Source organism: Pseudomonas nabeulensis, from assembly GCF_004682045.1.
Lineage (GTDB): Bacteria > Pseudomonadota > Gammaproteobacteria > Pseudomonadales > Pseudomonadaceae > Aquipseudomonas > Aquipseudomonas nabeulensis.
Map to the genome: position 1 here is coordinate 1 of NZ_QUZT01000051.1, position 49,716 is coordinate 49,716.

Here is a 49,716-nt window from a genome sequence, read left to right on the forward strand (position 1 = left end):
GTATTCGGTTGGTGGATAGGACGGGCGCGAGTGCCTACAGCTAAAGGTCGTAACTGACCGATACGCTGCGTCCGGTTTTCACCGACTCCAACGCACACTCCGCCAAATGCAGCGCATACAAGCCATCCCGCACGCTGGTGGGCAATGCCTTTCCACTGCTCAGAGCCTCAATAAACTGCCCCAATTCATTGCGATAGGCATCCGCATACCGCTCCAGGAAAAAGTGCTGCAACGGCTCCAGCGCTTCGGTGTGTTCGGCACTCCAATGGCGCACGGTGCTGGGCCGATGGTTGTCGGTGAGCAGCACGCCCGTGGCGCCGGAGACTTCGACCCGTTGGTCATAGCCATACACCGCCTGGCGGCAGCAGTTGATATGGCACTGTTTGCCGGAAGCGGTGCGCAGCAGCACCATTACGCTGTCGTAGTCGTCGATGTCGGCCAGGCTCGGGTCCACCAGGCGGCTGGCGATGGCGCTGACTTCCACCGGCTCTTCGCCGAGCAGGTGGCGGGCGGTGTCGAAGTCGTGGATGGTCATGTCGCGCAGGATGCCGCCGGAGTGGGCCAGGTAGTCACGCGGGGCCAGGCCGGGGTCGCGGCTGGTGATGATGACTTGGCGCACCGCGCCGATCTGGCCGGCGTCGAGGGCTTGGCGCAGGCGCAGCATGTCGGGGTCGAAACGCCGGTTGAAACCGAGCATGACGTTGCCGCCCTGACGCTCCACGGCTTGGGCGGCGCTGCGGGCCTTGGCGATGTCGAGGTCGATGGGCTTTTCGCAGAGTACGGCTTTGCCTTCGGCTACTGCCGCCAGCAACAGGTCGATATGGGTGTCGGTGGGCGTGCCGATCACCACGGCGTCGATGTCTTTGCGCGTAAGCACCGCGGCGCAATCGTAGGCCGCTTCACAGCCCAGTTGGGCGCTCAAGGCATCGACACCTTCGCGCCAGGGGTCGGCCACCAGCACCAGCGTGGCATTGGGATGGGCGGCGACGTTGGCCGCATGGATCTTGGCGATGCGCCCGGCACCGAGGACGGCGATTCGTAGCATGGTGAGAACTCCTGGTTTTGTTGTTGGGGGAGATTCAGTCCGGCAGGTTGAACGGCGTGACTATCTGCACCTGTGACGGCGCAATCGGCCCGGCCTTCCACAGGCGGTGGTAGTGAAGGATGTGCAGGAACACGTGGCGGGCATCGATTTGCAGGTTGTGGTCGATGATCGCGGCGACTTTTTCTTCGCGCAGTAACTGGCGGTTTTCTTCGTCGAGGTCGTGGCCGATAAATACCTCCAGCGCGCGGCCCTGGGCGGCGAAAGCATCGACAATCGCACGGTTGCCACCGCCAACGCTGTACACCGCCTTGAGTTCGGGATGCTGTTGCAGCGCCTGGGTGACCCGTTCGAACGTGCGCGCATAAACCCCATAACCACCGCTGATATCCAGCACGCGCAAGTGCGGCGCACGCCCGCGCAGCCAGGCGCGAAAGCCCATTTCACGCTCTTCTTCGCCACGGAACAGCTCGCTGCCGATCACCACCGCCACGTCGTGGGGTTCCGCGGGCAACCAGCGCGACATCAGGTAGGCGGCGGTCTGCCCGGCGGTGCGGTTGTCCATGCCGACGTAACCGATGCGCTCGCTTTGCGGTAAATCCGTCACCAGGGTCACCACCGGAATGCCCGCCGCGATCAGTTGCTTGACCGCCTGGTTGACCGCCGGCTCATCGGCGGCCTTGAGCACCACGCCCTGGCTGCCGGTGTCCAGGCAGCGCAGCAACTGGTCGTGCATGGCCTGGGGTTCGATCTCTTCGAACAAGTGAAAACGCGGGGCAATGCGGAACGGCGCCAGGCTGGCCAATTGCGCGGTGATCGCCGCCTGCACCGCCGCGCTGAAACGCTGAGGCGTGTGCATGATCACGTCCACATGGAAGGTGCGCCCCACCGCCAGGCCGTTCTTCTCCTGGGATTCCAGTTCATCCAACGCCTGCTCGATCCGCCGCCGGGTCTGGGCATGCACGCTGCCGCGCTGGTGCAACACGCGGTCGACCGTGGCTTTGCTGACCCCGGCCTGGGTGGCGAGTTGCTTGATGGAGAAGTGTTTGGCGCGTTCGAGCATGAGTTTTGCCTGAGGTGTTTTTGAGGTGTTTTTTGGGTATTACTGAGGTTTTGCAATGCTAGTCTCAGTTTTGCCCGGCGTCGAGCCCGGCGAAGTACAACAACAAAAATCCAGGAGAACCGCCCATGCCAAACACCGATCTCGCCACCCCGTTCAGCGGCCAATACTTTGTCGTCACCGGCAGCACCCAAGGCCTGGGCGCAGCGGTGGCCCACACCCTGGCGCAACGTGGAGCGGCTGGGCTGATCATTTGCGGGCGACGTCGCGCCCAGGGTGAAGAGCAAGTACGGCAGTTGGCGCAGTTGGATTGCCAAGCGTTTTTTGTCGAGGCCGACCTTGAGAAGGTCGAGGATTGCCGGGCAATCATCGAGGCGGCGCGCACTCACTTCGGCACCTTGCATGGGCTGGTGAACTGCGCCGGGATGTCGGATCGCGGCACCATCCTCGACACCTCGCCGGAACTGTTCGAGCGCTTGTTTGCGGTGAATGTGCGGGCGCCGTTCTTTCTGATGCAGGAAGCCTTGAAGCTGATGATCAGCAAGGGCGTGGAAGGTGCGGTGGTGAATATCCAGAGCGTCACCGGGCATGGCGGGCAGTCATTCTTGAGTGCTTATGCGGCGTCCAAGGGTGCGCTGGCGGTCCTTACCAAGAACGTCGCGTTCAGTGCATTACGCAACCGTATCCGCGTGAATGGCTTGAACATCGGCTGGATGGACACGCCCCACGAAGATGATATCCAGCGCCAGTACCACGGCGCCCAGGACGGCTGGCTGGCCAAGGCAGAGGCCGCGCAGCCCTTCGGGCGCCTGCTCAAGCCGGAGGAAGTGGCGCGCAGCGTGGCGTTTTTGCTGTCCGGCGAATCCGGGATGATGACCGGTTCGATTATCGACCTGGAACAAGGCGTGGTCGGCTGCACCGACACCGGCAGCCCGCAACCGCACCAGGCGCTGAGCCTGTCGGGAGGTGCGTGATGTCGGCGTTTGTGACCGCTGACGCGGTGCATCTGGCGGACTTCAACCGAGTGTGTACGCAGCAGGCCAGCGCCAGCGACTATCCGCTGTGCGCCGAGGTGGCGAGCAACGTGGTGATCTACGAGGCACGCACCCTGCGCAACAGCGACCGTCTCGCCGTGATGAACGAACTGCACCGGCTGTTTCGCGACGGACCGGGCGTGATGGTAGTGCGCCGTGCTTATGAAGACTTGGAGGTGGTCGACCGCCATAGCCAAGTGTTCAACGAGATTTTTGCCAATGAGGCTGCCAAAGGCGTGGAGGCTGACCACTTTGCCAAGGCCGGCAGCAACGGGCGGATCTGGAATTCATTGCAGAAGGCGGCGTTGCAGTCGCCGGAGTCTTTTGTCGAGTACTACGCCAACCCACTGTTGGGGCTGATTGCCGAGGCGTGGTTGGGGCCGAGCTACCAGGTCACCGCGCAAGTGAACGTGGTGCACCCCGGCGGCCAGGCGCAGCAGCCGCACCGCGATTATCACCTGGGCTTCCAGACCGATGACGTGGTGGAGCGCTTTCCCCTGCCCTTGCATCGGTTGTCCCAGTACCTGACGTTGCAAGGCGCAATCGCCCACTCGGACATGCCGCTGGAAACCGGCCCGACCCAGTTGCTGCCGTTCTCCCAGCAATACCCGCTGGGCTACCTGGCCTGGCGGCGCACGGAGTTTATCGACTACTTCCAGCAGCACGCCGTGCAACTGCCACTGAACAAGGGCGACCTGCTGTTCTTCAACTCGGCGCTGTTCCACGCTGCCGGCACCAACCGCACGCCGGACCGCCAGCGCATGGCCAACCTGCTGCAAATCTCCTCGGCCTTCGGCAAACCCATGGAAGCGCTGGACCGTGATCGCATGATGCTGGCGGTGTACCCGGCACTGCTGGCCAACACAGCACTGGACGCCCAGGCCGTGGAAGCCGTGATCGGCTGCACGGCAGACGGTTATTCCTTCCCCACCAACCTCGACACTGATCCACCGTTAAAGGGATTGGCCCCGCAAACCGGGCAACAACTGATGGCGCAAGCGCTCAACGAACGCTGGCCACTCGCGGACTTCGCCGCTGCCGTCGAGCAGATGCGGGTCAAGCGCCTGGCGTGAATCACTCTGTTTTAACAACAACAAAAATAACGGAGCAACACCATGAAAAAGCAACTGCTTGCGGCACTGTTTACCCTTGCTGTCACGCCTTGGGCGATGGCCGATATCCGTATCGGCGTGAGCATCGCCCAGGTCGACGATGTGTTCCTCGCGCAAATGCGCGACTACATGGCCGCCCACGCCAAGGAACTGCCCGGCGTGACCCTGCAATTCGAAGACGCCCAAGGCGATGTGGTGCGCCAGCTCAACCAGGTGCAGAACTTCACGGCCCAAGGCATGGACGCGATAATCGTCAACGCAGTGGACACCGCCGCCACCGCGAAAATGACCGTCAATGCCCAGCAGGCCAAGATCCCGCTGGTGTACGTCAACCGTCGCCCCGAGTTCAAGGAGGTGCCGGCGGGCGTGGGGTACGTGGGTTCCGATGAGATCAAGGCCGGTGAAATCCAGATGCGTTACCTGGCCGAGCAAATGGGCGGCAAAGGCAACCTGGCGATCATGCTCGGGCTGCTTTCCAACAACGCCACCCATAACCGCACCCAGGGTGTGAAGAACGTGCTCAAGGACTATCCCGGCATCAAGATCGTCGAGGAACAAAGCGCCGAATGGCAACGCAGCAAGGCGATTGACCTGATGAACAACTGGATCGTGTCGGGCACCAAAATCGACGCGGTTGCCGCCAATGCGGATGAGATGGCCATCGGCGCGGCCATGGCCATCAGCCAGGCGGGCATGCAGCCGGGCAAGGATATTCTGGTAGCCGGCAGCGACGGTGGCGCAGCGGGGTTGGATGCCGTGAAAAAGGGCCAGTTGTTGGTGACGGCTTATCAGGACAACAAGGGGCAAGCCGTGGGCTCGGTGGACTTGGCGGTGAAGATGGTGAAGAAGGAGCCGTATGACGCTGAGCTGACGATTCCTTATCAGCAGATTACCAAGGCGAATTATCAGGCCTTTCTCAACCCTTAACCCCCTGACACTTCCTAATCCATTGTTGGAACACGCTTGTGTGGGAGCGGGCTTGCTCGCGAATGCGGTGGATCAGTCAATGAATCTGTTGACTGACACACTGCAATCGGGGGCAAGCCCCCTCCCACATTGACCCACGCCTGCACTGGAATGATTCACTTGTCCCGAAAGCCATTCACAACGAGATAGAGCAGCGGCCCCACCGACACAAACACCGCCGTCAGCAAAAAGTAAGGCACCACCGAAGCCACCGAGCGCCCTCGCCGCTTCGCATCCCGATACATCCATACACACGCCAGCACCGCCATCAGGTACAGGTCGATCACCACTTGCGCTGTGTCCGGCCGCGACATCAGTTCCAGCCCAAAGGCCGGCAGCGACTGCTCAGCCGTGAGCATCGTGAACAGCGTATACAACGAAAATCCGAGCAAAGCGGCGAGCGCGATATAGGGTCTGCGCATGTTTTCCTCCTTGAAATACAACCGTGATCCTGGGCCGCTCATCCTACCAGCAAGCCACTCAGGACGCTGGCACTGTGAAAAATCTGTACGTAGACTGCCGCCATCCCCCCACGTGAAGGCGGCGAAAAAAACCTGATGCAAGTTACTGAAGTCTCCATTGCCCAATTGCGCGCGGCGCTTGAGTCCGGCCAGACCACGGCCGTTGAGCTGGTGCAGGCCTACCTGGCGCGCATCGACACCTATGACGGCGCGTTGAACGCCGTGGTCGTGCGCAACCCCGACGCCCTCAAGGAAGCCGAGGCGTCCGATGCACGCCGGGCCAAAGGCGCCACGCTGGGCCCACTGGACGGCATTCCCTATACCGCCAAAGACAGCTACCTGGTCAAAGGCCTGACCGCTGCATCCGGCAGCCCGGCGTTTGTGAACCTGGTTGCCCAGCGCGACGCCTTCACCATTGAGCGCCTGCGCGCCGGCGGTGCGATCTGCCTGGGCAAGACCAATATGCCGCCGATGGCCAATGGCGGCATGCAGCGCGGTGTGTATGGCCGGGCGGAAAGCCCGTACAACGCCGACTACCTGACCGCCCCGTTTGCCTCTGGCTCGTCCAATGGCGCGGGCACTGCCACGGCGGCGAGCTTTTCGGCGTTCGGCCTGGCGGAAGAAACCTGGTCCAGCGGTCGCGGCCCGGCATCCAATAACGGTCTGTGCGCCTACACCCCGTCCCGTGGGGTGATTTCGGTACGCGGCAACTGGCCACTCACGCCCACTATGGACGTGGTGGTGCCCTATGCACGCACCATGGCCGACCTGCTGGAAGTGCTCGACGTGGTGGTGGCCGAAGACCCGGACACCCGTGGCGACCTGTGGCGCCTGCAACCTTGGGTGCCGATCCCCAGCGTGGCGTCGGTGCGCCCTGCTTCGTATCCAGCACTGGCGGTGGGAAGCGAATCCCTGGCCGGCAAACGCTTCGGCATACCGCGCATGTACATCAACGCCGACCCCGAGGCCGGCACCAGTGAAAAACCCGGCATCGGCGGCCCGACCGGCCAGAAAATCATCACCCGCGCCAGCGTGATCGACCTGTGGCAAGGCGCCCGCCAGGCGCTGGAAGCGGCCGGCGCGGAAGTGATCGAGGTGGATTTCCCGCTGGTGTCCAACTGCGAAGGTGACCGCCCCGGTGCACCGACGGTGTTTACCCGTGGCCTGGTGTCCAAGGAATTCCTGCACGACGAATTGTGGGAATTGTCGGCCTGGGCGTTTGACGACTTCCTGCGCGCCAACAACGACCCGGCCTTGAACCGCCTGGCGGATGTCGACGGGCCGAAGATCTTCCCCCACGACCCCGGCACCCTGCCCAACCGCGAAGACGACCTCGCCGCCGGCATGGATGAATACGTGCGCATGGCCGAGCGTGGCATCACGCCGTGGAACGAAATCAGCACCGTGCCCGATGGCCTGCGCGGCCTGGAACAGACTCGGCGCATTGACCTCGAAGAGTGGATGGATGCCCTCGGCCTGGATGCGGTGCTGTTCCCGACCGTGGCCGATGTGGGTCCGGCGGATGCCGATGTGAACGAAGCTTCTGCGGATATCGCGTGGAGTAACGGTGTGTGGGTGGCCAACGGCAACCTCGCGATCCGTCATTTAGGCGTGCCGACCGTCACCGTGCCGATGGGCGTGATGGAGGATATTGGCATGCCGGTGGGCCTGACCTTTGCGGGTCGTGCCTATGATGATTCGGCGTTGCTGAGGTTTGCAGCGGCGTTTGAAGCCACTGGCAGTAAACGCCTGGTGCCACCGCGCACCCCGCCGCTCTAACTGACTCAGCGCAATTTAAATGTGGGAGGGGGCTTGCCCCCGATTGCGGTGTATCAGTCACAGATGTTTCAACTGATATGCCCTCATCGGGGGCAAGCCCCCTCCCACATTTGGCCTGTATTTCAAATCGGCTTATTTCAAATCGGCTTGTATGCACTACCTCAGCCGAAATCCGCCCCCCGCGTATTCACGAACAACGCATAGATCGAATGGCTGCCCGCCATAAACAGCCGATTCCCTTCACGACCACCAAAACACAGGTTGGGGCAGCGTTCCGGCAGCGAGATATGCCCGATGGCCTTGCCCTGAGGATTGAACACGCGCACGCCATCGAGTTTTTCCAGGTCGGCCTTGGGGTCGCCATTACCGCCCCAGCCGCACCAGAGGTTACCGCTCTCGTCGCACTTGATACCGTCCAAGGCAGCGTATTCCAAGCCTTCGATATGTTTGCGGCGGGCGCCGAGGGTGCCATCGTCCTTGACGTCGATGGCCCAGATCAGCCGGTTGGGCTTGGCGCGACCTTCCACCACGTACAGGGTCTTTTCATCCGGTGAAAAGCACAGCCCGTTGGGCCCGTTGAGGTCGTCGATCACTCGGGTGACCTTGCCGCTCTCACCGTCAATGCGATACACGCCGTGGGGTTGGGTAGGCGTGATCTTGTGCCCTTCGTAGTTGTTGCCGGTCTGGAATGGCGGGTCGCTGAACCACACCGAACCGTCGCGCTTGCACACGATATCGTTGGGCGAGTTGAAAGGCTTGCCGTCAAAGCTGTCCGCCAGCACGGTGATGCTGCCGTTGTGCTCGGTACGGGTGATGCGCCGGCCCTCGCGGGTGGTGGTCGAGCCTTCGCACACCAGCAGGCGCCCCTGGCGGTCGCGGCACATGCCGTTGGAGAAGTTGGATTGTTCTCGGTACACCGACAGGCTGTCGGTCACTTCGTCCCACCGCACAATGCGGTTGTTGGGGATGTCACTGAGCAACAAGTAGCGACCATCACCGACCCACACCGGGCCCTCGGCCCAGCGCAAGCCGGTAGCCAGGCGCTCCACACTGGCGTTGAACAGGCGCAGCTCCAGGAAGCTGTCATCCAAGACCTTGATCAGCGGGTCCGGGTAACGTTGGCTCAAGGGCTCGGCCGCATCGGCCAGGCGAGGCAGGTTGCCCAGCACCGCTACCGACGCGGAAACCGCCAGGGAGCGCTTGAGAAAAACGCGGCGGCCATGGCCCGGAAAGGAGGAAGAATCCATCAAGTGTCTCCGTTATTTTATTGTTATGCGGGAGACTAGTTTTAACCCGTGATGAGACATCGTACAAGCACGCAAAACCCCATTATGTATGACTTGTGCAAATTTCACTTTCCAAACAGGTATCACCTATTGCAATGTTGTACGACGACACACCCTGTTACGTGTCGCACTGGCAACCCCCCAACAACAATAAGGAAACACCCATGCCCAACGTCAAACTGCTGATCGGTTTTCTGTGCCTGTTTTCTGGTTACGTCGCCGCCGCACCGGCCCCCGCTGAAAAGGATGTAGCCCAAGCCGTCGACCAACTCACCCAGGCCATGCTGCATACCGACATCAAGCAACTCCATGCCCTGACCGCCGACACACTCACCTACGGCCACTCCAGCGGCAAGGTGCAAAACAAAGCGCAATTCATCGCCGACATCGAGACCCACACCAGCGCCTTCAAGACCCTGGAAATGCAAAACCAAACCATCACCCTGAACGGCGACACCGCCCTGGTGCGCAATCACTTCCACGCCCTGGCGGTGAACAGCGGCGTCGAAGTGCCGACCGATATCGACAACTTCCAGGTCTGGCAGAAACAAAAAGGCTACTGGCTGCTGATCGGGCGCCAGGCCTATAAATACTGAGGCTGGCTTACCACACCAGCACCTGGCGAACCTTGGCCAGGGCGTCGTGCAGCGCCACCAGGTCCACCGAGCCCAATGCCAGGCGCAACGCGTGGGGCACATGGGTCGAGATCGAGAAAGGCTCGGCGGTGGAGACCCAGACCTGCTCGCGCTGCAAGGTCATCGCGACTTGATCGGCGCGGACGTCTTCGGTCAGAGGCAGCCATAGGAAATACGACGAGGGGTGACTGATGTAGTCCACCCCGTTCAATACCTGCGCCGCCAACACCTGGCGCGCCTGGGCGTCCTCGCGTTTTTGCGCTTCGAGCCGAGCCACCGTGCCGTCCTCGATCCAGGCCACGGCAATTGCGCTCATCACACCGGGGACGTTCCAGGTGGTAGCCATGATGGTGCGCTCCAGCTTGCCCATCCACGCGGCTGGCGCAGCAACAAAGCCTACGCGCAGCCCGGTGGCAACGCTTTTCGACAGCCCGCCCACGTACACCGTGCGCTCCGGCGCCAGGGTGGCCACGGGAGGTGGCGCGTCGGCTACCAGAAACGCGTAGGCCGCGTCCTCGATGATCATCAGATTGTGCTGACGGGCGATGCCCACCAACTGTTCACGCTGCGCCAGGTTCATCACCCAGCCCAGCGGGTTGTGCAAGGTCGGCATGCTGTAGACCGCACGCACCGGACGCTTGCGACACAGGCCTTGCAGGTAGTCCAGGTCCGGCCCGTCGGCGTTGACCGGTATCGCGACCATCTCCAGATGCAGGGTCTCGGCCAACACCTTGAACCCCGAGTACGTCAGCGCATCCACCGCAATCACATCCCCCGGCTTGAGCAACGCCATCAGGGTCACCGCCAACCCATGCTGGGCGCCGCTGACCACCAACACCTGCTCGGCCTCGACCGTCAGCCCGCGACTGAGCAGATGGCGCGCCACTGTGGCGCGTTCGTGCAGGCGACCGGCGTGGGGCTGGTAACGCAGCAACGCCTCCAGATCGCCGGAGAGTGCCAACTGGCGCAGTGCGGTGCGCAGCAGCTCCGCCTGACCCGACAACGAGGGGTAATTGAAGTTGAGGTCGAGCATGCCCGTGACCAAGGTCATCTGCCCACTGCCCTGCCCCGGCGGCAACGCGATCTCGCGCACAAAGGTGCCTCGGCCGGTTTCGCCGCTGACCAGGCCCATCGCCTCCAGCTCGCTATACACCCGGCTCGCGGTGACCAGTGCCAGCCCATGCTCGGCGGCCAATTGGCGATGGGTCGGCAGCCGTGTGCCGGGGGGCATTTTGCCGCTGCGGATCGCGTCGGCGAAGGTGTCGACCAGCGACTTGTAGCGGGCGCGTGGCATAGGCGATGTATCCATGACAATTTTTTGATTGTCCTAATCTTCCACTCTAGGATGGCTCGTACGCAATCCTGACTTCTTCGGACATCCCTTTATGGAACGTACTTCACGGCTCAACACCCTGGACAGCAGCACCCAGGGCTGGATCAACGGTTTTATCGGCGTGGTGATTTTCAGCGGTTCATTGCCCGCCACGCGCCTGGCGGTGATGGAATTCGACCCGGTGTTCCTCACCATGATCCGTGCCGCCATCGCGGCCGTGCTGGGGTTGTTGCTATTGGGGCTGTTCAAGGAGAAGCGCCCGGCACGCAACCAGTGGATGCCCCTGACCGTGGTTTCGCTCGGCGTGGTCATCGGTTTTCCGCTGCTCACCGCATTGGCCCTGCAATACGTGACCTCCGCGCACTCCATCGTGTTTATTGGGCTATTGCCGCTGGCAACCGCTGTCTTTGGCGTGCTGCGCGGTGGTGAGCGGCCACGCCCGGTGTTCTGGTTGTTTTCGGTGCTGGGCAGTGTGCTGGTGATGGGCTATGCCTTCGCCCAAGGCCTGAGCGCCGCCCCCGCCGGAGACGTATTGATGCTGTTGGCGGTGCTGGTGTGCGGCCTCGGTTATGCCGAAGGCGCCAAGCTGTCGCGCACCCTTGGCGGCTGGCAGGTGATTTGCTGGGCGCTGGTGGTGTCGATTCCGGTGGTGGTGCCGCTGAGCGTGATCCTTGCGCCGGCCACGTTCAGCGGTATCAGCCTGCCCGCCTGGCTGAGCCTGGGCTATGTGGCGTTGTTCAGCATGCTGATCGGCTTTGTGTTCTGGTACCGCGGCCTGGCCCAGGGTGGCATCGCCGCCGTCGGCCAGTTGCAGTTGCTGCAACCGTTTTTCGGCCTGGCGCTGGCGGCGGGCTTGCTGCATGAACAGGTCAGCCTGGGCATGGTGCTGGTGACCCTCGCGGTGATCGGCTGCGTGGCCGGGGCGAAAAAGTTTGCCCGTTAGCGCTGGGGCGAAACCATCTTGAACTTGATGTGGATGGCATCGGACACCACGCTGTTGCCCGCCCACTCGCCGTCGCCGATCTTGAAGTCGCCGCGCTTGAGTACGAACTCTCCGTCGAACACGCCGATACCGCTCTGCTCTTTGAGCAACACATTGATCTCCACCGGCCGCGTAATGCCCTTGATCGTCAGGTTGCCGGTGATCTTGTAGCGGTTATCGCCCAGTGCCGTGGCGCCGTTGGACTCGTACACGCCCACCGGAAAGGCCGCCGTGTCGAACCAGGCCGGCAGTTGCAATTGGGTGTTGGCGTCTTCGCTGCCGGCATCGATGCTGGCGAGTTGGATCTTGAGCAACGCATGGGCCGCCTCGGGCTGTTGCGTATCAAAATCCAGGGTGCCTTCGAAGTCGCTGAACGTGCCATACACCCGCTGCCCGAACTGCTGGAAGGTAAAGCTGATCTGGCTGGCGGCGCGGTTGACGTCTTTGTATTCCACCGCTTGCGCGCTGGAGAACGCGCCAACGGCAAACGCCAACAGGACCAGAAACGACATTCGACGGTTCATGCAACCCTCCGCAAGAAGTAGTGACACATTATTCCCATCCTGCCTGTGTCCTGTTAAACAGGGTAGTCGCCCCAGAACAATAAGGACTTTGCATGCACCGCGATTCCCTGCAAGACATCACCGCCCCCGAAGGCATTTGCTACGGCTGCGGTGGCAGCAACCCTCACGGCCTGCATATCAAGAGCCGTAGGGACAGCGATGGCGTGCACCTGATCGCCGAGCATCTGCCCGACGCCCAATACAGCGGCTGGCCCGACCTGGTCTACGGCGGCCTGATCGCCATGCTGGTGGACTGCCATTCCAACTGGACCGCCATGGCCTATCACTACCGCGCCGAACAGCGCGAGCCTGGCAGCCTGCCACGCATCGACTGCGTCACCGGCAACCTGGGTATCAAATTTATCAAACCTACGCCCATGGGCGTCACCCTGACTTTGCGCGCCCGCGTCGAAGGTGAGGTTGGACGCAAAAGCCGCGTGGTCTGTGAGGTGTACGCCGGTGACGTGCTGACGGCCATCGGCGATTCGCTGTTCGTACGCGTCGACACCGGGCAATTGGCCGCCGCTGCCCATGGTCGCGAAGGCTGATCCTGGTCTACATTGTCTGCCACCGCTAATCGAGGATTGCACCGATGACTCGTCTCACCGCGAAAGACTTTGCCCCCGAATTGCTGGAACTCTATGACGGCTACGCCCACGGCAAGATCAACCGCCGTGAGTTTCTCGACCGCGCCGCGCTGTTCACCTTCGGCGGCCTCACCGCCTCGGCCCTGCTGGCGGCGTTGAGCCCCAACTACGCGCTGGCCGAACAGGTGAAGTTCACCGACCCGGATATCGTCGCCGACTACATCACCTACCCCTCGCCCAAAGGCAATGGCACCGTGCGCGGCTACCTGGTGCGCCCAGCGAAGGCTGCCGGCAAGTTGCCAGCGGTGGTGGTGGTCCACGAAAACCGTGGCCTCAACCCCTATATCGAAGACGTCGCCCGACGCCTGGCCAAAGCCGGCTTTATCGCCTTGGCGCCGGATGGCCTGACCTCGGTCGGCGGCTACCCTGGCAACGATGAAAAAGGCGTGGAACTGCAACAGAAAGTCGACCCCACCAAGCTGATGAACGACTTCTTCGCCGCCATCGAATGGCTGATGCACCACGACAGCAGCACCGGCAAGGTCGGCATCACCGGTTTCTGCTACGGCGGCGGCGTGACCAATGCGGCCGCCGTGGCCTACCCGGAACTGGGCGCGGCGGTGTCGTTCTACGGGCGCCAGCCGGAGGCCAAGGACGTGCCACGCATCAAGGCGCCGATCATGTTGCATTACGGCGAGCTGGACACACGGATCAATGAAGGCTGGCCAGCGTATGAACAGGCGTTGAAGGCGGCTGGGACGACGTATGAGGCGTATATCTACAAGGGCGCCAACCATGGTTTCCATAATGATTCGACGCCACGGTATGACGAAGCGGCGGCGAACCTGGCGTGGGAACGCACATTGGGCTGGTTCCGCAAATATCTTGTCTGACTGCGATCCCAATGTGGGAGCGGGCTTGCTCGCGAAAGCAGAGTGTCAGGCGATTAATCGCTGTCTGAGCCACCGCATTCGCGAGCAAGCCCGCCCCCACACAAGCCCGGCTCCGCATTTGATCTCCACTGCCTGCAACTCAGTGTTCCAATGCATACCGCCGACAATGGTTGAGATACCCCTGCTCATGGCTCCCCACCAACTGCACCACACTGGTCCATAACCACGACGGCGCATCCAGTTGCCTGGAGCGGTTTTCCTGCAACATCGCCATCCAGTCCTTGCGTGTATCCCGGTCCATCTGCCGGGCATGGGCGATACCGACCACGCGGGCCAGGTAACCGGCGGCGTGCATCGCATCGATCTCGCTCAGCTCATCGAGTTCCAGTTTCATGTCCTGGGGCAACAGCTCGCGAATGAAAAACCCGTGATCCAGAAACCGCGTCGCCACCATGCGCTCGCCCAAGCCTGGCGACAGCTGGCGTGCGCCCTCCACTACTCGACGGCCATTATCCCGTGGCATCTTTGCCCGCGCCGCCCGGGGAGCCGCCGCGCCGACAGCTTCCTTGATATCGATCAGGCAATATTCCTGATCATCCTTGTCGCCCACGCCCAACAACGCGGCATAGCGCAACAATCCCAAAGAGCTGCAGCCCTTGACCCAATACGCCGAGTCCAGCAGTTCGACCTTGGCATCCTTGGGGCGACCCTTGAGGGAGGTGACCAACTGATGGATTTCATCCGACCCGCACACAGTTTCCAGCGCTTTCTTTTCCGCCCGTGACAACGACCAGAAGTGTTTGCCCAAGGGAATCGTTGGCCGCGCATTTTCGATACGCTCACGCGCCAGGTTCTTCCAGGTGCGCTCCACCGCACTGCGCATGCCCGCCTTGACCTGGGACGGGCGCGGCGGTGTTTCATCCGGTTTGTCCTTGAACGCCTGCGCGTAGCCCACCATCATTTCTTCAAGCATGCGCGCGGTCGTGACGCCCGGCAGGTCAGAGCCTCGTGCGGCGGTGGCCAAAGAGAGTGCCAAACGCACCAAGTCATGGGCCGGATTGCCGATCACGGTCTGGTCAAGGTCGCGGATATGCATGTCGATGCGGCCCTTGATATCCCCCGTCGGACCGAGGTTGCCCGCGTGGCAATCGCCGCAGATCCAGATCGCCGGGCCGTGGGGCAAGCGCCGTCCGGGCAGGCTGTGCAGCCACTCGTAGAACTGCACGGTACTGCCGCGCACATAGGCGTGAGCGGAACGAGCCATTTTGAGATTACGCAGCTGAGTCAGGTGGGGCATGCGGGCGGAGGGACGTGGGCTGTTCATGAAGGCACTCGGGTCGGGGTACGGTAGAGGTTAGCCCGTGGCAAATGTTTCATTTTGTTTCGAGAATAAAAATTTCAAGGCTGCGCGGTGACCGCTTTCAGCCAATCCTTGAACGCCAACATCGCCGATGTTTCGACCCGCGATTGCAAACGGGTCAACCAATAACTGCCCGTTGTGATACCGAGGTCGAACGGTTGGCGAATCACATCCCCCTCCAATTGCCGCGAGAACATCGTCGCCGGCGCCAACGCCACTCCGGTGCCTTGCAGCGCTGCTTCCATCATGGCCAACGATGAGTCGAACACGATACTGCGCGGCACCAGGGTGTCGGCGGGCAAGCCTGCGGCCTGGAACCACAGGTTCCACTCATCGGCGCGATAGGAACGCAGCAAGGTGTGTTTCAGCAGGTCGGCGGGTTTGCGCAATTGCTCGGCAATCTGCGGCACACAGAGCACCGTGAGCGGCGCTTCCAACAGTTGGCAGGCATCGGTGCCGTGCCAGGCACCGCTGCCAAAGCGAATCGCGTAGTCCAGGCCTTCGGCGGCCACGTCCACCCGGTTGTTATGGGTGGACAGGCGCAGGTCGATAAACGGATAGCGACTTTGAAAGTCAGCCAGACGCGGCAAAAGCCAGCCCACCGCGAATGTTCCCACCGCGCCCACCGACAGTACCTCGCGGTAATGCCCACCCTCGAACTGGCCTAAGGTATGGGCAATACGGTCGAAGGATTCGCGCAACACCGGCAGCAAGGTTTCACCCTCACGGGTCAGCATCAGGCCCCGTGGCAACCGCTTGAATAAGGTGACGTTAAGTTGCGCTTCCAGGCTTTTTACCTGATGGCTCACCGCCGCCTGAGTCACACACAACTCGATGGCGGCCCGGGTAAAGCTCAAGTGGCGAGCCGACGCCTCGAAGGCGCGCAGTGCATTGAGGGGCAGATGGGAGCGCAGCATGCTTTGACCCTAAATTTTCTAATGGCTGGTGCGAGATATCATCGTTTGTCGAAGCCACAGAATCTACCTAGATTTGCGACGCCTGCGCAGGCCCTGATCGCAACTCCCTCAATGACATGGAAGCGAATAACCATGAACCGCAACGTAAGAAACTTGCTGATTTCCGCCTTATTTATGACTTCCGGGACCAGCATGGCCGCCACGGACCTGCGCAAGGTCGTGGACGACCAGGTCACGCCGCTGATGCAGCAACACGGCATCGCCGGCCTGTCGGTGGCCGTCGTGAACAACGGTAAGGTGCAATACTTTAACTACGGCGTGGCCAACGAATCCAACCAGCAGCCGGTTACCCAGGACACATTGTTCGAGATCGGTTCGGTGAGCAAAACCTTCACCGCCACCCTCGGCGGTTACGCCCAGGCCAGCGGTAAGCTCAAGCTGTCGGACACCGCCAGCCAGCATCTCGCGGCACTCAAGGGCAGCGCCTTCGACCGTATCAACCTGTTGCAACTGGCCACTTACACACCGGGCGGCCTGCCGTTGCAATTTCCCGACGCGGCTGACAGCGCCGGCACCATGCTCAATTACTTCCAGCACTGGAAACCTGTCTACGCACCCGGTACGCAGCGCTTGTATTCCAACCCGAGCATCGGCCTGTTCGGCTACCTCACCGCCCAAAGCCTGGGCCAACCGTTCAACGTGGCCATGGAGCGAACCCTGTTGCCCAAGCTCGGTTTGAAAAGCACCTACGTGAATGTGCCTGCCGACCAGCAGAATCGTTACGCCCAAGGCTATGACAAAGACCAGAACCCCGTCCGCGTCGGCCCCGGCGCACTGGACAGCGAAGCCTATGGCATCAAGACCAGCACCCAGGACCTGGCGCGCTACGTGATGGTCAACCTGCACCCTGAAACCCTGGAGAAGCCGCTGCAACAGGCCATCGCCACCACGCACACTGGTTACTACACGGTGAACGGCATGACGCAGGGCCTGGGCTGGGAGTACTACCCCTACCCCATCACGCTGCAAGCATTGACCGACGGCAACTCCACACCGATGGCGCTAGAGCCGCACAAAGTCAGCTGGTTGACGCCGGCACAAAAACAACCGGCCAACGTGCTGTACAACAAGACCGGCTCGACCCGTGGGTTTGGCGCCTATGTGGCGTATGTGCCGAGCAAGGATAGGGGCGTGGTGATCTTGGCGAACATGAATTATCCGAATGCGGAGCGGGTGAAGATTGCCCACGCGATTTTGAACGCATTGGAAAAATAACGGCGCAGAAACCAATGTGGGAGCCGGGCTTGCCCGCGATAGCGTTATGTCAGCCACCCAATATATTGGCTGATACGCCGTCATCGCGGGCAAGCCCGGCTCCCACGCTGTCTCGTGTCGTGGCTTACATACCCAGCCAATGCGGCAATGCCAGCGATATAAACGGCAGATAGGTAACCATGATCAAAAACACCAACAAGATCATCAGCCACGGCAACGCCGCCCGAATTGTCTGCCCCAGGCTCAACCCGGTCACCGCCGACGTCACGAACAGGTTCAACCCCACTGGCGGATGCACCAGGCCGATTTCCATGTTCACCACCATGACGATGCCCAAGTGAATCGGATCGATGCCCAGCTTCATGGCAATCGGGAAGAAGATCGGTGCCAGGATCAGCACAATGGCCGACGGTTCCATAAAGCTGCCGGCTATCAGCAGCACAATGTTGACCATGATCAGGAAGCCAATCGGCGTCAGCCCTTCGGAGATCACCCACGCGGTGATTTCCTGCGGGATCTGTTCAGTGGTCAGCACGTGGGCGAAGAGCATGGCGTTGGCGATGATAAACATCAGCATGATCGCCAGGCGCCCGGACTCCAGCAGCACCTTGGGGCAGTCGCGCAGCTTCATGTCCTTGTAGATGAACAAGGCCACGAACGCCGAATACACCGCCGCCACCGCCGCGGCTTCGGTCGGGGTGAACATGCCGCTGTAGATACCGCCGAGGATGATCACCAACAGCAACAGGCCCCAGAACGCACGGCGTGCGCAGGTGAGCCACTCACGGAAGGTGGCGCGTGGCTGGGCCGGCAGCTTCTTGATGCGCGCAACGATATAGATCGCGATCATCAGCATCAGGCCAAGCAACAGCCCCGGAATCACCCCGGCCATAAACAGCTTGCCCACCGAGGTTTCGGTGGCCGCCGAGTACACCACCATCACAATCGACGGTGGGATCAGGATGCCCAACGTACCCGCGTTGCAGATAATCCCCGCGCCGAACTCCTTGGGGTAACCGGACCGCACCATGCCTGCCACGGCAATCGAGCCCACTGCCGCAACCGTCGCGGGTGACGAGCCGGAGAGCGCGGCGAACAGCATGCACGCCAGCACCGCCGCAATCGCCAGGCCGCCCCGGATATGCCCGACACAGGCATTGGCAAAGTCGATCAAGCGCTGCGCCACGCCGCCGGTGGTCATGAACGCGCCGGACAGCAGGAAAAACGGGATTGCCAGGAAGGTGTAGGCGTCGGAGGTTTCGAACAGCTTGATCGCCAGGGAGCTCACCGAGTCCTGGCTGAACATCAGGATCGACACTGCGCCAGACAACCCCAGGGAAATCGCAATCGGCACCCCAAGGAACATGAATACGAACAGCAACAGAAACAGACAGAGCACGGCCATCAGTGACGCTCCTCATGGCTGCCGGCCAACTTACTGGCCTCACCGGCCTCGTCGGCCAGCCCCAACCCGACCTGACGGTGGGTAAAGATGCGGTAGAAAATTTCCAGGTAGCGGATAAACACCATGGCGAAACCGATGGGCACGATCACCACGATGTGGCCAATGTCGATGCCGTATTTATCCAGGTCTTCGGCGCCGATTCCGGCAGCCATGACTGCGCTGACCCACTTGTAGCTGGCGACCATGAACAACCCGGCGTAGGCCAGGCAGCACAGGCAGGCGAGCATGCCAAGGATGCGTTGCACCGGGCGTTTGGTCAGCCGGACCAGTGCGTCCACCCCCAAGTGGCCGGCGGTGCGCACACCGTAGGAAATGCCGAAGAAAATCAGCCAGCCGAACATGGCCTTGGTCAGCGCCACGCTCCAGGTCATGTCCTGGGCCCAGGTCATGGTGCCGTCGCCGAGGGCGTTGAAGAAATGGCTGCTCGCTGCCCATTTGTCCGCCAGGGCAAAGAACAGCGTGTAGATGTTGTTGAGCATGACGTAGACGAATGTCACCAGGGTCATGGCGGCCAGCAGGAAAGCGATAAAGCCTTCCTCCAGGTGCTCCCAGACGCGCCTTAGCGTTTGCATGGCAAAACCTCGCGAGGCAGGAATTGGTAGGTGCAAAAGTGGAGTGATAACCGGGTCAACTGTGGGAGGGGGCTTGCCCCCGATAGCGGTGTGTCAGCTTGCACATCTGTCTCTGATACACCGCTATCGGGGGCAAGCCCCCTCCCACATTGGATCTCGGTACATCCTGGGGTTATTGGTTGGACGCGTCCGCCGCCTTGATCAGGTCAGCGCCAATCTCGCCTTCGAACTTCTGCCATACCGGGCGCATGGCTTCGCGCCACAGTGCACGTTGCTCCGGCGTGAGTTCGATGATTTCGCTGGTCTTGGCGTCGACGATTTTCTGCTTGGCCGACTGGTTCAGCGCTTCGGCCTGCTTGTTCACCTCGACGGTGACCTCGACCATGATCTGGTCCAGGGTGCTGCGGATATCCGGTGGCAGGCCGTTCCAGAATTTGGCGTTGGTAATCACCATATAGTCGATCAGGCCGTGGTTGGACTCGGTGAAGTACTTCTGCACCTCGTTGACCTTCTGGCTTTCATAGTTCGACCAGGTGTTCTCGGTGCCGTTGACGGTGCCGGTCTGCAGACCTTGATAGACCTCGGCAAAACTCATCTTGCGCGGGTTGGCGCGGATCGCCTTGAACTGTTCTTCGAGCACGCTGGACGCCTGTACGCGGAACTTCAAGCCACGCGCATCCTTGGGTTCATGCAGGGCCTTGTTGGCGGAGAGTTGCTTGAGACCGTTGTGCCAATAGGCCAGGCCGAGGATGTTTTTATCCTGCATCGACGTGAGCAATTCCTTGCCCTGCGCCGCTTGAAAGCGGTCGACGGCGGCCAGGTCGTTGAACAGGAATGGCAGGTCATAGATCTGCACTTGCTTGGTGTATTGCTCGAACTTGGCCAGGGACGGCGCCAGTAACTGCACGTCCCCCAGCAGCAGCGCTTCCATTTCCTTGCCGTCGCCGAACAGCGACGAATTGGGGTAGACCTCGACCTTGACCTTACCGGGCAGGCGTTCTTCGGCGAGCTTCTTGAACATCAGCGCGCCCTGGCCTTTGGGGGTATTTTCGGCGACCACGTGGGCGAATTTGATCACGATCGGATCCGCCGCCTGGGCCAGGCCTGCGGCAAACACGGTGGCGGCGCACAGCAGCGCCCGGGAAAGCTTGAGCATGGGAAATCACCTTCTTATTGTTGTGTTGTAGGGCAAGGTGCCTGATGTGGCGCGTGTAGTGAATTTCGAATTTTAGATACCTGCGTTCGGCGTGGCCGAACACCAAACCTCAAGAACAATGGAGGATCCCTGTGGGAGGGGGCTTGCCCCCGATAGCTGTGGATCAGAGACAAAAGTGCTGTCTGACACACCGCTATCGGGGGCAAGCCCCCTCCCACACTCAGAGCCAGTTTCATCAGTCAGAATTGGGAGGCCAGCAGTCTCTGTGCCCGCAACAACACCGGCGCATCCACCATCTGCCCATCAATCTGATACGCCCCGGCCCCACTCGCACCGCCCTCCACTACTCGCTTGGCCCAGGCCAAATCCTCGGGGCTGGGCGCCAGGGCCTCATGAATCACCGCCACCTGCTTGGGATGGATACACAGCGCCCCGGCGAAACCCATTTCATAGGCATGCCGAATCGAGCGGCGCAAACCCTCGGGGTCATCAATAGCCGGATGCACCCCGTCCAACGGCGCCACCAAACCGGCTGCGCGCGAATGCACGATCAGCGCCAGTCGCGCCTGGTCCAGGGCAAACTCGGCCGCTGGAGAATGGCTGCTCAAATTCAGGTCCAGCGCCAAATCCAGGCCACCAAATGACAGGCGCTCCACTTGCGGTGCACGGGCAATCTCAGCGACCGCCAACAACCCCCGTGCACTCTCGATAATCGGCCAGATCACCTTGCCGGTCGCCGCAACCACCGCCACCTGCGCCGCACTTTCCACCTTGGGCAGCAACACCCCGGCCACATTCGAATGGGCTTTGCAGAACGCCACATCTTCAAAATGCTCGGCATGTTCCGGCGCGTTGATACGCACCCACACCTGGGCGGCAGGATTAGCCGTCAAGAACGCACCGAGGTTATCCCGAGCCTGGCGCTTGAGTGGCTCTTCCACCGCATCTTCAAAATCCACGATCACTGCATCGGCACCACTGGCCAATGCTTTGGCAAAGCGCTCCGGTCGACTGCCGGGCACAAATAACGCTGAACGAACCAATGGCTTTGGCATCACGAAATTCCTGATTAGATAACGCCGCGCGCACGCAGGCTGTCGATGGCAGCACCGGCGTAACCGAGCTGGTCAAGGATGGTTTGGCTGTGTTGACCCAATGCGGGAACAGCGTCCATACGCGGGGTAAACGCACCATTGCGTCCAGGCGGCAGCAGCGAGGGCAACGGCCCCGCCGGGCTGTCGACTTCGCGCCAACTGTCGCGGGCCTTGAGTTGTGGGTGGTCCCACACACCTTGCATATCATTGACCCGGGCACTTGCAATTTGCGCCACTTCCAGACGCTGGATCACCGCCTCGGCGTCCAGTTGCGCAAAGCTGTCGACGATGATCTGGCGCAGCACCTCACGGTTGGCCGAACGTTTGAAGTTGGCGGAGAAACGTTCATCGGTAGCCAACTCGGGCGTAAGCAGCACCTTGTCGCAAAAAGCCGCCCATTCGCGTTCGTTCTGCAAGCCGAGCATCACCGTGCCGCCATCGCCGGTGGGAAACGGCCCATACGGGTAAATCGTCGAATGCGCCGCTCCGGCCCGTGGTGGCTGCGGGGCGCCGTCGAAGGCGTAGTACATCGGGTAGCCCATCCACTCCACCAGGCTTTCCAGCATGCTCACATCGATGCGACTGCCCTTGCCGGTCTTGCCCCGCAGCAGCAACGCCGAGAGGATGCCGCTGTAGGCGTACATACCGGCGGAGATGTCAGCGATGGAGCAACCGGCCTTGGCCATCTGATCTTCGCCAGCGCCGCCGGTCACGGACAAAAAGCCGCCTTCGCTCTGGATCAGCAGGTCGTAGGCTTTCTTTTTCTCGTAAGGGCCACCCTCGCCGTAACCCGAGATATCACAGACGATCAGACGCGGGAAACGCGCATGCAGGGCCTCGAACGACAAGCCCATGCGCGCCGCCGCGCCGGGTGCCAGGTTCTGCACCAACACATCGGCGTCGGCGAGCAAGGTTTCCAGGATGTCACCTGCCTCGTCCTGCTTGAGGTCCAGCGTCAGGCTCTCCTTGGAGCGGTTGGTCCACACGAAATGCGAGGCCAGGCCGCGCACGCGCTCGTCGTAACCACGGGCGAAATCCCCAGCGCCAGGACGCTCGACCTTGATCACACGGGCGCCGAGGTCGGCCAATTGACGTGTGCAAAACGGTGCGGCAATCGCATGTTCCAGGCTGATAACAGTGATGCCGTCCAACGGTCTCGGATTAGTCATGAGGGTTCCTCAAAGCCAGTGGGCCATGGACGCGGCGTTGCGCACATTCCAGGTCTTGTCGATCAATAGGTTGGCCTGGGCCGGTGTGCGGGCGCCGCTGAATTGGGTCAGGCGTTGGAACTTATCGGCCAACTCCGCACGGCTCAGGGTGTTGCCCGGATCGCCCTTGGGTTCGTCAATGGCGCCGTGCAGCGTGCGGCCATCGGTGGTGGTGACGGTGACCCGGCCCAGCCAGCGTTGGGGATAGGCGCTGTCGACCTCGGGATCGAGGGTCATGCTGACCTTGTCGCGGAACGTGGAGACCGCAGGATCGGTCAGTGCCTGTTGGTGAAACTCCGTGAGCCCGGCCTTGCCATGCACGGCGATCAAACCGAGTACGGTGCCCATGGAGAATTTCGCCTGATGCACGCTGGTCGGCACGTTGACGCGGCCCAGCACATCGATGGCGCCTTGATGCACATGGGTGTCGACGCGAACGATCTGCTCGGCCTGCAAGCCTTCGCGCTGCATCAGATCCAGCAAAGCATCGGCGGCAGGATGGGTGTGGCGGCACGAGGCGTGGAACTTGAACGAGGTTTCCAACAGCGCCCAGCGACTGCCGAGGTCGGCGGACAGTTTGCCGGGATCGGCATCCGTCGACATGCCCGCCGCCAAGCCTTGATCACCTTCGAGGATATTGCGCGCGCCGGTCAGGCCGTCGGCGGTCAAGTAAGCCGCCAGCAAGCCATCCGCCGCCGCCTTGGCAGTGTGCAGTTGCTTGGAGTCGGCGGCATCACGCAAAAACTCCCACAGCCCGGCGGCCTGAGTACCGGCGCTGCCCAGCAGGTTGATGAATTGTTCTTCGTTGAAGTCCAGCAACTTGCCCACGGCCACCGCTGCCGCCAACGTACCGACCGTGGCCGTGGTGTGAAAAATGCGGTAGTGGGAACGTCCCATGAACTCGCCGATACGAATCCCCGCCTCATAACCGGCCACCGAGGCCAGCAGCAAGTCGCGGCCGGATTTGCCCAGGTCTTGGGCAGCGGCCAACGCAGCCGGAAACACCACCGTGGCCGGGTGCAATACGGAGCTGTTGTGCAGGTCATCCTGCTCCACCAGGTGGGACGACGCGCCGTTGACCAGCGCGGCGAAATACGCACTGCTGCTGCCACCGTTGACAATCACCTGGGCCGGGCCGCTGCTCGGGCCCATTTTTTGCGCGTAGCGTTCAAACAACGGAATCGGGTGTGCACCCTGGCTCGCCAGCGCCGACGCCAGCCAATCCAGATACAGGTCTTCGGTGCGTGCCAGCACGTTTTCCGGCAATTGCGCGTAATTCAGCTCGGCCAGGAACCGACACAAGGCTTGGGTATGGCTCATGGTCAGGCCCTCAGAAGCTGCGCGGCAGTTCGAGCAAGTGCTCGGCCACGTAGGACAGGATCAGGTTGGTGGAGATCGGCGCTACCTGGTACAGGCGCGTCTCACGGAATTTGCGCTCTACGTCGTACTCGCAGGCAAAGCCGAAGCCGCCATGGGTTTGCAGACACGCATTGGCCGCTTCCCACGAGGCCTTGGCCGCCAGGTACTTGGCCATGTTGGCGCTGGCACCGGCATTCAAGCCGCTGTCGTATTCCTCGCAGGCGCGCCAGCGCATCAGGTCGGCCGCTTCGATTTCGATATGCGCCTCGGCAATCGGGAATTGCACGCCCTGGTTCTGCCCGATGGGCCGCCCAAACACCACGCGGTCGCGGGCGTAAGCGCTGGCCTTCTCGATAAACCAGCGGCCATCACCGATGCATTCGGCAGCGATCAGGGTGCGCTCGGCGTTGAGGCCGTCAAGAATGTATTTGAAGCCCTTGCCCTCCTCGCCGATCAGGCTGTCGAGGGGCAACTCCAGGTTGTCGAAGAACAGTTCGTTGGTCTCGTGGTTGACCATATTGGCGATGGGCTGCACGGTGAGCCCGTTGCCGATGGCCTCGCGCAGGTCCACCAGGAAGATCGACATGCCTTCGGACTTTTTCTTCACCTCGGCCAGGGGTGTAGTGCGCGCCAGCAGGATCATCAAGTCGGAATGCTGGATACGCGAGATCCACACTTTCTGGCCGTTGATCACGTACTTGTCGCCGCACTTGATCGCGGTGGTCTTGATCTTGGTGGTGTCGGTGCCGGTGGTGGGCTCGGTGACGCCCATCGATTGCAGGCGCAATTCGCCGCTGGCGAGCTTGGGCAGGTAGAAGCTTTTTTGTGCTTCGCTGCCGTGCCGCAGCAAGGTGAACATGTTGTACATCTGGCCGTGCACGGTGCCGGAGTTGCCGCCGCAGCGGTTGACTTCCTCCAGGATCACCGAGGCTTCAGCCAGGCCGAGGCCAGAGCCGCCGTATTGTTCGGGGATCATCGCCGACAGCCAGCCGGCGTCGGTCAGGGCCTTGACGAAGGCTTCGGGGAAGCCCTTTTCTTCATCGATCTTGCGCCAGTAGGCGGCATCGAATTCGGCGCACAGCGCGCGTACGCCTTCGCGGATGGCGTTGAGTTCTTCGTTGTCATTGGGGTTCATTGCACGGCTCTCCGCCTGTTGTTCTTGGGTTATTCGAAGTGGATGTCGGCTGTTTGCGCCACGCCGTCTGCGTTACCCGCCCACAGTTCAGCGACACCGCTTTCTGTGATGCGCCCGCCGACTTCAAAGGCCTGCGGGGCGATCAAGGGGCGTACGCCTCGGTAGGCAAACCGGCGCACGCGCTTATCCGGATGTGCGCGGCAAAACGCGCGCAAGTTCAAGGTGGCAATCAGCGGCCCATGCACCACCAACCCCGAATAACCTTCGGTGCCGGTGACGTAGGGGTAGTCGTAGTGGATGCGATGGCCGTTGAAGGTCACGGCGCTGTAGCGAAACAGCAGGGTTGGCGTGGGGTCGACCGCCTCGGACCATTCGCCATGGGGCAGCGCATCACCACTGCCCTGCTTGGGCGGCGTGGGCTCGCGGTAGACGATGTCCTGTTCTTCGCGAATCGCCAGGCGGCCCTCCTGGGAATAGTCGTGACGTACGGTGACGAACAGCAACGAGCCGGTGCGGCCAGACTTTTCTTCGACCTGAGTGATGGTCGATACACGGGTGGCCGCTTGCCCGGCGCGCAATGGGTGCAGGAATTCAATACGCCCACCGGCCCACATGCGATTGCGATTGTCTGCCGGCGGCAGGAAGCCGCCGCGGGCCGGGTGGCCGTCACTGCCCAGCGCCGTTTCCGGCAGCGGGTCCTGGAAGAAACACCACTGCCACAGCGGTGGGACGTCCGCACCGTCTTCAGGCACCGCTTCACCGAAGGTGGCAGCAATGCGCTTGAGCAGGTTATGGCTCAGGTGGTCGTGGGCGGTTTCACTTCGGCCGATCCAATCAGTGGCGCTCATCGGGTGCAGGTCCTCGGGCAGTGAGAGTCTGCCCCGGATCATGCAAGCGCCTGCCCGTTCCGGGAATTTGCATTTCAATGAACCCGCGTTCGGTTATGCTGAACGCCATTTTGAGTACAAACGATATTCTCTGTGGGAGCTGGCTTGCCTGCGATGGCGGTGGGTCAGCCAATGAATTTACCGACTGACACGCCCTTATCGGGGGCAAGTCGAATCGTCGCACCGCCCCTCCCACAAGAACCGTGCCCACTCTGGAGCTCTGCATGCACTTCGATCTCGCCGACCTGCGCCTGTTTATCCATATCGCCGAATCCCCCAGCCTGACCCAGGGCGCCAAGCGTGCATTCCTCTCGCCGGCGGCCGCCAGTGCGCGGATCAAGGCGCTGGAAGGCCAGCTCGACACGCGCCTGCTGTATCGCGACAGCCGTGGCGTGGAGATCACTCCCGCGGGCGAGCGCCTGTTGCACCATGCGCGGCTGATCATGCGCCAGGTGGATTACCTCAAGAGCGAGTTCACCCAATACGGCGTGGATTCCGCCGGGCATATCCGCATTTTCGCCAACACCACGGCGGTTACCGAGTTCCTGCCCGAAGTGCTGGCGGGCTTTCTGTCCCAGCGCCCCGGCGTGACCGTTGACCTGCAAGAGCGCCTGTCCCGGGATATCGTGCGGGGCGTGCTGGATGGCACCAGCGACATGGGCATCATCGCCGGTCCCGTAGAGGCGTCAGGGTTGCAGGTGCTGCATTTCAGTACCGACGAACTGGTGCTGATGGTGCCGGTAGGACATCCGCTGGCGGACCAACCCTCGGTGACGCTGGAACAGACCCTCGCCTACCAGCACATCGGCCTGCATGAAGGCAGCACGCTCTTGAGCTTCCTGCGTGAGCACGTGGAGCGCATCGGCAAGCAGTTGTCGCTGCGTATCCAGGTGTCGAGTTTCGAGGCGATCTGCCGGATGGTCGAGGCTGGCGTGGGCATCGGCATCATTCCCGAGTCTGCCGCCACGCGGCACAGCCGCACCATGCAGTTGGTGGCGGTGAAACTGGATGAGCCTTGGGCGATCCGCGAGCGCAGCATACTGGTGCGAGAGTTGGAGGCGCTGCCGGGGACGATTCGGGCGCTGATTGCGACCTTGATGCCCGACAGCGCCTGAGCGCATCCGCTAAGCCGCTGGCACGCCACTGTGAAACCGGAACTCGACGTCGGGTGACTCGATCAGTTCCTGCTCGGCCGCCCTCACCCGCTCGATCACCTGGGCGACGTCTTTGGCGTCACCGTACTGATAGGCCAGCTTGAGGTAACCCTGGAAATGCCGGGCTTCGCTTTTCAGCAGGCCGAAGTAGAACTTGCCGAGTTCTTCGTCCAAATGCGGCACCAGTGCTTCGAAACGCTCGCAACTGCGCGCTTCGATAAATGCGCCGACCACCAGCGTATCCACCAGTTTTACCGGCTCGTGGGTGCGCACCACCTTGCGCAAACCCGAGGCGTAACGTCCGGCATTCAGTTGACGCAGCTCGACCTTGCGCTTTTTCATCAGGCGCATGACTTGTTCGTGGTGCACCAGTTCTTCGCGGGCCAGGCGCGACATCATGTTGATCAGGTCAACATGGCTGTAGTACTTGGCGATCAGGCTCAAAGCGGTACTGGCGGCTTTGAATTCGCAGTTCTTGTGGTCGATCAGCAGGGTTTCCTGATCGGCCAGCGCGGCCTGGACCCAGGCGTCGGGGGTGCGGCAACCGAGGAATTCGTGGATTTCTGGCAGGTTCATCGGGCTCACGGGCAAAAGGATCACAAAAGGCCGGCGATTATACCGACCCCGCCGCAGACCACCAGCCACCGGCCTTGATGTGTATCAACATGCCCTCTCGCGGGCAGCAACTATAGTAGTTGCATGCCCGTTATTGACTGGAGATCCCGACCATGCAAGCCATCCGCAGCATCCTGGTGGTCATCGAGCCCGAGCACTCGGAAAGCCTGGCCCTCAAGCGCGCCAAGCTGATCGCCGGGGTCACCGGCGCGCACCTGCATTTACTGGTGTGTGACAAGAAGCATGAGCATTCGGCGTTACTGGCCCTGCTCAAGGCGGGCTTGCAGGAGGATGGCTATAGCGTCACCACCGAGCAAGCCTGGAATGACAGCCTGCATGAAACCATCATCGATGTGCAGCAGGCCGAAGGCTGTGGCCTGGTGATCAAGCAGCACTTCCCCGACAGCCCACTGAAAAAAGCCCTGCTGACCCCGGCGGACTGGAAGTTGCTGCGTTACTGCCCGACGGCGGTGTTGCTGGTCAAGACGTCTGCACCGTGGGCCGGTCGGGTGATTCTGGCGGCCATCGACGTGGGTAACAGCGACGGTGAACACCGTTCGTTGCATAACTCGATCATCGACCATGGCTTCGACATCGCCAGCCTGGCCAAGGCGCAATTGCATGTGATCAGCGCCCATCCGTCGCCGATGCTGTCGGCGGCAGACCCGACCTTTCAGCTCAAGGAAACCATCGAGGCGCGGTATCGCGAGCAGTGCCGGGCGTTCCAGGCCGAATTCGACGTGGACGACAAGCACCTGCACATCATGGAAGGCCCGGCGGATGTGTTGATTCCGCACACGGCCAAACAGTTGGATGCGGCGGTGACCATTATCGGGACAGTGGCGCGAACGGGGATTTCCGGGGCGTTGATAGGTAATACCGCTGAGGTGATCCTGGATGCGGTGGAAAGTGATGTGCTGGTGCTTAAGCCTCAGGAGCTGATGGATCACCTGGAAGAGCTGGCGAGCAAAACCTGAACATTATGGAGATCACAATGTGGGAGGGGGCTTGCCCCCGATAGGGGAGTGTCAGCTACCAACTGTACAGCTGACACACCGCCATCGGGGGCAAGCCCCCTCCCACATTGGAATGGTATTGTCAGTCAGAAAACACGTCTTTCAGAAACCCCGGTGCGATGTAGCGCTGGTAATGCGCCTCCGACAGGATAAAAAACTCCCGATCGATTGCATCGCGCAGATCCGGCAGCGCCCACTCACGAAACTCCGGCAATAACACCATGCCATACGCCTCCAGGTTGGAAATCACCCGCGCGCCCCGTGCGATCAACTGGTACGCCCAGCAGTACTCAGACTGATGGGGCACAAAGCGAATCTTGCGTTGCTCCAACTGGCTACGCAGCAGCTTGGGGTCGAAAACCTCGACTTTACCGGCCATCACCTGCACCAACAGCTGTTCCAGCCTTAGCCACACCGCGCGTTTTTCTTCTTCGTTATAGCCATTCCACTGAATCACTTCGTGGTGAAAACGCTTGCAGCCACGGCACACGAGATCGCCGTAGACCGTGGAACACAGGCCTACGCAGGGGGTCTTGATGGTTTGGTTGGACATGGGCAAAGACACGCAAATCAGCGAAACAATGCGCCATGTTAGCCCTTTGTCTAACCTGGATCACCCTGCAAACTTGGTTAGGCAACTTACCTTTAGAAATTTTTTGCCGTAGAATCATCCGGCCTTGTAAGGCGCCAATAATCCGCTGGAAGCTGTTTTCAAAGCGTCACGAGCACAGTCGTTCCTTCAGAACGGTGTTGGCGATGGTCCATGACTCGGTAGGTCAGAGCCCTCGCCAACCCTCATCAGCCCCGTTCTGCAGGCGTAAAACTTTGAAAGCAGCTTCTGTGAGGAATGCCGGCAGCGCTGGCTTTGCGGCCCAAAAAGCCCCCGAGCGCATGCGTGCCGTTCATTTCTGGATGAGCGTCCCGTGGGACCACTGATGAGGGTAATAACTGTGCTTGAAGCCTACCGCAAACATATCGAAGAGCGTGCAGCCCTGGGTATTGTTCCCCAGCCGCTTAACGCCGAACAAACCGCAGGCCTGGTCGAGCTGCTGAAAAATCCTCCGGCTGGCGAAGAAGAATTCCTCGTTGACCTGATCACCAACCGCATTCCACCTGGTGTTGACGAAGCTGCCTACGTCAAGGCCGGTTTCCTGTCTGCCCTGGCCAAGGGCGAAGCCACTTCCCCCCTGATCGACAAGAAACGCGCTGTTGAACTGCTCGGCACCATGCAAGGCGGCTACAACATCGTGACCCTGGTCGAACTGCTGGACGACGCCGAGCTAGCTCCGGTTGCCGCTGCTCAGCTCAAGCACACCCTGCTGATGTTCGATGCGTTCCACGACGTGGCTGAAAAAGCCAAGAACGGCAACGAACACGCCAAAGCCGTGATCCAGTCCTGGGCCGACGGCGAGTGGTTCAAGAACCGCCCGACCCTGGCCGACAAGATCAGCCTGCGCGTCTTCAAGGTCACCGGCGAAACCAACACCGACGACCTGTCCCCTGCCCCGGACGCCTGGTCCCGCCCTGACATCCCGCTGCACGCCCTGGCCATGCTGAAAATGGCTCGCGAAGGCATCGTGCCGGACGAGCAAGGCAAGACCGGCCCGATGAAGCAGATCGAAGAAATGCGCGGCCAAGGCTTCCCGATCGCCTACGTCGGTGACGTGGTCGGTACCGGTTCGTCGCGTAAGTCGGCGACCAACTCCGTACTGTGGTTCTTCGGCGACGACGTACCTTACGTGCCGAACAAGCGCGCCGGCGGCTTCTGCTTCGGCAGCAAGATCGCTCCAATCTTCTACAACACCATGGAAGATGCGGGCGCACTGCCAATCGAGTTCGACGTTACCAACATGAACATGGGCGACGTGATCGACCTGTACCCGCATGCTGGCAAAGTCTGCAAACACGGCACCGACGAAGTCCTGACCACCTTCGAAATGAAGACCCCGGTCCTGTTGGACGAAGTCCGCGCCGGCGGCCGTATCCCGCTGATCATCGGTCGCGGTCTGACCGAGAAAGCGCGTGCCGAACTGGGCCTGGGCCCTACCGACCTGTTCAAACTGCCGGAAGCACCTGTCGACACTGGCAAGGGTTACACCCTGGCACAGAAAATGGTCGGCAAGGCGTGCGGCCTGCCGGAAGGCAAAGGCGTTCGTCCAGGCACCTACTGCGAGCCTAAGATGACCACCGTGGGTTCCCAGGACACCACCGGCCCAATGACCCGTGATGAACTGAAAGACCTGGCGTGCCTGGGCTTCTCGACTGACCTGGTGATGCAGTCCTTCTGCCACACCGCGGCTTACCCTAAGCCGATCGACGTGACCACCCACCACACCCTGCCTGACTTCATCATGACCCGTGGCGGTGTATCGCTGCGTCCAGGCGACGGCATCATCCACAGCTGGCTGAACCGCATGCTGCTGCCGGACACCGTGGGCACCGGTGGTGACTCCCATACCCGCTTCCCGATGGGCATCTCGTTCCCGGCCGGTTCTGGCCTGGTGGCGTTCGCCGCAGCCACTGGCGTCATGCCACTGGACATGCCGGAATCGATCCTGGTGCGCTTCAAAGGCAAGATGAAACCTGGCATCACCCTGCGTGACCTGGTTCATGCCATTCCTTACTACGCGATCCAGTCGGGTCTGCTGACTGTCGAGAAGAAAGGCAAGAAGAACGCCTTCTCCGGCCGCATCCTGGAAATCGAAGGCCTGAACGACCTGACGTTGGAACAAGCTTTCGAGCTGTCCGACGCCTCGGCTGAACGTTCGGCTGCCGGTTGCACCATCAAGCTGTCGAAAGAGTCCGTCACCGAGTACCTGAACTCCAACATCACCCTGCTGCGCTGGATGATCGGTGAAGGCTACGGCGATGCACGTACCCTGGAACGTCGCGCCCAAGCGATGGAAGCCTGGGTCAAGAACCCTGAGCTGATGGAAGCCGATGCCGACGCCGAATACGCCGAAGTCATCGAGATCGACCTGTCGGAAATCAACGAGCCTATCCTCTGCGCACCGAACGATCCGGACGATGCCCGTCTGCTGTCGAGCGTTGCCGGCGAGAAGATCGACGAAGTGTTCATCGGTTCGTGCATGACCAACATTGGTCACTTCCGCGCTGCCGGTAAACTGCTGGAACAGGTCAAGGGTCAGCTGCCAACCCGTCTGTGGCTGTCGCCGCCGACCAAGATGGACGCTCATCAACTGACCGAAGAAGGCTACTACGGCATCTACGGCAAGGCTGGCGCGCGCATGGAAATGCCGGGCTGCTCGCTGTGCATGGGTAACCAGGCACGTGTAGAGCCGAACTCGACCGTTGTGTCGACTTCGACCCGTAACTTCCCGAACCGTCTGGGTGACGGCGCCAACGTCTACCTGGCCTCGGCCGAGTTGGCGGCAGTCGCCTCCACCCTGGGTCGCTTGCCGACTGTCGAAGAGTACATGGGTTACGCAGCGAAACTGGACACCATGGCCAGTGACGTCTACCGCTACCTGAACTTCGACCAGATCGCCGAGTTCCGCAAGATCGCAGCAAGCGCCAACATCCCGGTGGTTCAAGCCTAAGGGTGTGTTGATGTAAAAGACGCCGCGTATTCCACGATACGCGGCGTTTTTTTGTGCCTGGAATACAGTATTTGCAGCCCTACAAAACAAATGTGGGAGGGGGCTTGCCCCCGATAGCAGCGTGTCAGCCAATAAATCTGGCACTGATACACCGCCATCGGGGGTAAGCCCTAATGCCAGTCAGTTAAGGCAAAGACTGTACCTGTGGCGAGGGAGCTTGCTCCCGCTGGGCCGCGAAGCGGCCCCAGCTCTTTGTTTTAAAAGACTGGGCCTGCTGCGCAGTCCAGCGGGAGCAAGCTCCCTCGCCACAGGTTACTTTTTATCCTTCCGATCTCTTAACTGACTGGCATTGGGGCAAGCCCCCTCCCACATTTAGAGCTGCACAGCCTGAAAGACTGCGCCCTGACTCAAGGAATCAGCGAATACACCACCGCCGTAATTGCTACCAGGCCGACCGCCGTCACGAACACATTGGACGCCTGCCCACGGTACTTGGCCATGGCCGGCACCTTGCGAATCGCGTACATCGGCATCAGGAACAGGATCGACGCAATCACCGGGCCGCCCAGGGCTTCGATCATGCCGAGGATGCTAGGGTTCAGCGTGGCAACGATCCAGCACACCACCAACATGAACGCAGCGGTAAGGCGATCCAGGGTCTTCGGTGCCGGGCGGCGACCGGTCTTGACCACCAGGCCTTTGAGGCCTTCGCTGGCGCCGATGTAGTGGCCCAGGAACGACTTGGCAATCGCCACGAATGCAATCAACGGCGCGGCAAAGGCGATGGTCGGGTTGTCGAAGTGGTTGGCCAGGTACGACAGGATCGACAGGTTTTGCGCCTTCGCTTCGGCCAGTTGTGCCGGCGACAGGGTCAACACGCAACTGAACACGAAGAATAGCACCATCACCACCATCAGCAGGTGCGCGCGGGACAGGATCTGCGAGCTGCGCTCATCAGCGTGCGCGCCGTACTGGCGCTTCTGGTCAACGGCAAAGGCCGAGATAATCGGCGAATGGTTGAACGAGAACACCATCACCGGAATGGCCAGCCACAGGGTGCTGAGCAACGCAGACGGTGCAGGCACCTCACTGGCGGTGCTGAGGATGCCGCCGGTCCAATGCGGGATCAGGTACACGGCCAGGAACAGCAAGGCGACGATAAACGGGTACACCATCAGGCTCATGGCCTTGACGATCACCTGCTCACCGCAACGCACCACCGCCAGAAGGCCGAGAATCAGCACAAACGCCAGGATCGCCCGTGGCGGCGGCAGGATGTGCAGCTGGTGTTCCATAAAGCTGCTGACGGTGTTGGTCAGGGCCACGCTGTAGATCAGCAGGATCGGGAAGATCGCGAAGAAGTACAGCAAGGTGATCAGCGCACCGGCCTTGATGCCGAAGTGTTCTTCGACCACATCGGTGATATCGGAACCTTCACGACCGGAAAGCACAAAGCGGGTCAGGCCACGGTGCGCGAAGAACGTCATCGGGAAGGCCAGCAGTGCCAGGATCAGCAGCGGCCAGAAGCCCCCCAGGCCTGCGTTGATCGGCAGGAACAAAGTACCGGCGCCGATAGCGGTGCCAAACAGGCCAAGCATCCAGGTGGTGTCCTGGCGGCTCCAGCTTGTGAGAGTTGCAGGTGTCGTTGCATAGCGCTCATCGACGCTATTGGCCTGATCATTCATCCGGTGGGATCTCCGCATTTACACGGCCAGGACGAGTCAGAAATACCTGACAGGCAGCGCCCCAGCCATAGAAGGGGCGCGATTGTCCGGGATTCTTGTGCATAAGCAAAGACTTAGCTGAGGAACGGTGATTGTCTTACCGAAATATCGGAAACATTGGTTGACAGTTTGGCGGCGCTTTTTGCACTATCCAGGCATGAATAGTGCCCAGCGAAACCTCACCCGTACCACCACCACGACCGCTTCCGGCGGGCCGTGCGGTGGCTGTGGGTGCCTGAGCTAAACACCTGACAGATTCACCCCAAGGCCCCGCCAGCAATGGACGGGGCCTTTTTATTGCGCCGCCATCTGGTCACCACAAGGAGTAACACCATGGCTGATGCCCTGCTGATCATCGATATGCAAACTGGCCTGTACGATGGCCCGGAAAAGCCCTACGAGCGGGAGCGCGTGTTGGGAACCATCAATCAGTTGATCCTGCGCGCCCGCACTGCCAACGCCCCCATTTTCGTCGCCCGTCACACGGGGCCGGCGGGCTCGCCGATTGCAGCGGGAAGTCCGCTCTGGCAGGTATGGCACGAATTGGATATCGATGAGTCCCGCGACCACCTGTTCAACAAGACCCGCCCCAGTTGCTTCCTGGGCACCGATCTCGAACAACAACTGAAAGCCGCACAGGTGAATGAACTGGTGATCGTTGGGATGAAAACCCAGTTCTGCATCGACACCACTTGCCGTGTGGCGGTGGAACTGGGGTTTTCGGTGGTGCTGCCGGAGGATGGGCATACTTGTATGGATACCCCCGCTCTGCCGGCCAAAGCGGTCATCGAGCACCACAACGCCACGTTGGCGGGGGCGTTTGTGAAGAAAGTGAAAGCAGCAGACGTCTGGAACTTAGGCAACTAAACGGCTGAAGTCCCCTGACTGGAATTGCGCAATTCGCCTTTAATAGCGTTCTGCGCAATATCCAACTTTTCAATTAGCTCTGCGGTCTCGTGAGCGGTCAAGACGACAACCGGGCGGTCCCAATCGTAGTTCTTGATGACATTTATCCGGAAGTCTCCGGCTGGATCGAACTCTGGGTACCAGCCTACGTCCAGTAGAAAGCCCCCCGCGAATTCGACCTGGAGCATATCTTCTTTCAGCAGGTCGGTTTGCTTGGCCACTGCCATATCCTGAAGAAGCGACAGATCGTCATGGGTGACCGTGCCACCGGTAAAGGTGAGTGGGATCAATTTGTTAATCTCCTGAATTCCTGTTCAGAAATGGGATGACCATGGATAGCGCCACCGCTGAGTTCGACCCGAACCCAGCGACTGAGCTTGCCCTGGCAGGCGCCGATGCAATGCGGATGTGCCATCACTTTCCAAGGCTTTCCGTTCGTCGTCGGTATTCCGTTTTTATAGGCCTCTCTCTCGAGCATTTCAATAGCAATGCCTGGCCGGTACTTGGCCGGGCCGACGAGCGTGCTGGCGATAACCGTTCGCCAGGGGACAAGCGTTGAGGGGCAGTGTTTATATCCATATGGGGTCCATTCAATTTCTTCGGGTGTGGCAGGAACAAGCATCCATGTCGTCTCTGCAGGAGGGAGAGACGCCAAAGTCTGGCCCAACAAATTGGCTGTGGACGAACGGGCTATGAATTCAGAATGAACTTACGCAAGAAGAAAATTTTCTCCCTCAACAAAACGCGCCGTCTTACAAATCCCGCATACTGATTGCCTCTAACCCACAAGGAAGAGCCTTCCGATGTCCACCACTGTCCTGGTCCTGGTTGAAACCATCAACGAATACCTGCAAATCATCGAGAGCAATGACTTTCATGTGATTCTGGCGCCGACACCGGCCGAGCGCGCCCAGGCCATCAAGACTCACGGCGGGCAGATCAAGGCCGTGCTCACCCGTGGTCCGCTGGGGTTATATGCAGAAGAAATCGCCGCGCTGCCGTTGCTGGAGATCATCTGCGTGATCGGCGCAGGCTATGAACATGTGGATCTGCAAGCCGCCAGCAACCGGGGGATCGTGGTCACCAACGGGGCCGGGGTGAATGCCCCGTCGGTGGCGGACCACGCCATGGCGTTGTTACTGTCTTTGGCGCGCGGGATTCCTCAGACCGACGCAGCGGTGCGCCGTAGCGAATGGCCCAAGGTCATGCGCCCTTCCCTCGGCGGCAAGCAACTGGGCATCCTCGGCCTGGGTGCCGTGGGCCTGGAGATCGCCAGGCGCGCCTCCCTGGGTTTTGGCATGGAGGTGAGCTATCACAACCGTCAGCCGCGCGACGATGTGGATTACACCTACTGCGCCACGGCGGTGGAACTGGCGCGCACTTCGGACTTCCTGATCCTCGCCACGCCCGGCGGTGCCAGCACCCGTCACTTGATTGATCGCCATGCGCTGGATGCGCTGGGGCCGAACGGCTTCCTGGTGAATATTGGTCGCGGCAGTGTGGTGGTCACCGCCGACTTGGTGGCTGCCCTCGAGCAACGCCGCATCGGTGGCGCGGCACTGGATGTGTTCGACGACGAACCCAACGTCCCGGACGCACTCAAGAAACTCAGCAATACCGTACTCACCTCCCACGTCGCCGGCCTGTCGCCGGAAGCCGCCCACGACACCGTGCAACGCGTCGCCGACAACCTGGTGGAATACTTTGCCGGTCGCCCGGTCCTCACGCCGGTTGCGTTACCCCCGCCCGAAAAATGACCGATCAGGCACGCTGATCATCATCCAACACGCTAACCTATTAAGCCGCCCCGACCTTGTCGCTGGGCGGTTATGCGCATTAGATTAGGAAATAGTCCAAGGCCTCTAGAATAAGCAGAAGGGATAAGCATGGCGCTGAACGACCAATCGACCCAGATTCGCCCCGGCGAAGAACTTGATGCCCGCCTGATCGATCCCTACCTCAAGGCCCATATCCCCGGCCTGACTGGCACGCCGGCCATCAGCCAATTCCCCGGCGGTGCGTCGAACCTGACCTACTTGCTGGAATACCCCGGGCAGGAATTTGTCCTGCGCCGTCCGCCGTTCGGCCACAAGGCCAAGTCCGCCCATGACATGGGCCGCGAATTTCGCATTCTCAATCAGTTGAAAGATGGCTTCCCGTATTGCCCCAAGGCTTATGTGCACTGCACCGATGAGTCGGTGATCGGCGCCGAGTTCTATGTGATGGAGCGGGTCAACGGCATTATCCTGCGCTCCGACCTGCCCGCCGAACTGGGCCTGGATTCAAATAAAACCGAGGCACTGTGCAAAAGCTTCATCGACAAGTTCGTCGAACTGCATCAAGTGGATTACACCGCCTGCGGCCTGGCCGACCTGGGCAAGCCTGAAGGCTATGTAGAACGCCAGATTCGAGGCTGGAGTGACCGCTACGAAAAAGCCCTGACCCCCGATGCCCCCCGCTGGGAAGCGGTGCGCGCCTGGCTCAACGACAAGATGCCCGCCGACCACCCTACCTCGAGCATCGTGCACAACGACTACCGCTTCGATAACGTGATTCTCGACCCACATAACCCGATGCAGATCATCGGCGTGCTGGACTGGGAACTCACCACCCTCGGCGACCCGTTGATGGACCTGGGCAACACCCTCGCCTACTGGATCGAAGCGGCCGACCCTGCGCCAGTGCAACTGATGCGCCGCCAGCCCAGCAACGCCCCCGGCATGCTCACCCGCCGCCAGTTCGTCGATTACTACGCCGAACGCTCGGGCATCCGCATCGACAACTTCGACTTCTACTACACCTACGGCCTGTTCCGCCTGGCCGGCATCGTGCAGCAAATCTACTACCGCTTCTTCCACGGCCAGACCCAGGACAAACGCTTTGCACAGTTCATCCACATGAACGCGCTGCTGGAGCAGATGAGCCTGAATGTCATCAGCAAATCCTCCCTTTAAGGAACCGCTATGTCCAAGACCAACCTGTTCGACCTCGACGGCAAGATTGCGTTTGTGTCCGGCGCCAGCCGTGGCATCGGTGAGGCCATCGCCAAGTTGCTGGCCCAGCAAGGCGCCCATGTCATCGTGTCCAGCCGCAAGCTCGATGGCTGCCAGCACGTTGCCGACGCGATCATCGCCGCCGGTGGCAAGGCCACGGCCATCGCCTGCCATATCGGTGAAATGGAGCAGATCACCCAAGTGTTTGCCGGGATTCGTGAACAGTTCGGCCGCCTGGATATCCTGGTCAACAACGCCGCCACCAACCCGCAGTTCTGCAACGTACTGGACACCGACCTCGGTGCCTTCCAGAAGACCGTAGACGTGAACATTCGCGGCTACTTCTTCATGTCGGTCGAAGCCGGCAAGCTGATGCGCGAGAACGGCGGCGGCAGCATCATCAACGTGGCGTCGATCAACGGGATTTCCCCCGGTGTGTTCCAGGGCATCTACTCGGTGACCAAGGCCGCGGTGATCAACATGACCAAGGTGTTCGCCAAGGAATGCGCTGCCTTCGGTATTCGTTGCAACGCCTTGCTGCCGGGCTTGACCGACACCAAGTTCGCCTCGGCGCTGGTGAAAAATGATTCGATCCTGAAAATGGCCCTGGCCCAGATTCCGCTCAAGCGTGTAGCGGACCCGAGCGAGATGGCCGGAGCGGTGTTGTTCCTGGCCAGTGATGCGTCGAGTTACACCACTGGCGTGTCGCTGAATGTGGACGGTGGTTTCCTCTCCTGATCACAGGTTCGGCGGTTGTTGACGAAAACTCACCGCCAGGCGGTTCCAGCCACTGATGCTGGATACCGCCATGGTCAGGTCCACCAATTCCTGCTCGCTGAACTCGGCGCGTACGGTCGCAAACAGTTCATCCGAAACACTTGAGGTTGGCAGCATCGCCACCGACTCGCTCCACGCCAACGCAGCCCTCTCTCGCGTCGTGAAAAAAGGCGAGTCGCGCCATACGCACAACGCAAACAGGCGCCGCTCGGATTCTCCGGCCTGGCGCGCAGCCATTGAGTGCATATCCGTACAAAACCCGCAGTGGTTGAGTTGCGACACGCGAATCTTGATCAGTTCCAGCAACGGCTTTTCGATAGACAGCCCGAAGGTATTGGCTTCCAGCATCAGCATGCCCTTGAGTGCTTGCGGCGAGGCAGTGTAGTAATCCAGGCGGGGTTCCATGGGACGTTTCTCTAGAAATGACACCCCAGACTAGAACCCAAGAGGCCTGAGCCCTATAGCCAATCTGTCGGTTTATGCACAGACCATTTTGAGCCTGTAACGCGAGCGCGTAACCTTGGCGCAGATCGAATGCTTCGGGATGAAACATGGAACTGCACGTGGTGATCAACGGCCGCAAAGACCTGGCTGAACAGCTATACCAGCAGTTGCACGAAGCCATCGGCTCCGGGCGCCTGGCCGCCGGAGCGCAACTGCCGCCCAGCCGCTTGCTCGCCGAGCAATTGGGTGTGTCACGCAAGACCGTGTCCGACACCTACGCCACCCTGACCTACGAAGGGCTGTTGGTGGGAAAGACCGGCCGGGGCACCTTCGTCAATGCCCGCGCACTGCAGCCCGCACGCCAGCATACCGCCACCGGCCTGGCCTGCGCCGCCAGCCTGGCGCAATGGGAGGCGCTGCCCTCCCCCATGCGTCATCCCACACGCGACAGTACCCTGCGTTACGAATTTATCGGCGGCGCAACCAGCCGCAATCAATTCCCCGCCGATGAGTGGCGCCGCTGCACCCAGGACGCGTTGCGGCGCATCGCCCAGAACAGCGGTTTCTACAGCCAACCCGAAGGGTTGCCGGCACTGCGCAGTGCCATTGCCGGGCATATCGCCTTTTCGCGCGGGGTCAACTGCCGCGACAGCGACATCGTGGTTACCAATGGCGCGCAGCAGGCGCTGGACCTGATCGCCCGCGTAGTGTTGGAACCGGGGTGCATCGTCGCCATGGAAGATCCCGGCTACAGCCCCGCTCGCCAGTTGTTCATGGCAATGGGCGCTAATGTGGCCAGCGTGCCGGTGGACGAGCAAGGTATCCAGGTCGAACGAATTCCCGACGGCACACGGCTGATCTACGTCACGCCCTCGCACCAGTTCCCCCTGGGCATGCCCATGAGCCTGCCGCGCCGCGAAGCCCTGCTGGCCCGGGCTTTTCAGCTCGGCGCGATCATCATCGAAGACGATTACGACAGCGAATTCCGCTACGAGGGCCGTCCTACCGACTCCCTGCAAAGCATGGACACCCGAGGCGTGGTGACCTATGTCGGCACCTTCTCGAAAACCTTGCTGCCCGAGCTGCGCCTGGGCTACGTGGTGCTGCCGCCGGCAATTTACGGCGCGGTGCTCAAGGCCAAACAATTAACTGACCAGCACAGCTCTACCTTGCCGCAATGGGCGCTGGCCAAGTTCATCAGCGAGGGTTACCTGCTCAAGCACATCCGCCGCTGCCACACGGTGTACGCCGGGCGCCGCGAGCGCATCCTGCAACGCCTGGCGGGGGACTTGTCGCCGTGGTTCGAAGCGGTGCCCACTGTGGCAGGCTTTCATATGGCGGCGTTGTGCAAGGTGCCTGTGAATATACCGTTGCTGATCGAACTGGCAGGTCGGGTCGAGGTGGGTTTATACCCGCTGTCGGTGTTCTTTCATGACGCTCCCGTACGGCCCGGCCTGATTGTTGGATTTGGCGCCATCGAGACGTTGGACATCGACCCGGCGCTGGACAAGGTACGCGACATTCTCCAGCAGATTGGCTAGCGGATTTTTCGTTGGATTGGTCGTTGGACCTGTCATCAAGAGGCTCTAGCCTATGCGCTGACATCCGACTCAGGAGACCAACGTTATGCCAGCCCGTGCCTTCAATACTGTCATTGTCCGCGCCGCCGCCGGACGCTCTGCAGAACTCGGCGAGCGCCTGCAGCAAATCGCCCAATGCGTGCGCAGCACACCGGGTTGCCTGAGCTATGCCGTGCAACGCGATGCCCTGGACACCGATGTGTGGACGGTCAGCGGTCAATGGGTCGGGGCCGAGCAACTCAACGAACACTTCACGTTGCCGGCCCTGCAAGGCTTTATCGAGTTGACCAGCCAGCACTTGGCACGTGGGCTGGACTTCGACCACTGAGGCATTGGTCTCCTGGTGTTCACCGGGATTGGATATTGGTCAGCCCAGCACTGCGGCGTAGGGTGAAGGGGTCTTGAACTACTCGGAAATCTCGCCATGAAACGTCTGATCGCTGCCTCCCTGATGCTCGCCTCCCTCAGTGCATTTGCCCACGAGCCTGTCTACAACCAGGAGTCGATCAAGGTGCTGCAAGAACATGCGCTGACCAATGTGCCGGGCAAGAAAACCATTATGCTGACTGTCGATTACGCCCCGGGGCAAGCCACTGTGCCCCATAGCCACACCGGTACTGCGGTGGCTTATGTGCTGGAGGGTTCGATTACGTCGCGGGTGAATGATGAAAAAGCCAAGACCTACAAGGTCGGCGAGTCGTTCTACGAACCGGCGGGGTCCCGGCACTTTGAATCGAGCAATGCCAGCCAGACCCAGCCGGCCAAATTGCTGGTGGTGATGGTGTTGGATGACAAGGCCGAGGTGCTGACGCCTTTGCCACAGTAACCCGCCACACCGCAGAGCAAATGTGGGAGGGGGCTTGCCCCCGATAGCAGTGTGTCAGCCAATGCATTTGTTACTGACCCACCGCTATCGGGGGCAAGCCCCCTCCCACAGTTTGAACGGCGTTTTGCCGGGGATTCAGGGGCGTTTGAACTGGCGCCGCAGCGCTTCAATCTGCGATCGGCACACGCAGCCCTCCAGGTGATCGTTGACCATCCCCATCGCCTGCATCAGCGCATACATCGTGGTCGGCCCCACATACGTCCAGCCGCGTTTCTTCAAGGCCTTCGATAACCGCACCGAGGCTGGCGACGTTGGATTACCCGTCCAATACGCCATATCCACCACGCCTGGGCGCTCGTCTTCTGCCGGCTCGAACGCCCACAACCAACGCGCCAGCGAACCGGTCTCGTCGACCAACTCGCACGCCCGGCGCGCATTGTTGATGGTCGACACGATCTTCGCCCGATTGCGCACAATGCCCACGTCCTGCATCAACCGCGCGATATCCGCCTCGCCGTATTGCGCCACCCGGCGAAAATCAAACCCCTCGAACGCCGCACGAAACTGCTCGCGCTTGCGCAGGATGGTGATCCACGCCATGCCCGCCTGGAAGCCTTCCAGGCAGATCTTCTCGTACAACTGGATGTCAGCCGCTACCGGCACGCCCCATTCATGGTCGTGGTAACGGGGGTATTCCGGCGCGGCGGTGCGCCAGGTGCAATAGGTGAGCCCGGTTGCGTCAGTGGTCAGCCCTGATTTGTCCATCCATCACCTCAAATGCCGAGCACAGGATGATAAGCGAAAAAAATTCCAGCCCGCCAACCGCTCAAGCATCGCCCTTACCGACCAACTGGTCAGACCGGGACCAGTCAACCCTTGAATATTTACTTGTGATTTCAAAAAAACCCGGCGTAGACTGGCCCCGCACTGGACTTACCGGTATGACCACAACAATTAAGCCCTGGAACCACCAGGGCACCGAATAGAGATCCCTCCCATGCTCAGATGGTGCTCGCGTTCGATTTTCCTGCAAGTCGTGATTGGCCTGATGCTAGGCATAATGTGCGGCCTGGCCCTTCCCGAATTTTCCTCGCAACTCAAACCCCTGGGTGACGGCTTTATCAAGCTGATCAAAATGCTGATTGGCCTGATCGTATTCTGCGTGGTGGTCAGCGGTATTTCCGGTGCCGGCGACTTGAAGAAAGTCGGGCGTATCGGCCTCAAGTCGGTGATCTACTTTGAAGTGCTCACCACGGTCGCCCTGGTGATCGGCCTGATCATGGCCTTCAGCACCGGTATCGGCCAAGGCGCCAATATCCACCTGGAACAGTTGTCGTCCGCCGGTCTCAATGAGCTGGCTGACAAAGGCCAGCACATCCGTGGCACCAGCCAGTTCCTGATGGACCTGATTCCCAACTCGGTGATCGGTGCGTTTGCCGACAACAACGTGCTGCAAGTGCTGTTGTTCTCGGTACTGTTCGGCAGCGCGCTGAACCTGGTGGGCGAAGCCGCCTCCGGTATCTCGCGGCTGATCAACGAACTGAGCCATGTGATCTTTCGCATCATGGGCATGATCGTGCGCCTGGCGCCCATCGGCGTATTTGGTGCCATTGCGTTCACCACCAGCACCTACGGCCTCGACTCGCTGCAACACCTGGGCAGCCTGGTGGGCTTGTTCTACCTGACCTGCTTTGCGTTTGTCGGGATCATTCTGGGCGTGGTGATGCGCCTGTCCGGCCTGCGCATGGTGCCGCTGCTCAAGTACCTGCGTGAAGAATTGCTGATCGTGATGGGCACCGCCTCGTCCGACGCCGTGCTGCCACAGATCATGCGTAAGCTGGAGCACCTCGGGATTGGCAGCTCGACGGTGGGCCTGGTGATTCCAACGGGGTATTCGTTCAACCTCGACGGTTTCTCCATCTACCTGACCCTGGCCATTGTGTTTATCGCCAACGCCACCGGTACACCGCTGTCGATGACCGACTTGCTGACGATTCTGCTGGTGTCGCTGATCACCTCCAAGGGCGCCCACGGGATTCCGGGGTCGGCGCTGGTGATTTTGGCCGCGACGCTGACCGCGATTCCGGCGATTCCGGTGGTAGGCCTGGTGTTGGTGCTGGCGGTGGATTGGTTCATGGGCATCGGTCGTGCGTTGACTAACCTGATCGGCAACTGCGTCGCCACCGTGGCCATCGCCCGTTGGGAAAAAGACATCGATATCCAGCGTGCCAACAAGGTGCTCGATGGCCAGCAAGGGTATGCGTTCCAGGCGAAGAAGCCGGTGCTGCCGGCGCATCAGGAGTTCTAACCCGTTTTCCTAGGCAACACTGTTCAAATGTGGGAGGGGGCTTGCCCCCGATGAGGGAGTGTCAGTTGATATACCTGTAACTGATCCACCGCTATCGGGGGCAAGCCCCCTCCCACAGTTAGTCCATCGCCAATTTCACAATTGTGTTTACAACTTACAAGGAGGCGTAGACGTGATCAGCACCTCGACTGTCGTCAATTCAGTGGTAGAAAAACTGCGCGCCGCCCTCAAGCGCGGCCAATGGCGCCAAGGCGAAATGCTCCCCGGCCAGCGTGAACTGGCCGAACAGATGGGCATCAGCCGCCCGAGCCTGCGCGAAGCGGTGATCGTGCTGGAAACCCTCGGCCTGGTGCGCTCCATGCCCGGCAAAGGCGTGGTGGTGCTGGAGACCAGCATCAGCGAACCGCAATCAAGCGATGCCGTGGCCGAGGCCAGCCTGGAAGACATCCTGCAACTGCGCTACACCCTCGAACCCTTCATCGTCGGCCTGGTGGCGCAGTCCATCAGCAGCAAGGAAGTCGGCCAACTGCGCCTGACCCTGATGGACATGCGCGAAGCCCTCGACGCCGAAGACGCCGAGGCGGGCATGAATGCCTACATTGGCTTCCACGAGGAACTGTTCGCCCTCACCTCCAACCCGATCTTCCAGAACGTGGTGCAACAGACCAGCAATGCCCTCAAGCAAAGCGCCCAGGTGCTGCGCAATTCACCGGAACACCTGGCCGAACGTCTGCGGGAGAACGAAGCGGTGGTGCGCGCCATCCGCAATAAGAACAGCGCCCTGGCCAGCGCCGAAATGCGTCGGCACATTCTCCAGGAAGGAGAACGCATGGGCATTCGCTTGAACATCCCGGATGACCATCTGGGCAGCTGATTTTTTGGAGACCGGCCATGACTGCTTATGCGTTGCAACACGACCCTATCTTCCCTGCCCTGCGTTTGATCGGCGGTAAAAAGCCCTCGGTGGATGACATCTACCCGCGCCTGTTCGACGCCATCCTCGAACAGCGCATCGCGCCGGCCAGCCGCTTTACCGAAGAGAGCCTGGGCGAATCCTTTGGTGTGAGCCGCAGCGTGATTCGCCGGGTATTGGCCAAACTGTCCCATCAGCAAGTGGTGATCCTGCGCCCCAACCAACGCGCCCAAGTGGCCGCGCCGGATGCCCAGCAGACCCGGCAGATCCTCGAAGCCCGGCGCCTCACGGAAATCACCGTGGTGCAACTGGCCTGCGTGCACGCCACCCCCACCCAAGTACGCCAGCTGCGCGAGTTGATCGCTCGCGAACGTGAATGCATCGAGCGCGACCAGCGCGGGCCGGCGATTCGCTTGTCCGGCGAGTTTCACCTGCAACTGGCGACGATGGCGCGTAATGCACCCTTGGCACAATTTCTCAACAGCCTGGTGCCGTTGACCTCGCTGATCATCGCCCAGTACGAGGCCAAAGCCTGCACCTACTGTGCGTGGCAGGAACATGTGGCGATTGTCGACGCCATTGAGCAACGAGACGCCACGACCGCCGTCGCGCTGATGACCCAGCACCTGGATCATCTGGAATCGAAGCTGCTGAAACTCAACTGACGGTGGTGGCCGGTTGTCACCTGCGCGGGAATAATTGATAATCGCTCTCATTCCCGCACAGAATGTTACAAAATGCCGCCAGCCACGTCCCTTGCCCGCCCCCAAGCCTCAGCCCTGCGTGAACAGATCCTGCGGCAATTGTTTGGCGATCATCACGGCTGGCTGCTCGACCGCTTGCGCGCCCGGCTAGGTTGCCGTCACGATGCGGCCGACATGGCCGCCGAGACCTTTGTGCAGGTTGTGGCATTACCCGCGCCGCAGAGCATCCGCGAACCCCGCGCCCTGCTCACCACCATCGCCAAACGCCTGATCTACGACACCTGGCGCCGCCGCGACCTGGAGCGCGCCTACCTGCAAGTGCTGGCCGCCCAGCCCGAAGCGGTCGAACCTTCCCCCGAAGAACGCGCGCTGACCATGGAAAGCCTGATGGCGGTGGACGCCCTGCTCGACGGGCTATCGCCTCGTGCGCGCACGGCATTCCTGTGCAGCCAACTGGATGGCATGAAGTACGCCGATATTGCGGCCCTGCTCGGTGTCTCGACCATTCGCGTACGCCAATACGTGGCCAAGGGCTTGCGCCTGTGCTGCAGCGAGCTGCTCGAATCATGAGTTCCCGTGCCGCCATCGAACAAGCCATCGAATGGAGCGCCTGCCTGCGGGATGAGTCGCTGTTGCCCAGCGAACGCCACGCGTTCGAACGCTGGCTGAATGCCGACCCCTTGCATGCCCAGGCCTGGAACGCCGTGCAAGGCCACGTGCAACGGGTGTTGATGCCAGCCGGTGAAGCCCAGGCCCGACGTGTTTTGCAAGCGCCTCGACCTAGCCGTCGCCACCTGTTGCGCGGTGCCTTGGCCCTTGCCGGAATGGGCGTGGCGACCCAACTGTTGCGCCAACCGGGCATGCCCCTGGCGGAATTGAGTGCCGACCTGCGCACCGGGACTGGCGAGCGCTTAAGCACTCGACTGGCTGACGGCAGCCGCCTGGTGTTGGATGCGCAGAGCGCAGTGGATATCGACCTGAATACGCACGTGCGTCGGTTGTCACTGCGCACCGGCAAGATCATCCTCGACATCCGCCGCGACCCGCGCCCGTTCAATATCCTCACCCCGTTCGGCAGCGTGCAGGCCAATGGCGCTCGACTGATGGTGGCCGCTTATGAATCGTTCACCCATGTATGGGCCTTGGGTCCGGGCGTGCATATCACTACCCGCAGCAACGCGCAGTTGGAACTGCAACCGGACCAGGGCGCCCGCTTCAACGACCGCATCGAGCGCCTCGCCGCCAACCGCAGTGGCGAAGGCCATTGGCAGGACGGCTGGCTCAACGTGCAGGACTGGCCGCTGGGCGACGTGATCGCCGCGCTGCAACCCTATCGCCGTGGCGTATTGCGCGTCAGCCCAAAGGCCGCACGACTGCGGGTTTCCGGCGTGTTCTCCCTCGACCACAGCAACCGCGCCCTCACAGCACTTGAGCAAACCATGCCGCTGCGCATCCAGCGCTACAGCGATTGGTGGGTCAGCGTCGACCTCGCGTAACTATTTTTGCGCGCGCCTATATCGCTTTTTCACGCTCGTTGGACATACCCCATGAACCGCCCACGAATGCGGACCGCCAATGGAGCCCTCGCTATGTCCCGCTGTACCCGTACGTTGCTTCCGCTTGCCCTGCTGATGGCGCCGATGGCCCATGCCGCTACCTTCGACCTGCCGCCCGCCGGCCTGGCCACCACCTTGGGTCGCATCGCCCAGCAAAGCGCCCGCGAAATCGTGTATGAACCCAGCCTGGTCTCGGGCCTGCAAGCACCCGCCGTGCGCGGTGACATGAGTACCGAGCAGGCCCTGAGCCAGGCGCTGTCCGGCTCCGGGCTGGGCCTGGACACCACCGAAGGCGGTGTATTGACGCTCAAGCCGTTGCCCTCCGGCACCGTCAACCTGGGTGAAACCAGCATCAACGCCCGCAGTCTCGACAGCGAAGAAATCGGCGACACCAGCTACGTGGTCAAGCGCAGCCGTGGCGGCAGCAAGACCGACACGCCGCTGGTAGAAGTCCCGCAATCGATCTCGGTGGTATCGCGCAAACAGATGGACGACCAGGCAGTGCAGGACGTGAGCCAGGCCGTGCGCTATACGCCGGGCATCTACGGCGAATACACCGGCAGCAACAACAGCCGCGAGCAGTTCCGCGTGCGGGGTTTCTCGCCGTATGTGTTCCAGGACGGCCTGATGTTGCCCTATGGCGAAAGTGGCCAGGGCAGCATGTCCGAGCCCTACGGCCTGCAAAGCGTCGAAGTGCTGCGCGGTCCCAGCTCCATGCTGTATGGCCTGAGCCGCCCGGGTGGACTGATCAACCTCACCAGCAAATTGCCCAGCGCCACACCGATCCACCAAATCCAGGTAAAAGGTGGCAGCCACGACCTCAAGCAGCTCGGCTTTGACTTTGGCGGCCCACTGGATGATCAAGGCGAATGGAGCTACCGCCTGACCGGCCTGGTCAAGGACAGCGGCACCCAGGTCGAGCACGTCGACAACAACCGCAACTTCATCGCCCCGGCGCTGACCTGGCGCCCCAACGATGACACCTCCCTCACCCTGCTTGCCCTATACCAGCGTGACTGGGGCGGCACCACCGAGCAGTACTACCCGCAAAAAGGCTCACAGCAAGGTTCGCCCTGGGGCCATATCGGCAGTGACACCTTGCTGGGCGACCCGCACTACGACCAGATGCGCCGCGAGAGTTATCAACTCGGCTACCTGTTCGAGCAACACCTGAACGACACCTGGACCCTGCGCCAGAACCTGCGCTGGAGCAAGGTCAACATCCAGAACCGCTCAGCGTTCAACAACGGCTATGCCAGCGCCACCAGCCCAACGCTGTTGCGCCTGGCCTCGGACATCAAGCGCAATATCCAAATCTTCAACGTCGACAACCAGGCCCAGGCGAACTTCAACACCGGCGCGCTGGAACACACCTTGCTGATGGGCGTGGATTTTCGCCGCAACGCGCTGGACAACGACGTGGTCAACGGCACGTTCACCTCGATCAACCCCTACAGCCCGAGCTACAACGGCAGCGTGAGCAACCAGTACGTCGGCCGCGACATGTACCAGACCCAGAAACAGACCGGCGTCTATCTGCAGGACCAGATCAAGCTCGACCGCTGGATCCTGACCCTGGGCGGCCGTTACGACTGGGCCAAATCCACCAGCGACTTCCGCCCGGACCGCGCCACCCCGCGTGACCGCGTAATCAAGCAAAACGACGAAAAAGCTACCTGGCGCGCCGGCCTCGGTTACCTGTTCGATAACGGCGTGATGCCGTATTTCAGCTACTCGCAATCCTTTGACCCGACGCTCAACACCAGCGTCAGCAGCACTACACCGATCTTCAAACCCACCGAAGGCGAGCAATATGAAGCCGGCGTGAAATACCAACCGCCCGGCCAGGACAGCTTCATCACCGCCTCGGTCTACACCCTGACCCAGAAAAACCTCACCACCGCCGACCCGCTGGACAACCGCAACACCGTGCAGATCGGCGAAGCGCGCAGCCGTGGGTTCGAGCTGGAAGGCAAGGCTGTGCTGAGCCACAACCTGTCGTTGATCGCGTCGTACACCTACACCGACAGTGAAGTCACCAAAAGTGGCTATGTGACCTCGGCGTATACCGATAAAGGTTATGAGTTGCCGTTCACGCCCCGCCACCAGGCGTCCGCGTGGCTGGACTACACCCTGGAGGACGGCCCGCTCGCAGGCCTGGGCCTGGGTGCCGGCGCCCGTTATACCGGGGTGTTGTGGGGCAGTTCGGCGGTGTCCACCGTTGCGGCGCGTGATCGAATCCAGAGCGGCAACGTGACGGTGTTTGATGCGGCAGTGCATTACGACCTGGGCAAGTTGTCCAGCGAGTTGCAGGGCACGCGGGTGGCGGTGAATGCCAGCAATCTGTTCGACAAGGATTACGTGACTGCCTGCACCAACAACACCGCGTGCTACTACGGCCCGCGCCGCAATGTGACAGCCACCTTGACCTACGACTGGTAACCCTACCCTCTAAAACACAGGAAATCCAAATGTGGGA

The 49,716-nt window shown here is 61.1% G+C and carries 48 protein-coding genes; 25 read left to right on the plus strand and 23 right to left on the minus strand.

Annotation, left to right across the window (positions count from 1 at the left end; translation table 11 throughout):
- Positions 1–40: 40 nt before the first annotated feature.
- Both iolG and DYL61_RS22625 read right to left on the minus strand, forming a co-directional pair.
- Positions 41–1,045, minus strand: coding sequence for an inositol 2-dehydrogenase (gene iolG / locus DYL61_RS22620; RefSeq protein ID WP_135310174.1), 1,005 nt, complete (start codon positions 1,043–1,045; stop codon positions 41–43).
- A gap of 34 nt (positions 1,046–1,079) precedes the next feature.
- Entirely contained in the window at positions 1,080–2,105 is a 1,026-nt protein-coding gene (locus DYL61_RS22625; protein ID WP_135310175.1) for a LacI family DNA-binding transcriptional regulator, read from the minus strand.
- A gap of 125 nt (positions 2,106–2,230) precedes the next feature.
- On the opposite strand from DYL61_RS22625, the gene DYL61_RS22630 reads away from it, so the two are divergent.
- The 3 genes from DYL61_RS22630 to DYL61_RS22640 are packed head-to-tail and all read left to right on the plus strand — an operon-like array spanning position 2,231 to position 5,175.
- Positions 2,231–3,076 carry an SDR family oxidoreductase gene (locus DYL61_RS22630; RefSeq protein WP_135310176.1) on the plus strand — a complete coding sequence of 282 codons (846 nt, stop codon included), beginning with the start codon at positions 2,231–2,233 and terminating at the stop codon, positions 3,074–3,076.
- A complete protein-coding gene (locus DYL61_RS22635) occupies positions 3,076–4,209 on the plus strand; it encodes a phytanoyl-CoA dioxygenase family protein (RefSeq protein WP_135310177.1) in 1,134 nt (377 codons plus the stop codon). Before DYL61_RS22630 ends, DYL61_RS22635 begins: the two co-directional genes overlap by 1 nt.
- A 42-nt stretch (positions 4,210–4,251) precedes the next feature.
- Positions 4,252–5,175 carry a sugar ABC transporter substrate-binding protein gene (locus DYL61_RS22640; protein ID WP_135310178.1) on the plus strand — a complete coding sequence of 308 codons (924 nt, stop codon included), beginning with the start codon at positions 4,252–4,254 and terminating at the stop codon, positions 5,173–5,175.
- Positions 5,176–5,330: 155 nt separating this feature from the next.
- Here the strand turns inward: DYL61_RS22640 and DYL61_RS22645 are convergent, their stop codons facing one another.
- Positions 5,331–5,636: a DUF2834 domain-containing protein gene (locus DYL61_RS22645; RefSeq protein ID WP_135310179.1), complete on the minus strand. Its 306-nt coding sequence runs from the start codon at positions 5,634–5,636 to the stop codon at positions 5,331–5,333.
- Positions 5,637–5,768: 132 nt separating this feature from the next.
- On the opposite strand from DYL61_RS22645, the gene DYL61_RS22650 reads away from it, so the two are divergent.
- Positions 5,769–7,454 carry an amidase gene (locus DYL61_RS22650; RefSeq protein ID WP_135310180.1) on the plus strand — a complete coding sequence of 562 codons (1,686 nt, stop codon included), beginning with the start codon at positions 5,769–5,771 and terminating at the stop codon, positions 7,452–7,454.
- Between the two features lie 161 nt (positions 7,455–7,615).
- Here DYL61_RS22650 and DYL61_RS22655 read toward each other — a convergent pair whose 3' ends face one another.
- Positions 7,616–8,701 carry an SMP-30/gluconolactonase/LRE family protein gene (locus tag DYL61_RS22655; RefSeq protein ID WP_135310181.1) on the minus strand — a complete coding sequence of 362 codons (1,086 nt, stop codon included), beginning with the start codon at positions 8,699–8,701 and terminating at the stop codon, positions 7,616–7,618.
- Positions 8,702–8,904: 203 nt separating this feature from the next.
- Between DYL61_RS22655 and DYL61_RS22660 the strand changes: the two genes are divergently transcribed.
- A complete protein-coding gene (locus DYL61_RS22660; RefSeq protein WP_135310182.1) occupies positions 8,905–9,336 on the plus strand; it encodes a nuclear transport factor 2 family protein in 432 nt (143 codons plus the stop codon).
- 7 nt (positions 9,337–9,343) lie between these two features.
- Here DYL61_RS22660 and DYL61_RS22665 read toward each other — a convergent pair whose 3' ends face one another.
- On the minus strand, positions 9,344–10,669 hold the full coding sequence (locus DYL61_RS22665; protein ID WP_135310183.1) for an aminotransferase-like domain-containing protein: 1,326 nt from the start codon (positions 10,667–10,669) through the stop codon (positions 9,344–9,346).
- A gap of 91 nt (positions 10,670–10,760) precedes the next feature.
- Between DYL61_RS22665 and DYL61_RS22670 the strand changes: the two genes are divergently transcribed.
- A complete protein-coding gene (locus tag DYL61_RS22670) occupies positions 10,761–11,651 on the plus strand; it encodes a DMT family transporter (protein ID WP_135310184.1) in 891 nt (296 codons plus the stop codon).
- Here the strand turns inward: DYL61_RS22670 and DYL61_RS22675 are convergent.
- A complete protein-coding gene (locus DYL61_RS22675; RefSeq protein ID WP_135310219.1) occupies positions 11,648–12,202 on the minus strand; it encodes a YceI family protein in 555 nt (184 codons plus the stop codon). The genes DYL61_RS22670 and DYL61_RS22675 overlap by 4 nt on opposite strands.
- Positions 12,203–12,306: 104 nt before the next feature.
- On the opposite strand from DYL61_RS22675, the gene DYL61_RS22680 reads away from it, so the two are divergent.
- Complete coding sequence (locus DYL61_RS22680) at positions 12,307–12,801, plus strand: PaaI family thioesterase (RefSeq protein ID WP_135310185.1); 495 nt, start codon at positions 12,307–12,309, stop codon at positions 12,799–12,801.
- 44 nt (positions 12,802–12,845) lie between these two features.
- Positions 12,846–13,733 carry a YghX family hydrolase gene (gene yghX, locus DYL61_RS22685; RefSeq protein WP_135310186.1) on the plus strand — a complete coding sequence of 296 codons (888 nt, stop codon included), beginning with the start codon at positions 12,846–12,848 and terminating at the stop codon, positions 13,731–13,733.
- A 139-nt stretch (positions 13,734–13,872) separates the two neighbouring features.
- Here the strand turns inward: yghX and DYL61_RS22690 are convergent, their stop codons facing one another.
- On the minus strand, positions 13,873–15,057 hold the full coding sequence (locus DYL61_RS22690) for a DUF2252 domain-containing protein (protein ID WP_135310187.1): 1,185 nt from the start codon (positions 15,055–15,057) through the stop codon (positions 13,873–13,875).
- A 74-nt stretch (positions 15,058–15,131) separates the two neighbouring features.
- The gene (locus DYL61_RS22695) at positions 15,132–16,010 is read right to left on the minus strand and encodes a LysR family transcriptional regulator (protein WP_135310188.1); all 879 of its coding nucleotides are present in this window, start codon (positions 16,008–16,010) and stop codon (positions 15,132–15,134) included.
- 132 nt (positions 16,011–16,142) lie between these two features.
- Here DYL61_RS22695 and ampC point away from each other — a divergent pair, with 132 nt between their 5' ends.
- Positions 16,143–17,285, plus strand: a complete 1,143-nt coding sequence (ampC, locus tag DYL61_RS22700; RefSeq protein WP_135310189.1) for a class C beta-lactamase — start codon at positions 16,143–16,145, stop codon at positions 17,283–17,285.
- A gap of 124 nt (positions 17,286–17,409) precedes the next feature.
- Here the strand turns inward: ampC and dctM are convergent, their stop codons facing one another.
- The 8 genes from dctM to DYL61_RS22740 form a co-directional block, all read right to left on the minus strand.
- A complete protein-coding gene (gene dctM, locus DYL61_RS22705) occupies positions 17,410–18,690 on the minus strand; it encodes a C4-dicarboxylate TRAP transporter large permease protein DctM (protein ID WP_105697049.1) in 1,281 nt (426 codons plus the stop codon).
- Positions 18,690–19,322 (minus strand): TRAP transporter small permease, encoded by a 633-nt coding sequence (locus DYL61_RS22710; protein ID WP_135310190.1) that lies wholly within the window; start codon positions 19,320–19,322, stop codon positions 18,690–18,692. The genes dctM and DYL61_RS22710 overlap by 1 nt, the downstream gene beginning before the upstream one ends.
- 172 nt (positions 19,323–19,494) lie before the next feature.
- Entirely contained in the window at positions 19,495–20,478 is a 984-nt protein-coding gene (gene dctP / locus DYL61_RS22715; protein WP_135310191.1) for a C4-dicarboxylate TRAP substrate-binding protein DctP, read from the minus strand.
- Positions 20,479–20,717: 239 nt separating this feature from the next.
- Positions 20,718–21,533 carry an HpcH/HpaI aldolase/citrate lyase family protein gene (locus DYL61_RS22720; RefSeq protein ID WP_135310192.1) on the minus strand — a complete coding sequence of 272 codons (816 nt, stop codon included), beginning with the start codon at positions 21,531–21,533 and terminating at the stop codon, positions 20,718–20,720.
- A 14-nt stretch (positions 21,534–21,547) separates the two neighbouring features.
- The gene (locus tag DYL61_RS22725) at positions 21,548–22,741 is read right to left on the minus strand and encodes a CaiB/BaiF CoA transferase family protein (protein ID WP_135310193.1); all 1,194 of its coding nucleotides are present in this window, start codon (positions 22,739–22,741) and stop codon (positions 21,548–21,550) included.
- 9 nt (positions 22,742–22,750) lie between these two features.
- Positions 22,751–24,100 (minus strand): MmgE/PrpD family protein, encoded by a 1,350-nt coding sequence (locus DYL61_RS22730; protein ID WP_135310194.1) that lies wholly within the window; start codon positions 24,098–24,100, stop codon positions 22,751–22,753.
- Positions 24,101–24,110: 10 nt separating this feature from the next.
- Positions 24,111–25,274 carry an acyl-CoA dehydrogenase family protein gene (locus tag DYL61_RS22735; protein ID WP_135310195.1) on the minus strand — a complete coding sequence of 388 codons (1,164 nt, stop codon included), beginning with the start codon at positions 25,272–25,274 and terminating at the stop codon, positions 24,111–24,113.
- Positions 25,275–25,303: 29 nt separating this feature from the next.
- Positions 25,304–26,122 (minus strand): HTD2 family dehydratase, encoded by an 819-nt coding sequence (locus tag DYL61_RS22740; RefSeq protein ID WP_135310196.1) that lies wholly within the window; start codon positions 26,120–26,122, stop codon positions 25,304–25,306.
- Positions 26,123–26,385: 263 nt separating this feature from the next.
- Between DYL61_RS22740 and DYL61_RS22745 the strand changes: the two genes are divergently transcribed.
- Positions 26,386–27,276: a LysR family transcriptional regulator gene (locus tag DYL61_RS22745; protein WP_135310197.1), complete on the plus strand. Its 891-nt coding sequence runs from the start codon at positions 26,386–26,388 to the stop codon at positions 27,274–27,276.
- A gap of 9 nt (positions 27,277–27,285) precedes the next feature.
- On the opposite strand, the gene DYL61_RS22750 is transcribed toward DYL61_RS22745, so the two are convergent.
- Positions 27,286–27,891, minus strand: a complete 606-nt coding sequence (locus DYL61_RS22750; RefSeq protein WP_135310198.1) for a MiaE family protein — start codon at positions 27,889–27,891, stop codon at positions 27,286–27,288.
- Between the two features lie 152 nt (positions 27,892–28,043).
- Here DYL61_RS22750 and DYL61_RS22755 point away from each other — a divergent pair, with 152 nt between their 5' ends.
- Entirely contained in the window at positions 28,044–28,907 is an 864-nt protein-coding gene (locus DYL61_RS22755) for a universal stress protein (protein ID WP_135310199.1), read from the plus strand.
- 121 nt (positions 28,908–29,028) lie between these two features.
- On the opposite strand, the gene DYL61_RS22760 is transcribed toward DYL61_RS22755, so the two are convergent.
- Positions 29,029–29,499 (minus strand): DUF1289 domain-containing protein, encoded by a 471-nt coding sequence (locus DYL61_RS22760; RefSeq protein WP_135310200.1) that lies wholly within the window; start codon positions 29,497–29,499, stop codon positions 29,029–29,031.
- A 397-nt stretch (positions 29,500–29,896) separates the two neighbouring features.
- Here DYL61_RS22760 and acnB point away from each other — a divergent pair, with 397 nt between their 5' ends.
- Positions 29,897–32,506: a bifunctional aconitate hydratase 2/2-methylisocitrate dehydratase gene (gene acnB / locus DYL61_RS22765; protein WP_135310220.1), complete on the plus strand. Its 2,610-nt coding sequence runs from the start codon at positions 29,897–29,899 to the stop codon at positions 32,504–32,506.
- A gap of 407 nt (positions 32,507–32,913) precedes the next feature.
- Here acnB and DYL61_RS22770 read toward each other — a convergent pair whose 3' ends face one another.
- Positions 32,914–34,191, minus strand: a complete 1,278-nt coding sequence (locus DYL61_RS22770) for a serine/threonine transporter (protein WP_135310201.1) — start codon at positions 34,189–34,191, stop codon at positions 32,914–32,916.
- 372 nt (positions 34,192–34,563) lie between these two features.
- On the opposite strand from DYL61_RS22770, the gene DYL61_RS22775 reads away from it, so the two are divergent.
- Positions 34,564–35,097 carry a cysteine hydrolase family protein gene (locus DYL61_RS22775; RefSeq protein WP_135310202.1) on the plus strand — a complete coding sequence of 178 codons (534 nt, stop codon included), beginning with the start codon at positions 34,564–34,566 and terminating at the stop codon, positions 35,095–35,097.
- Here the strand turns inward: DYL61_RS22775 and DYL61_RS22780 are convergent.
- Together DYL61_RS22780 and DYL61_RS22785 are read right to left on the minus strand one after the other, a co-directional pair.
- On the minus strand, positions 35,094–35,426 hold the full coding sequence (locus DYL61_RS22780; RefSeq protein WP_135310203.1) for a hypothetical protein: 333 nt from the start codon (positions 35,424–35,426) through the stop codon (positions 35,094–35,096). The genes DYL61_RS22775 and DYL61_RS22780 overlap by 4 nt on opposite strands.
- On the minus strand, positions 35,423–35,758 hold the full coding sequence (locus tag DYL61_RS22785) for a hypothetical protein (RefSeq protein WP_135310204.1): 336 nt from the start codon (positions 35,756–35,758) through the stop codon (positions 35,423–35,425). Before DYL61_RS22785 ends, DYL61_RS22780 begins: the two co-directional genes overlap by 4 nt.
- Before the next feature lie 181 nt (positions 35,759–35,939).
- On the opposite strand from DYL61_RS22785, the gene DYL61_RS22790 reads away from it, so the two are divergent.
- The 3 genes from DYL61_RS22790 to DYL61_RS22800 all read left to right on the plus strand — a co-directional run bounded on the left by DYL61_RS22790 (position 35,940) and on the right by DYL61_RS22800 (position 38,867).
- Positions 35,940–36,893: a 2-hydroxyacid dehydrogenase gene (locus tag DYL61_RS22790; RefSeq protein ID WP_135310205.1), complete on the plus strand. Its 954-nt coding sequence runs from the start codon at positions 35,940–35,942 to the stop codon at positions 36,891–36,893.
- Positions 36,894–37,022: 129 nt separating this feature from the next.
- Positions 37,023–38,090: a phosphotransferase family protein gene (locus DYL61_RS22795; protein WP_135310206.1), complete on the plus strand. Its 1,068-nt coding sequence runs from the start codon at positions 37,023–37,025 to the stop codon at positions 38,088–38,090.
- A gap of 9 nt (positions 38,091–38,099) precedes the next feature.
- Complete coding sequence (locus DYL61_RS22800) at positions 38,100–38,867, plus strand: SDR family oxidoreductase (protein ID WP_135310207.1); 768 nt, start codon at positions 38,100–38,102, stop codon at positions 38,865–38,867.
- Here the strand turns inward: DYL61_RS22800 and DYL61_RS22805 are convergent, their stop codons facing one another.
- Complete coding sequence (locus DYL61_RS22805; RefSeq protein WP_135310208.1) at positions 38,868–39,311, minus strand: carboxymuconolactone decarboxylase family protein; 444 nt, start codon at positions 39,309–39,311, stop codon at positions 38,868–38,870.
- A 146-nt stretch (positions 39,312–39,457) separates the two neighbouring features.
- On the opposite strand from DYL61_RS22805, the gene pdxR reads away from it, so the two are divergent.
- The 3 genes from pdxR to DYL61_RS22820 all read left to right on the plus strand — a co-directional run bounded on the left by pdxR (position 39,458) and on the right by DYL61_RS22820 (position 41,756).
- On the plus strand, positions 39,458–40,891 hold the full coding sequence (pdxR, locus tag DYL61_RS22810; RefSeq protein WP_135310209.1) for a MocR-like pyridoxine biosynthesis transcription factor PdxR: 1,434 nt from the start codon (positions 39,458–39,460) through the stop codon (positions 40,889–40,891).
- A gap of 85 nt (positions 40,892–40,976) precedes the next feature.
- Positions 40,977–41,258 carry a putative quinol monooxygenase gene (locus tag DYL61_RS22815; protein WP_135310210.1) on the plus strand — a complete coding sequence of 94 codons (282 nt, stop codon included), beginning with the start codon at positions 40,977–40,979 and terminating at the stop codon, positions 41,256–41,258.
- A 96-nt stretch (positions 41,259–41,354) separates the two neighbouring features.
- On the plus strand, positions 41,355–41,756 hold the full coding sequence (locus tag DYL61_RS22820) for a cupin domain-containing protein (RefSeq protein WP_135310211.1): 402 nt from the start codon (positions 41,355–41,357) through the stop codon (positions 41,754–41,756).
- Positions 41,757–41,891: 135 nt separating this feature from the next.
- On the opposite strand, the gene DYL61_RS22825 is transcribed toward DYL61_RS22820, so the two are convergent.
- Positions 41,892–42,521: a DNA-3-methyladenine glycosylase I gene (locus DYL61_RS22825; protein WP_135310212.1), complete on the minus strand. Its 630-nt coding sequence runs from the start codon at positions 42,519–42,521 to the stop codon at positions 41,892–41,894.
- A 217-nt stretch (positions 42,522–42,738) separates the two neighbouring features.
- Here DYL61_RS22825 and DYL61_RS22830 point away from each other — a divergent pair, with 217 nt between their 5' ends.
- From DYL61_RS22830 to DYL61_RS22855, 6 genes are all read left to right on the plus strand, one after another.
- On the plus strand, positions 42,739–44,064 hold the full coding sequence (locus DYL61_RS22830; protein ID WP_193559454.1) for a C4-dicarboxylate transporter DctA: 1,326 nt from the start codon (positions 42,739–42,741) through the stop codon (positions 44,062–44,064).
- A gap of 172 nt (positions 44,065–44,236) precedes the next feature.
- Positions 44,237–44,938, plus strand: coding sequence for a FadR/GntR family transcriptional regulator (locus tag DYL61_RS22835; protein ID WP_135310214.1), 702 nt, complete (start codon positions 44,237–44,239; stop codon positions 44,936–44,938).
- Positions 44,939–44,955: 17 nt separating this feature from the next.
- The gene (locus DYL61_RS22840; protein ID WP_135310215.1) at positions 44,956–45,642 is read left to right on the plus strand and encodes a GntR family transcriptional regulator; all 687 of its coding nucleotides are present in this window, start codon (positions 44,956–44,958) and stop codon (positions 45,640–45,642) included.
- Positions 45,643–45,714: 72 nt separating this feature from the next.
- The gene (locus DYL61_RS22845; RefSeq protein WP_135310216.1) at positions 45,715–46,251 is read left to right on the plus strand and encodes a sigma-70 family RNA polymerase sigma factor; all 537 of its coding nucleotides are present in this window, start codon (positions 45,715–45,717) and stop codon (positions 46,249–46,251) included.
- On the plus strand, positions 46,248–47,177 hold the full coding sequence (locus DYL61_RS22850; protein ID WP_135310217.1) for a FecR domain-containing protein: 930 nt from the start codon (positions 46,248–46,250) through the stop codon (positions 47,175–47,177). Before DYL61_RS22845 ends, DYL61_RS22850 begins: the two co-directional genes overlap by 4 nt.
- Before the next feature lie 93 nt (positions 47,178–47,270).
- Entirely contained in the window at positions 47,271–49,679 is a 2,409-nt protein-coding gene (locus DYL61_RS22855; RefSeq protein WP_167497992.1) for a TonB-dependent siderophore receptor, read from the plus strand.
- Positions 49,680–49,716: the final 37 nt, after the last annotated feature.

Coding starts and splice junctions, on each gene's coding strand:
- iolG (WP_135310174.1), bottom strand. CDS start 1,045: ATGCTACGAATCGCCGTCCTCGGTGCCGGGCGCATCGCCAAGATCCAT.
- DYL61_RS22625 (WP_135310175.1), bottom strand. CDS start 2,105: ATGCTCGAACGCGCCAAACACTTCTCCATCAAGCAACTCGCCACCCAG.
- DYL61_RS22630 (WP_135310176.1), top strand. CDS start 2,231: ATGCCAAACACCGATCTCGCCACCCCGTTCAGCGGCCAATACTTTGTC.
- DYL61_RS22635 (WP_135310177.1), top strand. CDS start 3,076: ATGTCGGCGTTTGTGACCGCTGACGCGGTGCATCTGGCGGACTTCAAC.
- DYL61_RS22640 (WP_135310178.1), top strand. CDS start 4,252: ATGAAAAAGCAACTGCTTGCGGCACTGTTTACCCTTGCTGTCACGCCT.
- DYL61_RS22645 (WP_135310179.1), bottom strand. CDS start 5,636: ATGCGCAGACCCTATATCGCGCTCGCCGCTTTGCTCGGATTTTCGTTG.
- DYL61_RS22655 (WP_135310181.1), bottom strand. CDS start 8,701: ATGGATTCTTCCTCCTTTCCGGGCCATGGCCGCCGCGTTTTTCTCAAG.
- DYL61_RS22660 (WP_135310182.1), top strand. CDS start 8,905: ATGCCCAACGTCAAACTGCTGATCGGTTTTCTGTGCCTGTTTTCTGGT.
- DYL61_RS22665 (WP_135310183.1), bottom strand. CDS start 10,669: ATGCCACGCGCCCGCTACAAGTCGCTGGTCGACACCTTCGCCGACGCG.
- DYL61_RS22670 (WP_135310184.1), top strand. CDS start 10,761: ATGGAACGTACTTCACGGCTCAACACCCTGGACAGCAGCACCCAGGGC.
- DYL61_RS22675 (WP_135310219.1), bottom strand. CDS start 12,202: ATGTCGTTTCTGGTCCTGTTGGCGTTTGCCGTTGGCGCGTTCTCCAGC.
- DYL61_RS22680 (WP_135310185.1), top strand. CDS start 12,307: ATGCACCGCGATTCCCTGCAAGACATCACCGCCCCCGAAGGCATTTGC.
- yghX (WP_135310186.1), top strand. CDS start 12,846: ATGACTCGTCTCACCGCGAAAGACTTTGCCCCCGAATTGCTGGAACTC.
- DYL61_RS22690 (WP_135310187.1), bottom strand. CDS start 15,057: ATGAACAGCCCACGTCCCTCCGCCCGCATGCCCCACCTGACTCAGCTG.
- DYL61_RS22695 (WP_135310188.1), bottom strand. CDS start 16,010: ATGCTGCGCTCCCATCTGCCCCTCAATGCACTGCGCGCCTTCGAGGCG.
- ampC (WP_135310189.1), top strand. CDS start 16,143: ATGAACCGCAACGTAAGAAACTTGCTGATTTCCGCCTTATTTATGACT.
- dctM (WP_105697049.1), bottom strand. CDS start 18,690: ATGGCCGTGCTCTGTCTGTTTCTGTTGCTGTTCGTATTCATGTTCCTT.
- DYL61_RS22710 (WP_135310190.1), bottom strand. CDS start 19,322: ATGCAAACGCTAAGGCGCGTCTGGGAGCACCTGGAGGAAGGCTTTATC.
- dctP (WP_135310191.1), bottom strand. CDS start 20,478: ATGCTCAAGCTTTCCCGGGCGCTGCTGTGCGCCGCCACCGTGTTTGCC.
- DYL61_RS22720 (WP_135310192.1), bottom strand. CDS start 21,533: ATGCCAAAGCCATTGGTTCGTTCAGCGTTATTTGTGCCCGGCAGTCGA.
- DYL61_RS22725 (WP_135310193.1), bottom strand. CDS start 22,741: ATGACTAATCCGAGACCGTTGGACGGCATCACTGTTATCAGCCTGGAA.
- DYL61_RS22730 (WP_135310194.1), bottom strand. CDS start 24,100: ATGAGCCATACCCAAGCCTTGTGTCGGTTCCTGGCCGAGCTGAATTAC.
- DYL61_RS22735 (WP_135310195.1), bottom strand. CDS start 25,274: ATGAACCCCAATGACAACGAAGAACTCAACGCCATCCGCGAAGGCGTA.
- DYL61_RS22740 (WP_135310196.1), bottom strand. CDS start 26,122: ATGAGCGCCACTGATTGGATCGGCCGAAGTGAAACCGCCCACGACCAC.
- DYL61_RS22745 (WP_135310197.1), top strand. CDS start 26,386: ATGCACTTCGATCTCGCCGACCTGCGCCTGTTTATCCATATCGCCGAA.
- DYL61_RS22750 (WP_135310198.1), bottom strand. CDS start 27,891: ATGAACCTGCCAGAAATCCACGAATTCCTCGGTTGCCGCACCCCCGAC.
- DYL61_RS22755 (WP_135310199.1), top strand. CDS start 28,044: ATGCAAGCCATCCGCAGCATCCTGGTGGTCATCGAGCCCGAGCACTCG.
- DYL61_RS22760 (WP_135310200.1), bottom strand. CDS start 29,499: ATGTCCAACCAAACCATCAAGACCCCCTGCGTAGGCCTGTGTTCCACG.
- DYL61_RS22770 (WP_135310201.1), bottom strand. CDS start 34,191: ATGAATGATCAGGCCAATAGCGTCGATGAGCGCTATGCAACGACACCT.
- DYL61_RS22775 (WP_135310202.1), top strand. CDS start 34,564: ATGGCTGATGCCCTGCTGATCATCGATATGCAAACTGGCCTGTACGAT.
- DYL61_RS22785 (WP_135310204.1), bottom strand. CDS start 35,758: ATGCTTGTTCCTGCCACACCCGAAGAAATTGAATGGACCCCATATGGA.
- DYL61_RS22790 (WP_135310205.1), top strand. CDS start 35,940: ATGTCCACCACTGTCCTGGTCCTGGTTGAAACCATCAACGAATACCTG.
- DYL61_RS22795 (WP_135310206.1), top strand. CDS start 37,023: ATGGCGCTGAACGACCAATCGACCCAGATTCGCCCCGGCGAAGAACTT.
- DYL61_RS22800 (WP_135310207.1), top strand. CDS start 38,100: ATGTCCAAGACCAACCTGTTCGACCTCGACGGCAAGATTGCGTTTGTG.
- DYL61_RS22805 (WP_135310208.1), bottom strand. CDS start 39,311: ATGGAACCCCGCCTGGATTACTACACTGCCTCGCCGCAAGCACTCAAG.
- pdxR (WP_135310209.1), top strand. CDS start 39,458: ATGGAACTGCACGTGGTGATCAACGGCCGCAAAGACCTGGCTGAACAG.
- DYL61_RS22815 (WP_135310210.1), top strand. CDS start 40,977: ATGCCAGCCCGTGCCTTCAATACTGTCATTGTCCGCGCCGCCGCCGGA.
- DYL61_RS22820 (WP_135310211.1), top strand. CDS start 41,355: ATGAAACGTCTGATCGCTGCCTCCCTGATGCTCGCCTCCCTCAGTGCA.
- DYL61_RS22825 (WP_135310212.1), bottom strand. CDS start 42,521: ATGGACAAATCAGGGCTGACCACTGACGCAACCGGGCTCACCTATTGC.
- DYL61_RS22840 (WP_135310215.1), top strand. CDS start 44,956: ATGACTGCTTATGCGTTGCAACACGACCCTATCTTCCCTGCCCTGCGT.
- DYL61_RS22845 (WP_135310216.1), top strand. CDS start 45,715: ATGCCGCCAGCCACGTCCCTTGCCCGCCCCCAAGCCTCAGCCCTGCGT.
- DYL61_RS22850 (WP_135310217.1), top strand. CDS start 46,248: ATGAGTTCCCGTGCCGCCATCGAACAAGCCATCGAATGGAGCGCCTGC.
- DYL61_RS22855 (WP_167497992.1), top strand. CDS start 47,271: ATGTCCCGCTGTACCCGTACGTTGCTTCCGCTTGCCCTGCTGATGGCG.